We start from the raw sequence: 54,517 nt of genomic DNA, 5'->3' as shown, positions 1-54,517 counted from the left end.
GGGGGGCCAGTGCTGGTCTGGAAATGTTTCGGGCAAGCGGGCTCTGGGTTTTGGATCGGCGGTCGCTGGGGAGGTTCGACAGGCTCGGCAAAGCGTTTTAGTCAAATCTTTTTCAAACTCCTGCAACGCCCCACTGCCCCTGTTCTGCGATCCGGTTGCTGGGCCTGCGTTGAACGGCTGGGGGGTGTTCCGTGTTTGAGCTGACCCCCTTCTTGGATGCCATTGCTCAAGCCGATGCCCCGCTGGAAGGCAAGGCCAACGGGTGGCAACGCAAGGCTGTTTTGGCCGAGTTCGGCAACGCCTGCGCCTTCTGCTCCGCTCCGCTCGACCTGGCCTCTCCCAAGTCTTGGACGGCTACGCCACTGGTGCCCGCGCAACTGGGCGGCCCCGTCAGTGTCGTGGAGAACTGGGTGCCTGCCTGCCGTCCCTGCGTTGCTGCCAAGGGCCTGCGAGATATCGTGTGCTGGAAAGAGTGGCAAGCGTCGGCGACCCCTGACCGCGTGGCGCTGCTGCTGGAACGTCGGCGCTCTGCGTTGCTGTATGCAGAGAACCACTTCACCCCGTTGAGCCGCCACTCGAAGCGTGAGCGGCTGCTGGCAAACCTGTCCGCCCGTTTCGACAAGCCCCGCTTCCGCGTCTACGCCTGGTCGGGTGAGGTGGATGGGGAGCGCGTTGGCCTGGTGGGCTGGAGCACGCGGTCAGGCGATGCCTTGGCACTGAGCGAGGCCCTGCTGGCGTTACGAATGAGGGACGGGGGCGAGGTGGTGGCAGAGGGCCAGGTGACCCTTCTACGGCTTCCGGTGGACGCGTTCCTGCGGGCCGTGTGGGCGCTCATCGAGGCCCATGGGATCGTCGTGCCGTTGGATGTGCCAAGCGATGGGCCGCTCAATGCAGATGACTGGCGGGAATGCTGGCGACACCGAGTCATGGACCCGGTCAGCAACCACAAGCGGGTTCCGATGACCAGCAGCCAGGCGCTGCCTCATGCTCCCCGCGTGCTGTCCACCAACCCGGATTCCGTTCGCCGGCTGGCCCAGCTGCGGGCCGCCCGCCGTGCTGACCGGGTGGAGGAGGCGGAGCTGCTGTATCGCGAGGCGATGGCCCGAAAGAGCAAATACCTGGAGCGTGTCAGACGCGGCTTGGAGGCCCCGATGCCGCTGGACGAATACCGGGCGTGGAGCGATGAGGTGAGGCAGCTGGGCGTGGACTGGGTGAAGCTAAAGAACTAAAGCCGCTCTCTCGCTATCATTGCCTCAGAAGCGGCACGGTGGGCATCGATTGAGTGCCCCGACAAAGGAATCGTCAAGGGACTACGAAATGGCAATCAGTCAGCAAGTGATTCATGGCTTGAACATCACGAAGCTCAAGGGAATCTTGGCTTTGGATGAGATTCGATTCGACGAGAAACCGCTCACTGCAATCCTCGGGCCGAATGGTTGCGGCAAGTCAACGGTATTGCACGCGCTCGCTTGCTGTTATAGGCCACCCGAAGGATCGGACGGCAAGAGCTGGCAGTTTCGGGAGTTCTTCACTCCCACATCCGATTCAACGTGGGCAGGCAGCTCGCTGATCATGCATCATTCATTTAGAGACGGCTTGACTGAGCATAAAGACATCAGCACCGAATACAGAAAGAAGGCGGACAGGTGGTCCCCTCGCTATTCGAGGCGCCCGGAGCGCGACGTTTACTTCATCGGAATAAAGTCCTGCGTTCCTCGCATTGAGGAAGAGACCTATAACTCAGCCATCAACTATCAAACAGAGGTGCACGCTGACGCCACGCTCATAAAAGCAAAAATGGGTGTAGTGTTCAACCGTGCCTATACCGAGCTCAATGTTCACAAGGCGCATGCCGGACGAAAATACAATGGCCTTGCACTCGATGGCAACAGGTATTCTGCGCTTGCCATGGGAGCGGGCGAGCAGAGAGTTCTGGAAATCCTATCCGTCGTCTTCAAAGCGCCGAAGTATTCACTCATCCTGATTGATGAGGTTGACCTCCTACTACACACCGCCGCGTTGACTCGCTTGATGCAGCTCCTACATGATCGAGCTAAAGAAAAATCGCTCCAGATAATCTTCACAACCCACAGAGAGGCGATTCTTGACCTCACGAAGATTGCCAGCATCAAACACCTACACACGGTCAAAAATCAGAACAAGACGTATTGCTTCTCAAATACGAAGCCTGAGGCACTCCACCGACTGACCGGGGAACGGGATCGGCCGCTTGAGGTTTTTGTCGAAGACGAAATGACCTTGACAATCGTGGAACACGAGCTTTTTTCGCTGGGAATGAAGCGCTATGCAAACATAACATCCTATGGCGCGGCGACAAACTGCTTCACCCTCGCTGCTGGATTGATGCTGTCCGGAGCACACAGCGTCGAATCTCAGCTGTTCTTGCTGGACGGTGATGTTTATGCAAGCGAACACCAGCGACGGGAACGTGTCAACGCGGTTCTAACTGGAACCGAAACCAGCGCGTCGGAGCGCCGTGAGCGTTGCCTCGAAGGCATCAGAAAACTTATCCCGGCGAATGATGCAGCTGCGGCGCCGGAGACGCAGCTGCATTGGATGATCCGTAGTCTGCCACCACAAGATGACATTGAAGGAACTGAGATCATTGAACTCGCACAAGGTATAGAAGCAGTCGATGATACGCACTCCTTCATCGAGCTGATTATTAGCACACTTAACATCAACAGGGCTGCCGGCCTATCGCGCATAGTTGATGTCGCTTCAAGGTCGCCGCATTGGCAACTCTATGTGTCGGAACTACGGGAATGGCTGGAGCTTAGGCAAGCCAGTGTTATCGAATCAGATACCAAGCCCTTGCCAGCAGTAATACCCTCCCCCTCTGCGGAGTAAGCAAAAACGGCTGCGATGGCCTTGCAGCATTCTTCACCAGCTCTGCTCCAAACACCGATCTACAAGTTGCCGCATCGCCTCGCCCAGCGAGATCCCCGCCGTTCGGGCATCCCGCACCAGGCCCTGGGCCACCTCTTCAGACACCTTCGGGTCCGGCAAAATCGCGCCGTAACGCTTCCCATCCGGCCCATGCTTGGCACGGACTCGGGGCCCGAACGGCTGCCGGATGTCGGCATGGGTGGCCACCAGGGCAGCCAATGCACTGCTGGCCGTGAGCCCCTGCTGGCGAGCGAGAGCCCGGAATGCGGCCGCCTTGGCCGGGGCAATGCGAACCGTGGGCAGCCGGCGCGGGGCCGGCTGCTTGGGTCGGATGGCGTAGGGGTTACGAACCACGAGCGATCTCCTGCAAAACGCTATTGCTCCTCTTTTTTAAATCTTCTTTGTGGAGCTTGAGAAGCTCTCGCATATCTAGGACATGCGCATCGCTTTCAATCAGAACGTTGGATGCATCGACGTAGATCAGCTCTTTCTTCGGTCCAGACAACCGGCGCGGGGCCGGTTGCTTGGATTGGATGGCATAGAGCTTAGGCATCTTCATCCTCGCCCTCCTGTCCGTAGGCCCAAACAAAACGCGTTTCATCCACGATGCGCATGTTGCGCCAGCCCAGTTTCTGCTCCAGATCTTCCATGCCGGCTTCGGCTTCGGCGAGTGTCGAGTATTCCGCGTTGTCGATGGGCTCCCAGTTGCTGCTCCAGCTGTTGGTGGAGTAGTCAGCTTCGATGGTGAAAGTGTTTTTTTGCATGGCGGTTACCTTTTTGGCTTTTTCGGTCAGCGGTATTGCTTTCCTATAAATCCAGGTTACGACAGGCCCTGAAAATGTAAACTCAAAAACAACACATTTATTTGACTAAAGTGTAGAACTGACGGGCAACCGCAGAAAACACAAAAACCCTGAAACGCCTCACGTTTCCAGCCAAGCACCGGGCCCGGCGGAAGCCGAGGCCCCACCCGCCTTTCCCCAACACGCTTTTGCTCTAGCCGCTTTTGCCGTCGCTCTTTCCACCCGCCGCCAGCCATAAAAAAGGCGGCCGATGGCCGCCTGTCTTTCACTACCACCCCAGGGATGGCGTAGGACCTGCTCATAGCTCTGCCATGATTTCCTTGTGATCCAACGCCTCGGAAACCTCGGCCAGGGTGGCATACCCGCAAAGACTGTCTTGGTATTTCCCGTCCGAAAGCTCCCACCGCAGCATGGCTTCGCAGTTGTTGGCGGCTTCCATTTTGACGTGGAGCCCAGCTTCTGAGAGTCGCAGCCCCAAACGGGCGGCGCGGTTTTCGAGGGTTTGGCGGCGAGGGGTTTTCATGATGAATCCTTGTTTGGTTTTCAGGTCAGCGGTATTGCCTCCCTACAAATCCAGGCTACGACAGAGCGTAAAAATGTAAACCCGAAAACAACACATTTATTTGACTAAAGTGCAGAAGTGACGGGCAACCGCAAAAGACACGAAAACCCTGAAACGCCTCACACTTCCAGCCAAGCACCGGGCTCGGCGGAAGCCGAGGCCCCACCCGCCTTTTCCCCATGCCGCTTTTGCTTTGAGCCGCTTTTGCCGTTGCTCTTTCCACCCGCCGCCAGCCATAAAAAAGGCGGCCCATGGCCGCCTGTCGTTCACTACCAACCCAGGGCTACCGTTGTTTCCTCGCCCGCCCCACAATCGCCTTCCGGACCTGTTTCCGCACCGGATCCAGGTCGTCGGTCGCCGTCGCCACCACCAAGCGCCGCTTGCTCCTTTTTAGTTCCTGGCAGGCCCAGGACGCCAAGGCGATGATCGCAGTGGTGATCACCGGGCTCTCTTCTCCCGTCAAATCCTGGAGCTGATCGCGGAGCTTGGGCGGCACGGTCACCATCGTTCTCTCGGTCCTGACGCCCTGGGCGTCTCGATAGTCAAACATCTGGCTACCACGCCCCACTTCGAGATACACCTTCTTCCCCGACCGGATAAAGGGCTGCTCTTCGCTGTAGTCGAAATAGGTCTTGCGCCCAGGCGCGTCCCCTGCAGCCACCATCAGCTCTGCCAGCTGCTCCTCGGAAAACTGGTCCAGATCAATGAGCGGCGCATACGTGCGTTGCGGCTTGGCGTGGACCACTTTCGCGGCTTTGGACAGGTCTTTGCGGGCTTTGGCAACGGCGTTCTTGGCGGGGGTCTTCTTGGCAGCCATGAGGTCCGGCAGGGGCAGCATTGGGAGCTCCATCATGCCTGCCACCGGCCCGGGTTGGCCAATCTTTTTTGGATAGCCTGACCTACCCGCAAAATGTCTTCTCGGGCCTTGTCCACCCCAGCTCCTCGCATGGAGAACACGGTTTCCCCCAGTTCGTAATAGCTGGCCAGTGCTGCGCGTTCGGGAATGACGATGGCGCCTGCCAGGCTGGGATCTTCCAGCCGGCGGCGGTGCTCCGCCCGCTTGAGGTTGACTCGGTTGGCGACCGGCAGGAAGGGCTTGCCCTGTCGTCGCAGGGTTTCAATCGTCCGCAAATAGACCACAAACGATCCACCATCGAGCAACGTGGGAACTAGATAGAGGTCCGCGTCCGGCAGCTGGTCTTTCACTGGGGCGCTGGGCGGCAGGTCTTGAATCTCCAGGTCGAAGCCTGAGGATGAGGCACGGCTCACGGTAAACGGGGTCTCCCCGTCGCTCATCGCAGACCAAGCGACCGAACCACATTGAGGGTCACGGTCGTTGACGAGCACACGGGATTGGCCGGCAAACGCGGCGGCGAGGTTGAGCGAAAGCGTGGTGCGCCCCACGCCCCCCTTGAAGCAGCAGACAACGAGACGCATCAGATGGGATCCTTTTATGGGTAGGTCGTGCAACACACTACGATGCAAACCTAATCCCGCAAGAGCCATGCAGCTAGGGGGTTTCAGCGGTGCAGACGTCTTAGGTTCAGCTCCCCGGGGCCCGGCGGGAGCCGTGGCCCACCCTACCGTGGTTTCCACCCCGCTTTTCGGCGGCGAGCAGCCGCCGCCCTGGGCGTCAGGCCATGGCTTTGTGGTTGCGACGGAGGTGGGCGTAGGCGGGATGAGGGCGATGAAGCGCGGTATTGGACCATTTGCCTGCCCGTTGGCGTCCAAACCATGCCTGCATCGCCGGGCAAAGAACGCCCCCGCAGACCTCCGCCAGCGTTCGGCCTTGGTCCACCCGTCGCCGCTCCAGCTTCCCGTTGTGCCCCCGTCGCACCACGAACCGCTCCCCGATCTGAACCAGCGGATTGGCCCCGGCGTCCATAAGCACCTCAATCATCGCCGCATAACGCGTCGCCAGGACCGGGTCCGACTGGATGGCCTTGGAATACATGAGGGAGGCGACGGCCAACGCGGTGATACCAGGATCGCCGGCCACGCCAGCGTCCAGGTCGGGCGTCCCCTTGAGTGTGTGGAGCCACCCATAGAAGGCCAGCGGGTCGTTGGTTTGGATGGCCCTGATGAGGCTTTCAGTCCCGGCACTCATTGCCCACCTCCCAGAACCCCGATGAGCACCAGGGCCACCAACGCGTAGAACGGCACCAGCACGATGCTCCACCACTGCCGGGATGCTTCCTGGGCCTTGCTGCCCAGTCGAACAGGAGCTGACACGCGATAGAGGCGCACCAGGGCGCGCCCGGCGGAGATGGGGTTGGCGACCAGGTCCCGGTAGAACACCGCGGTGCCCAGGAGACCGACAAACAGCAGGGCCATGTTCAAGAGGCTCATGCGAAGCGCTCCTCTTCCTTCTTCCAACGCCGCTCATGGCGGGCGCGGGTGGCCAAGCGCTGGATCCTGCGGTGCTTGTCGGCCAGCTGATTGAAGCCATTGGTGCCGTCCAGGAACCGCGCGGCCGTGTGGAGTTGGAAATGCGCCAGGTCAGTGCTGGCAGGCTCGACGGGATGAATCTTCATGTCTTCACTCTCTTTTTGTGGGTAGGTCGGTTTACCCATTAAACCGCTCCTACACCACGATCCAACCACATCGCCAACCGATGTCAACCCATTGATTCAAAACATTTTTGACTAAAATAAGGAACTGCTCTCAGGGCTTGTCAAAACGCGGTTGTGTCGCATGCTGAAATGCATGACACCGCAAGCCCGCCCTCGCCGTCGTTCTCCTGCCCCAGGCTTTGGCCTGGTCGAGTTGCTGCTCGCATTGGGGGTTGCCACGGCGATGGGGGCCGCCGCGTTTTGGGTCTACCCCCGCGTCACCACCCGGGTCAACGTGGCCTCGGACGTCGAGAACGTTCGGGACCTGGCCAGCCGCGTTGATCGGTCTCATGGCGTCATCGGCACGTTCCGCGGCGTCAGCACGTTGAACGTCCTTGAGGATGGGCTCGCTCCCACCGACTTCCGCCAAGCCAGCGCAGCGACCATGAGCAACGCGTGGGGTGGTGCAGTGACTGTGTCCCCGGCCACGGTGCGCTTGGCGGGGGATGCCTTTTCCGTGGGGCTGTCCGGGCTTCCTGCGCGGGCCTGCGTGCCGTTCGTCTCCGCCCTTGCGGGCGACGCGAACGTGCGGGACGTGATCGTGGGCAACACCAGTGTTTTGTTGGGCAACGGCGGAACCCTGGACGTCCCCGGGCTGGGATTGGCGTGCGGGGCCGATGGGGCCGTGGTCGACGTCGTCTATTACTCAGGCCTGGTCGCCGGGTCGTCGGTGGCCGTGGTGCCCACGCTTCCCACTCCCTCCACGCCCGCGTTCCCGGCCCCTTCAACGCCAACCCCGGCTGGGCCCGTATCCACCGCTCCCAGCGTGCCCGATGCAGTGCCGGGCGTTCCTGGGAGCGTGTCGCCAAGCCCTGGGGTTGCTCCTTCCCCGGCGGTTCCGCCGCTTCCTGTTGCGCCCAGCGTTCCGGTGCCTCAGCCGCTCCCAACGCCGGTCCCCACCCCGGCTCCGCCGGCCTTGGTGCCGTGCCGGCAATCGGAAAGCTCGGCGGCCCGGGCGAGCTGTCCGGCGGGCACGTGGGGCACAGAGACGGTGCGCACGCGCCAGGTCTGCGCTCCCGGCGACGTGGATCCAAACTCAGACGCCGCGTGGGAGCATCCCGAGGCGTGGGTTCAAGCCCAGACGGTGGCGGCCGTGACGACGAGGGATTGCCAGGCCTGCCCGTGGAGCACCCGTGAGGAACGCGATCAATGGCTCCCCACGTCGCAAGCCTGCCCGTCGGGTCAAACCGGCACGCACACCTGGGAACGGCAGCAGGTGCGGTCGAGGGACGTGTTTACCCACTGCCCGTTTGGCACCACCGCTCTGCCCGGCCCCACTTATGGCGGCTGGTCCAACTGGGTGGATACAGGGGCGCGTCGCAACGAGGTCAACACATGCAAGCCCACGGCTGCTCGCTGCAGCGATGGGAGCTTGCAGGTTGTGGCGTGGCACACGGCCGATGGGCAGGACGTGCCGCCCCCCTCGGGTTCGAGTGGCATTTCTTACTGGTATCCCGATGCGGTGGTGCGCCTGACGCCAGCGGAGAAAGCAAAGCTGGACTGGGCCATCGCCAACGTGCCCATCCAACGGGTGGAGACGCCCGCACCGATGCCCGGCAACTGGCCCGCCAACGTGAGCGAGTCGGCTTTTTACGAAGAGCAATGCAACACGCTTTCGGACGCGGGGAACATCCGTTATGCCTACTCCTACGATTTTGAATGTGTCTCCAACATGGGCATGCATTACTGCGACTACAACTGGACCAGCGGCGGCACCTCTTTGGCCGTGTGCCGGCAAGCGTGCGCGTCCGATTTGGTGGGCAAGACCAACAATCCGTATCGTTGGGAGTGGCCTGCATCCTCGGTTGTGGCTTCGACGCCCTACACCACCTGCACGGGCCAGGCTGGATGCACGCCCAACGGTGGGTTTGGCACCCAGCAAGGCCTGCCGGCGTGCAACGAGCACAACGTGGGCGAGACCTTCGCGTTCAACTGGTATCGCCAGTTCTACAACCCCGTGCGGGTGGACTACCAGACGCTGACGCTGACGTGCAGAGGACCCACCGCGTGACGGTGCATCGAAGCGAACACGGACGCATGGGTGACTTCACGCGGCCGCCCGCGAATGAAGCGCCTAGAAGTTCCGTTGCTTGCAATGACCTAGACTGAAGGCCGTAGAGCCACCAGAGCACATGCATGGAAGATATCGTCTCGGATCAGAACCACCCCAACCAGTGGTTTGCAAGAGCAGCAGGCCTGAGAGCCGGTGCCGCCTGCATTTGGCTGTCCATCAGGGGAAGCGCAGAAGAGACAAGAGAGCTGCTGGGAGAGCCCGTCGGATTCTCTATGGCTCTGGCGGCTCGCCCCTCCTACCACTTGCTCTGCGGCTTGGCGATAGAAGTCCTCTTGAAGGCCATTCTGGTCAGCCGCGGCAAGAAGCCCGCTAACACGCACGACAGCGTGCTCCTTGCCAACGAGGCGGGCCTAGCCACCTCCCAAACCGACGTTGAGCTTCTGAAGTTCTACGCCTCTACGGTTGTTTGGGCGGCCAAGTATCCGACGAGTCGGAAGGGCGAGACTGAGATGATCTCCTATTGGGAGAACGCGGGTGATGTCCTCACAACCAGCGAGCCCGTGCCCTCCAGTCATTGGATAAGAAAGATCGGGTCCAGTGGAAGAACGGATTGGCCTTCTTTTGCCGCGATGTATTCACGGATCGCGGCCTTGCGACAGGCATGACAAGGCCGTCGAACCTAGTAGCGCCATGGACCAGCCATAGACTAGGCGAACTGCCAACCTACGCGGGCGATGGCGCGTTGATGGCGATCACTTCAGAGATGTCGACGGAGCCTCGATTGACCAACACCAGCTTCCTGTCGGTTGCCGAGTCAGGCTCTTCGGAGCCGTGCTGGATTGGATACCAGTTGTTCAGGCGCTCAACGTAAGCGACAACGTTGGTGTGTATGCGGTTATGAGTGAAGGACATTTCAGGATGCCGAATGTCCTTCCCTTCCTCCCTGATGAGATGAAGGACAAGGAACATGCACAGAACCTGCGAAACGCTGCTTCGGTAGCCCTCAAAGCTCTGAGCATCGGAAAGGGACTGCCTGCCCCCAGCACTCGCCATGCTGAAGTAGTATTGCTCGTTCTCGTAATAGATGAAGTAGGGCTCTTGGCTGGGATGATGAACCATCACCTCAATAGCCTGCCCTCCCATCCAGTCCTTCGGACGGCTTTTTAGTGCCTCCGAGGTCATCACAATCTTTCCTGCTTGAGTGATGAGGAGCACAGAGGCGCCCAGCCGAGCAAGGGCTTCATCGACTTGCTTCTGAGCCTGATCCATTTGAGATTCGCGCTTCTTGAATATTCCGAACACAACACATTCCTTGTGAGTTACGCAGACACCGGCGACTCGCGTTCCGCATCAGCCGGGTGCCTGCATTGTCGCACCTAAGACGTCGTTTAGCCTGCATCGGAACCTAGACGCCCGCAGGCCCCTTGAACGAATCGAACGCTACTTCCCCTTGGGACCCAAGAGCGAGGCAGTGCAATAGGCGGCAGCGTTGGCAACGACGTAGTCCCTGCCCGACGGCTTTTTGAGATCCCAGCCTTCTTCAACCAGCCCCCGGACATGCGCAGCAGCCACAAAAATCTCGGCAGTCGTGGGGGTGAGCTGCGCTCGGTGCTCCGGCGAACGGCTCTGGTCTTCGGCCATCGTCCTGCTGATGTCAGTCGCGAACGCCATCCAACGGGAAGAGTCATTGGGCAAAACGGCTGCCGCCGCCATGACGTAGCTTGCTGCGGCCGAGCACCGGGCAACGTCGTTCACAACGCTCTGCGATGGCAAGAAGTCCATCCTGCTGTCTTCCGCCGAAGCACAGAAGGCAAGCGCAAGTGGGAATACGGCCAACAATGGGAGAGGCATCTTCACTCTGATCGACCTTGCCCTGGCGAGCCAGTGCATTGATAGACAACCGATACACGGCGGCTACCGCAGTTGCCAAACCCCCGGCGCGACAGGCACTGAGTCTCCTGAGAGCCGAAGGACTCAGCACCGCTGTAGCCCCATGCTTTGCAGCGTTGCGCCGCCATGCTCTCAGCCTTTTCTCCGTCTACGGAGACTCGCTGAAACTCATTGCTCTCGTAAGAGAGAGTGATGGTTCCGTCCGCTCGGCTAGCACCGGTGACGAGCATTTCCTTGTGCGTCGCGCAGCCAGCAAGCATGAGAGTAGCGACGCAAAGCAGCGCTGGTGTTTTCCCTAACATTCACTCCCCCTGTCATCCAACGTGAAAAAAGACGCCTACCCCTGCTGATCAGCGGCAGCCATGTTAAGTTTAAGCCATGCCCCGACGGTCAGGGAATCTCGCTGGCGAACGAGCCTCTCTTGGTCGAGTTGTCGATTCACATGGGGAGGGGGATATGAAGGGCACGGTTCGGAGCAGACCTCTCATCCGACTAAGGATGAGAGGTCCATGCGCTGGTTCATCAGGCGTCCGGCAGGGCCGTCCTATCCCACGCCCGCTTGAACCACCCGAACACCACGGCCAGCACGCCGATCAAAAGCACGCCCCAGAGCCAAGCCAAGTAAAACGCTGCGGTAGCGATCTCCCCAAACTGGGGATGATCGGCATATTTGAAGCCCAGAACGGCAGCCGCCACCACCGCCACCACGCCCAACCCGCCCCCGAGCAGTGCCCCTTTCAGGAAGCCGTGCTTCCGGAAATACGGGATCCGCCCCGTGCGGACGTGCCAGTCCCAGAGCCGCTGAGCCCGGATGTGGAGCGCCAGGCAAAATGCCAAAAACGCGAAGACGAGCGCACCGGGCACACAACAGACCACGCCGATGAAGAAGTCGCGCTTCATCACCTCCAGGCCGGCCGCCAGCCCAACCAAGCCCAACGGAGCCAAGATGACGCCAGGGAGGATCAGCGCGGACGGGCCCGGCGGCGCATACACAACTTGCTGCGACGGATAGCGGTTCATATGGTCCTCCCCTGTTGGATGGCTGCACGCTTGATCGGGACCGGCGTGCAGTCAAGCGGCGGACTGCGGCCCGTTTAGCCCGCAGACGTCCCTTCGTCGGTCACTTCGACCACTTGCCAACCTTCGCCTTGCGGGCGGAACAGGGCCCGCAGCTTCGGCTTGAGGGTGCTCGGCTCATCCTTGGTGGGCTGGCCGCCGATGTAACCCAGGGCCTTTACCGACCCGCCCACCATGCATTCTTGATCCCCATTGGGCTTCTTCTCGCAGTCGAGATCCAAGCCGCCCGCGTCGGTCACTTCAAACCGCCAAGAGCGCTGGAGGGTTGCCTGCCTCCCCTGCTCGGTGAAAAAGCCTTCCACGACCTTCACCCCGTCCTCCTTCGTGGGGCCCTTGTCGCCAGAGCAGGCCGTCAGGGTCAAAAGTGCCGCTGCTGCGGCCACGATCAGTGCGTGCTTCATGTCATGCGTCCTTGTCTTTGGAAGGGGTGATGCCGATGATCTGGTTCTTGTAGCCGATCTCGAGGCGGTCGATTTGGAGAACGATGTCGGGCAGGCCGTTGGGCTTCAACCTGCCCTCCACGACCTTGAAAAAGATTCGGTCTCCCGTGGCGTCGCGCCCCACCCGTCGCAGCTCGGCCGCGTCTTCCGGCTTCAATCGCAACGCGGCGTGGTAGCGCCCGCCGTGCTCGACCCCGACCACCGCACTGCCCTTGCCTAACGGCGAAGGGCCGATAACGGCCGTCGGAAGAAAGTCAGGCGAGCGGGGATACCAGTCGTGGTTCATGACCAGCACGTAGGCGTGGAGAATGTTGGTGCTGGGGTCGATCTCCACGTCGATGTAGGGCCGCAGGTAGAACGCGTCGGTGGAGGCGATCTGCCGCGCCTTGGCCTCAAACGCAGAGGCCGGGTGGCCCTGCAGGCCGACGCGTTTGAACTGGTGCCCCCATGATCCGATGCAATGGGTTCGCATGGCGGGCGTCATGGCCTTGCCTGCCTTGGCCTCGGCGAAGAGGCCTTCTTCGCACATCTTGTGACCACCCGACGCGGTGGCCGCCAAGCCCCACCGGATCCGGGTGTAGCCGTCGAGCACCGGAGGGTCGCCGTCGTCCCAGTAAGTGCCTGCCGGCTCCAGGTAACGCTTGGTCGCCGGGGCCGAGGCGGCGTCCTTGCCCGCCTGCATCAACCCCTTGCCAATCCTTCCCAAAATGCCGTCCTGGGCGGTGGCCGTCCCGCTGGCCAACGCCAGGCACACGGCCACGGCTGCAATCGCTTGCTTCATGCATCCCCCTGATCCCGGCCACCATGGCCTTATTTGCCATTTTGGCAAATGCGGTGCAGCATGGGAAGCGGCAGACTTGGGGATTGTTCCCGGTTCGTGATCGCCCATGCCTGCCCCTCTCGCCCCAGCTCACACGTTTGGCCGCCGCTTGCGCGAGGCCCGGCTGGCCAAGGGCCTGACGCAAGCACAGTTGGGGGCCGTGCTTGGGTTGGACGAGGAAAACTCCGCCGCTCCCAGGGTTTCTCGTTACGAGAGAGGAGATCGCGTGCCGGATCCTGCAACGATGGAAAAGCTGGCCCAAGCACTTGGCATGCCGGTCGCCTATTTCCATGCCACAAATGATCTAGTGGCAGAGACGTTGCTGGTGATGTCGCGGCTTGAACCCGAACAGCAGCGAGAGCTGCTGACGAAGGTGAGGGATTACGCCCAGAGCCGTGGCGTGGCCATCCTCCCGAGTAGCGACAACGATCTCAGGGAAGAGAAGACATGCTGAAACGACTTCGACGCTGGTGGCTGCAGCGGGATGCGCCAAGCCCGATGGCACCGGAGCAGTTGCAGGCGCTGATGGACATCAACCTTCTGGAAATCCAGTTGGCCGCGTTGGACGCCCTCAAGTCCTCGACGCCAGCCGCGGAAGCGGCCAGGCTGCGATCCCATGCTTGGCTCGCGTCGATGCGTGGGCAAGGCCCGGTCGGGACGCCGAACTGGAGCGAACTGCGGGCTGAAGCGCGAGCACTGAACCGTGATCTGGCAGCCGCCCTGGCTGCCGCCCAGATCGATGCCCCCTCAGAGGCCTGATCCCTACCGTTCGGGAAAACCATTTCCCCATCCCCTACGACCATCACCGACTTGCCTCCAAATGTGACCCGCGTCACTATTGCGGAAGGGGAACGGAGCCTTCCTGGCTCTGGCCATTCACAGGGGAAGTGACCGATGGCGAACAAGAATGGGGCCGCTGCGCCTACGACTCTGGAAGAGTGGTTGAATGGCCGCCCAAGCTGGCTGCGCATGGCCGCTTCCACGGTGATCCAGCACCGCCGCATGCCGAACGAAGAGGAGATGGAGGCGCTGGCGGATCACTGCCTGGCCGAGGCAGCCAAGAAGCTGGATGCTCCCCACCCGGCGTTGGCACCGGGAACCATCTTGGGGACACCCACCGCCGCTGAGCTTCGCATCGACTCGGTCTCCTCCATCTGCGGCGTCAATGCCCTTGGCGAGGACGCGGCATTGGACCTCAGCCAAGGCCAGATGACCGTGGTCTACGGACCCAACGGGGCCGGGAAATCGGGCTACGCCCGTTTGATGAAGCACGTTTGTGGCGCGCGGGCCAAGGGATCTATCCACGGCAACGTGTTCAAGCAGAATCCCGATGCTGCCTCTGCCTTGATCAAAGTCACGGCGACCCGATCCGACGGCACGACATCGTCTGCTGATCTCACTTGGCAAGCATCCGACGGTGCCCATTCGACGTTGAAAGCGGTCCCGGTCTTCGACTCAGCCACAGCGCTGGAGTTCGGAGACAGCGCCACCACCGCCACCCATCTTCCCCGGGCGATGCGGTTCGTCGGGATGCTCATCCACATCTCAGACGATCTCGCCACCCGATTGAAGGCCCGCGCCGCCAAGCTCACCAGCAAACTGCCCATCATCCCGGAAGAGCACGCGCAGAGCAGCGCTGCAACGGTCCTCCGGAAGTTGACGGCGAAACTGACCGAAGAGGATATTAACCAGCGTTGCGCCTTCCCCGCTGCACTGAACGATGAGCGTTTGGCGCTGGAGACCGCACTGGCCCAGGCGAACCCTGAAGTGGCCCACGCCAAGGCCGTCGGAGAGCTAGAACGCTTGTCGCAGATGGCCACAAGCATCTCGGCATTGAAGGAGAGCTTGAACGGCGAGAAGGCCCAAGCCCTCTTGGATGCCCGCAGCAATGCAGAGGTCAAGCGCCAGGCCGCCACCGCCTATGCCACGGCCTTCCTCAATGGGCTGCCGCTCAAAGGCGTCGGAGACGCCGTGTGGCGAACCCTTTGGGACGCTGCAAAGGCGTATTCGACAGGTCTTGCCTACCGTGACCACCCTTTCCCCCACGTTGGGGACGAATCCCGTTGTGTCCTCTGCCAGCAACCGTTGGGAGACGACGGCAAGGCCCGCTTGGCCAGCTTTGAAAGCTACCTCAACGACACCCTGCAGACAGAAGCTAAGAGCGCGGAAGACGCGCTGACGGCGCTGAAGAAAGCGTTGCCCAGTCCTCTCACCGATGTCGCCTGGCAGGCCCAGTGCGCTGCTATTGGCTTGGAAGCCCCCCAAGCCACTGAGCTGTTTGAGGCCATCCATGCGAGATTGAAAGCCATGGCCGAGGCCACGGCGGCTCCGGCAGTGCAGTGGTCGGTGTGGACCAACGCCTACGATCAGAAGGTCAAGACCACTAGCGCTGATCGCGACGCGCTGGCGGGCTTGCTGGACCCGACGGGACGGAAGGAGAAGGAAAGCCGCCTAGCAGAGCTGAAAGCACAACAGTGGCTGTCGGAGCAGCGCGATGCGGTATGGGCCGACGTGATCCGCCTCAAACGCGTGGGAACGGTGGAAGCCGCTGTCCGGTCCACCTCAACCAGCCAGTTGACGACCAAAAGCAATGACATTGGCGAGTCGGAGTTGGCCAAGGGCTATTGCGACCGCTTCAATGCCGAGTTGCGGGCGCTGGGGGGCCATTCGCTTCCTGTCCGCATGTCGTATCGATCCCAAGGCAAAGGGGCGTTCACGTTTTACGTTGAGCTGAAGGACGCGCAAGGCGCCCAGAAGAATCGTGAAATCCTGAGCGAGGGTGAGCAACGCATCGTGGCGTTGGCAGCCTTCCTGGCCGACGCGACGGGCCTTGAACGGGGCATGCCCGTGATCTTCGACGACCCCATCTCCTCCCTGGATCAGCGCTTTGAGGAGGCGGTCGCCAAACGCCTAGTAGATCTGGCCGAGCATCGCCAGGTGATCGTGTTCACACATCGATTGTCACTGATGGTCCTACTGCAGAGTGCCGCCAAGCAGCGGGCCAACCTCGATCAGCCTACGGTCAAGGTCGCGGTTGAATCGATCGCCCGCGATGGAAGCAGGACCGGCATGCCGGCGCAGATCAATACGTTCTCTCTGAAGCCACAATCCGGCTTGAACCAAATGATCAGCAGCATCGGACAGCTTAAGAAGCTTGATCCGCCACTAAAAGAACTTGCCCTGAAGGCCGCCTGCAGCAACTTCCGAATCTTGGTTGAGCGCTCTGTAGAGGACGAGCTTTGTTCTGGCGTCATCAACCGCTACCGGCGCGAGATCAACACGCTCAACAAGCTACAGCGGCTCAGTGCAATCACCCCAGCAGACTGCGCACTGATCGACGGGATGATGACGAAGTATTCGGCATTCGAGCACTCCCAACCCACCGACACCCCCAGTTGGCTTCCGGGTCCGGACGAACTGCTAAAGGACGTTCAAGACATGCTCGAATGGTGCAAGGAGTTCGGTAAGCGAGCGGAAACCGCGGCGAAACCCAAGGCGTAGCCCTGACCACCCGTTACTGCGTGCTCACGTTCATCAGAAGCGCCGCTTGCCAGCGCTTCCCACAGCAGGTGGCAGCGCTTGATGCAACTCGTGCGCGCGAAGAAACGCGTGCAGCCACTCTTCGGCGTCCTTGACGCCCGTCATTTCCCGAATCACCACCCCGGCCAAGCAATCCCCAGGGACGGCAAACAGGTCGTCGTTCAGATCGCTGCTGGACAGAGGGGTATGGAAATCGGCCCCCTCTTGGAACGCCTGAAGCAGGTGCTGCCGGGCAAGAGGATCCCGGCGTGCCGCCCATGCGAGGCGAACGAGCTCCGACGATGGCCAGGGTGCGGGGGTCATCAGAACTCGTAACCGTCTGGCACGCCCGAGGGGATGCCCTGCATGGGGCCCGAGTAGCCCACCTGCTGAACCAGGTTCTGGGCGGTTTGCGACATGCGATCCAGGCGTTCCGGGACTTGGTCCAGGGCGAACAGAACCATGCCAAAAAGGGCGATGTTGAGCAGTTTGTTGAAAAGTTTTCGCACGAGCGAGGTCCTCCGTGGTTGTCAGGGGTTCGGGTTTCAAAAAAGCTGGTGGTGTTGGGCGATGCCGAACAGGCAAAGCGCCCAAGTGGCCGCAATCGCTGCAGGAGCCAGGCAGAGCGACACGCCGATGGCAATGTCCGACAGCTTGGCCTTGGGGTCGGTCACCATCTCCCATCCCAGCTTGGCCGCTCCCATGCCCGACATGGCGTCGAACAGGAATCGCAGGAGGGCTCCAGGGGTGGAGGACCGGGCGGGCGCTTGGGTTTGGCTGCGGGTATTCATCAGAGCGCATCCAGTCGATCAGCAATGGCCAATCCGGCGACCAATCCAGCCAAGAGGCAAAAAGCAAAGAACGTCAACATGGGGTTCCCTTTGGTTAAAGAGCATCGGCGCTCTTCTCTGATCTCAAAGTAAAAGAAAACCAACTTTTCGCAATAGATTGACCCTACATTTTTATGACTAAAACACAAAACTGACGGAAAAAAGCAGAAAACACAAAAACCCTAAAACACCTCACATTTCCAGCCCAGCGTCGGGCCCGGCGGAAGCCGAGGCCCCACCCGCCCTTCCCCCAATGCGCTTTTGCTTCATGCCACTTTTGACGTTGCCTTTTTCTCTTCAAGAGCTCAAAAGAACGCGGCCTGGGCCGCGCCTGAAAAGCCCCCTCCGGGGAGGTTAGGACGTGGGCCAGGGCTTCCCCCAGCCTCCGCGTGGCTGTCCTTGGCCCCATGCCCGCAAAAGGCGTCCGAGGGATCAGGCGTTGGCTTGGATGCATAGCCAGACCAGCTGGCGGACGGCCTCGGTCAGACGAATCCCAGCCCGGTTAGCGTCAATCTGCAGGGCCGTCACGGCATGGAGTCCCAGCTGCACACTGGGGAGCGCGGCCCTGTAGCGCTCTCGCCCCTTCGACCCCTCCCCGGTCCACGGCGTCGGGCGTCGAGGGGAAAACGGTTCTCGAATCTGGGCGTGTTGCTCGATGAGTTGAGCCAGTGCAGCGCGCATGCTCAGGCCTTGCGCGGCGGCCAGGGCTTGAAACGCGGCTTTGCTGGGCGCGTCAATCCACGTCTCGTGGATGGTTTCGACCAAGCGTTCTGGGGGGCGGAGAATGTAGCGTTTGGTCATGCAGGGCTCCCGTGCGGCTTGGCCATCCATCCTTGGGCGGCCGCTTCTTCAGCGGTCAGCAACGCGGAAGTGCCCAGGAAGCGTGTGAGCTGGTAATGGCCGATGGTGTGCGGATACCGCTGGAGGTGGGCGTGCATGGCTTTGTCGAAGTAGCACTGGCCACCCGAGCGGCGCTGGTATGCGTAGAAGCGTTTGCGGCGACTCGTTGCTGGCGTCTTCATGCCGAACCCGCGCAATCGTCGCAACGCTGCATTTCTGCCGGATACGTTGAGAAGGGGTAGGCCCCTTTCTGCCCCACTTCCCCGCAGCACCCACACTGCATGAGCCCCCGAGCCGTTTGGCAAATCGCGGCCTCCGGGCCTTGCCAAACCACGCCGACAACGACGGCTTCCCAGGAGCTGCCGCTCCCGGCAACCACAGTGAGCCTGTCGCCGTTCCGAACGTTCGGGGCGGGCACCCGGGCGCCCCACTCGCCCGTCTGGAGTTGGATGGGGCTGGCGTGGTGGTGGGCCATTAGAAGAACCCCCGATAACCATGGGCAAGTAAGCCGGACCGGCCAATAACGTAAGCAATCATGCGAAAACCTTTGAAGAGGGGGCGCTCCCTCGCTACCCACGCAAACTAAGCCACCCCCAAAAAATCGCAATACTTTGCGTCTACGTTTTATTGACTAAGTATCAAAACCGCCAAACGGGCCGCAGATCGATGGAAAACTTGAAACGCAGCACATTTCCCGCCAAGCGCCGGGCCCGGCGGAAGCCGAGGCCCCACCTGCCTTTTTTCCCAAAGCGCTTTTGCTCCATGCTACTTTTGACGTTGCTTTTTGTCTTCAAGAGCTCAAAAGAACGCGGCTTGGGCCGCGCCTGAAGAGCCCCCTTCGGGGAAGAAAGGCTCGGGGCCGGGGCTTGCGCCCCAGCCTGAGCGTGGCTGTCATTGGTTCAACGCCCACAAAAAAAGCCCCGGTTTCCCGGGGCTCTATCTGCAACGCTGTAATGCCGGTCAGGCCTTATACGGGTGCGCCGGCCATTCTTGGTCCGGGTTATTCTTCTTCCACGCCTTGCCTTCAGCAGTTTCGGCCCACGCAAGGAATGCCTTGGGCTGCCGCCCGGTGCCAGCCCACGTGGTCCCGTCCGGGATCTGGAACTTCGGGGCGCGACTGATGCCGGCGCTTGCAGAAACCGCCTTGCGTGGCTCAAGCAGCGCCTTCAGATCGTTCTTCTGCTTCGTCGTGTAATGCTGCGCAAACTGCTGCAAGGTCTCGTAGACTCCTGCAAAGCTGGCCCCGGCTTCGGCCGCCAGCGCGTCGCCTTCGGCCTTTTCCATTTCGGCCACCAAGGCCTCCGCTTCAGCCTTTTTCTTGCGGATTTCTTCGAGCGTCAGTGCCACGGTTTTCCCTTGGATTTGGTCAAACCCCGATCCTGCCGTTTTGCGAGATTACTGTAAACCCTCAACGGCCCAACCCCGGCTCTCCAGTGGCGACTGCCACGGGGCTTCACCCTCAAAAGTCACTGAGGGCATGCCTTCCGCCGGCCACTGGAGCAAGCCCTTGGCGGTTCAGGGGACCGGCCGTGCCCACCTCCACGTTCCACCATGCAATGCCGCAATGTCCAGGGGCAACCGGGCGCCGGCAAAGCCTTGGGCAGCGGTCCCGCGATCCGGGCGTTCAGGCGGTCAACCAGGTGCAAGGCGTGCTTGTGGAAGATGACGTGGATGTTGCCGTTCTTAAACCGCCCGCCCAGGAACGGCTTCAGCAGCTCCCCACCTCGTGCGTCACCAAGAACCCTTCGGAGCCCCGTGTCTTATCGGATGCAGCCTGCTGGGTGGCGCGATTGGCCTTCATGGCCATCGTCTCGGCCCAGACACGCAATCCGATGTCCTGCAGACGGATATCTTCCCTCTTTCTCGCGGTCGATTCGATGATCCAGTGGCGGCCATACGCGCCATGCATCAATGGCGCCCCTGGCCATCCTTTCCGGGCGACGGTCATGGCCAGTCCGGCGATCAACCGAACGTCAAAGCATCGCCTCGTTTCTTCCTCGGATAGTTCCAAGCGCGGAGCAAGCAATGCATCTCGGGCCTTCGTATCGGCCTGTATGACCCGCTCAAGCTCTGCTGGGGTTGGAGCCCCCATGCGCGTCCACACTTGCGCTGGCGAGCATGCCTTGACCCAGTTCCAAGCGCTTGCGGTGTCGTCAGACGGATCAGCCGGGTGCAGGTAGAGCCGACTTTCAAACACGGCCCGGAGGGTTTCCGGGTGCTTCCACTGGCGACCGTGGATGTAGTGTCCGCAAGCCAGGATCTTGTCGCACACGGGCACCACCACGGGTGCTGGCACGGTCAGAAATCGTTCAACGCCCGCCGCACTATTTCGGCCACGCTGACCTGCACCGATCCGCTTTTTCCGGCGGTTGCGCCATTGGTCGGCCCTCGGAATCGGTGGCCGATACCATCAATCGCGCGGACATGAAACTCTACGACCGCCGAAAGCGGGAACGGCAGTGAGCCTGCCCTCAGATCCGGGCATGGGGCCAGTTGTGGGCTGCCCTCCTTACGCCGATGATCGCCTTCTAAGCGTAGTAAGCGGCCTTTCAGTGCCGCCCAGTCTCACCGATGGAGAGGGCAACATGGAGAAGCGGGTGTGCTTTGATTTCGAGATTGATTTCAGCAACGGGGGCGGGATTCAGGGCCAAGGCTTCCGGCTGGACATCGCCGGTGATGACATCACCGATGAGGCGTTGGCCGACTACATCGTGCGCGACATGCGCCTGCTGATGGTGGGCGAGGTTCGCATCCTCAACAAGGAAATCATTGAGGAGCCTCATAAGCGCCCGGCGCACGGCCAAGACGGTTCAACTGTCCACGACCCAAAGGACGGGTGAGCGGCCATGCATCCTGATGTTCTTGGCTGGACTGCAACCGCCGTGTTGATAGCCACGTTGGTCCGGCAAATGATCAAACAGTGGCAGTCTCCCCATCCGGAAACGGTCTCCAAATGGCTGTTTGTCGGTCAGATGACCGCGTCGACCCTGTTCACCGCCTACAGTGCACTTTTGGGGTCAACGGTGTTTGTGGTGACCAATGCCCTGCTGCTGCTCACGGCCGTGGTGGGACAGGTCCTGGCTTGGCGTCGACGTCGGCGAACCGGCGCGCCGCCTCCCTGCTGACCCAGTATTGGCTGCACCAAGGAAGGCCGTCGTAGGCGTTTAGCAGCCACTCTTCGTCAGATCCGAAACGGACGTCGCCTGACATGCTCGACCCGGCCTCCGACCGTGACCAGCGTCGAGATGGCCCAGTCGCTGGAAGCGGACACGGGCGGAAGCAACAAGATCTCAACGCCGGCCCCCATCGCCGCGCCTTTCCATACCTCCACTGTGCCATCCTCGCTGGGACTGCGGTGGAGGCCCCAATCCGAGGCGAAATCCGTCAGCGCTTGCCGTCCATGTATCCTATCGAGCGCGCTGCAAAGCGAATCATACTGAGCACTCCTCACTCCCCTCCCCCTTGCATCGTTTTCTAACCTGCGCTTCACCATCCATCCCAGACTACTTCATGGCAGACATGAAGATCGAAAGCCAGTCTGAATCCCTCAGGAGAACGCCAACTTTCTGACGGGGCAGCCTCCGATCCATTACCTGAAGCTGGGACCAGGGACGACCGCCTAAGCCGATTCAGGCAGGGTTGCGCGGCTGCCCGTCGTCTATCAACAACACCGTGCGGCAAGCGCGCGCCAACTGCAAGGCAGCCGACATGTCCGCATAGCTTCGATAGGGAGAAAATGCGCCGGGCGGGCCCGACACGCGATCGCCCTACTGGTTGGTTCAGAACAGCTCCGTCTGAGCCGGTGGGTAGACAAGCGCTGGCCCGACGGCCTGCGCCATCGGGTTCAGCGGATGCGGTTTGGGTTCGGCGTGGGACACGATGTGCAGCACCTCATGGCCCCGGTGCGTCAGCAGGTCGGAGATGAGACGTCGGTGGCAACGCCACCACGGTGCCTCCGCGCACATCAGCGCGGTCCGATGTTCGCCCCCCAGTGCAAGCACCTTCGATAGCCCGCCGGCGAACTCGGCGGTCGCCATGTGGTCTGCGTAGCCCTGAAACGCGGCGTTGTCCCACGCACCATTGGGCGAATCCGGCTGCACCTTGCGCCGCCCGCCCAGTTCAGGAATCCAAAGATACTCCACGCCGTGCGCTGGCAGCGTTTTAGCCATCTGCTCGGATGCGAACCAAGGGTGACGACGCGATCCTGGGAAACGACGCACGTCCGCGATCGCCGAGATGCCTTGTGCGAACAGCAGGTGTAAGAACTCGTCCCAAGGTCGAGTGGAATGCCCGATGGTCCAGACGGTCACCGGGGTCGGAGCGGGAGCATCGCACTGCATGAGGCTCATTGGACAGGAGCCGGCATCAAGCCCGCGTGCTCATCACGTGCTCGGCAGCTGCCAACGACGCTCGCGTCTTCCCGTCTACGCTCGGACACGACCGCGGGGATAGCGGCTAGTCGTTTCGGGCCCATTTCGACAAGTTCTGCTTCAACGCATCGATGCCCTCCCAGGGATCCTTGCGGCGACGTTTCAGCTTGCCCGGCACGTCCTTGATCGTGAACGCGTCAGCCCGTTTGAGGTTTGGCAGCTCGCTCCACGCCAGAGGCATCGCGACAGGCGCGCCCGGTCTACCCCGCAGGGAATACGACGCCACTGCGGTGGCACCTCGACCGTTACGCAGGTAGTCGACAAAGATCCGCTTGTTTCGAAGGGCTTTGGTGGCGGTGGCCAAGAACCGCTGAGGTTCCGACTGGGCCAACGCGTCGGCGAATCCTTTGGCGAAGCGCTTGGTCAGGTCCCAGTCGCACCCGGGATTCAAGGGCACCACGACATGAAGGCCCTTGCCTCCGGATACCCGCAGGAAGGACTCCAGCTCTAGTTGGGCCAGAAGCTTCCGGATATCAGTGGCAGCCTTTTTTACCTCCGCGAAAGGCACATCTGGGCCGGGGTCTAGATCGAATACCACCCGGTCGGCACGGTCAGGCTCCTCCGCGTGGCTTCCCCACGGATGGAACTCCAGGGCATTGAACTGGACCAGCTCCAGCAAGCTGGCCGCGTCGCGCACTACGAGGTAGTGGGCGTTGATGCCGCTGTCCTCCTTCAGCTTGACCGAGTCCACCAGCTCCAGCCCGGCGGTGTGGTGCTTCTGGAAGAAGCAAGGCTTGCCAGTGCCGGCGGGACAGCGAATGATCGACAAGGGCCGGTTGATCACCTCGGGCAGCAGGTGATCCATCACTGCCGAGTAGTAATCCCAAACGTCTTGCTTCGTATAGCCGTCGCCAGGGAAAAGGACCTTGCTCGGGGAGGACAGTTTGGGGGGCACGCGTTCGACTTGAGGCGTTGCGGCGGTCTTGCGGGCAGAAGACGCCGCCGATGCCCGTTTGCCACGGGCCGGTTTCGCCGGGGCGGCGCGATCCGAATCCGCCAAATCATTCACTTCCTTGTCGGCCCGCACGGCTTTCAAGGAGGCTTGGCGCAGCAGTTGCTGCCCCCCGATGCCGCGATAGAACACCTCCACCACGAAGCGCGGCTCGAACCACGTGGCAGAGCGAAGATCGGTGTCCTCGGTGGGCACGTAGGCCGTCGGCTTCTTGCCTCCCCCTTGGATCCTCTTGCTCACGTCCTTGATCAAGGCGTCGGAGAACCCGGTGCCCACCCGGCCCACGTAGAGCCAACCGTGTTTGGCGTCGGGCTTGGCCAGTAAAAGCGAGCCAAAGCCGCTGCGGCTGCCCTTGGGGGCCGTGTAACCGACCACGGCGAACTCGTCGCTGGCCAGCTGCTTGGTCTTGCGCCAGTCGTCGCTGCGGCCGGGGTGGTAGCCGCGATCGGCGCGCTTGGAAATGATGCCTTCAAAGTGCTGTTCGCCAGCCAGGCGGTAGGCTTCGTTGCCGTCGCCTTGGACGTGAGAGCTGAAGGCCAAGTGGCCGGCCTGGCCCGCCAGCAGCTCCTGCAGGAGCGCCTTGCGCTCCAACAGAGGTGCTGCGGCCACGTCCACGCCATCGATGTGGAGCAGGTCGAAGAGCGCGTAGGCCAGCGCGCCTTGCCGCTCCCCGGACAATGTCGCCTGGAGCAGGTTGAAGTCCTCCTTGGTGCCCGATCCGGCGATGAGTTCGCCATCCAAGGCAGCAGAGGTAAGGCCCAACTCCGCCACGGCGTCGCGTATCTCGGGGATCTTGTCGGTCCACTCCAACGCGTTGCGGGACCAGAGCCGGACGGCCCCATCGGCGACCGTTGCGAGGATCCGATACCCGTCCCACTTGATCTCATGGACCCATTGGTCGCCCTGCGGCGGGGCCTCCCCCAGCTTGGCCAACTGGGGCTCGAAGGGGCCGGAAGGCGGAGCCGCCTCTTTCGCTTTGGGCAGGGCCAAGGCCTTCTTGGCCCAGTTCTTCCGTCGCGCACGCTTTGCAGGGAGGGCTTTGAGCTTCTTCTTGTCGGCTTTACCGCCGCCGGCCCTCCTGATGTCTGCCGTTGGGGCCGCCGACACATCGGCGAGCAGATCGTCCGCTTCCAGATCGCTCGCATACGCATCGTCGTCCTTGAACAACAGCCACTGCGGCTGACGGGCCGGTTTGCCGGACCGGACCAAGTGCCACCCGCCTTTGAGCTTGGTGCCGAACAGCTCGAATCGCAGGTGACCCTTGGCAAGTTGTGCCTCTGGGTCTCCTTGGGTGGCCCAAACGCCGTGATCAAACTGGGCCACGTGCCCACCGCCGTATTGCCCCTTGGGGATCTCGCCTTCGAAGCTAGCGTAGTCGACGGGATGGTCTTCCACTTCGACCGCCATCCGTTTGACCTTGGGGTCGTAGCTAGGGCCCTTGGGGACGGCCCAACTCTTCAGGGCGTCGCCGATTTGCAGCCGGAAGTCGTAGTGCCGGCGGCTGGCGTGGTGAAGTTGGACCACGAAAATGGCGCGCTGCCCTTGCGGCAGCGCTTTGCCAGGCTCGGGCTCGTTGGTCTGGTCAAAGCGGCGCTTGCGACGGTATTCGACCAAGGACATGACGGCGCCACGTTACTTGCCCAAGTGCTTGCGAACGGCCGCAGCGGTGGGGCCAACGGCTTTGACAGCGGCCCGGACCTGATCGACCGACACGCCCAGCGCCTTGGTCCAATACTGCAGCTCGTAGTCTTCGTTGACGTTGATGCGGTCGCGGTCCGGGCTGCCGGTGTTCTTCTTGTCGTCGCTCATGGGATTCTCCTTGGGTGATCAGGCGCTCTTTAGAGCCTTCTTGGCGGGGGCTTTCTTTGCGGCTTTCTTTGCTGGGGCCTTCTTTATGGCGGCCTTCTTGGCAGGCTTGCTGTCTTTGGTGGAGGACTTGGAGGCGGTCTTCACCGGCGTTGCTTTCGCCGGGGTGCGCTTGTTGGTTTCCAAGCTCTTCTGGAGCAGCGCCATGAAGTCCACCACGTTGGTCGCCGAGTCCTCGCGATGTTCCGGTTCCTCGAAGGTGGTCGTGGCTCCGGCCTGCTTCACCCGCTTCTTGATGATGTCGGACAGGCGCTCGCGGAACTCGTCCTGGTAGCTGTCCGGCTCCCACTCAGAGGTCATGCTCTCAATCAGCTGCTTGGCCATTTCGAGCTCTTTGGGCGCAACCCGGTAGTCCGACGCCCCCCCCTGCGGCAGTTTGTATTCGTCCGGAGCCACCAACTCCTGCGGGTAGCGAAGCAGGATCATGATCAACGCATCGCCTTCGGGCATCACCGCGCAAATGTATTCGCGCGTGCGGATGACCACCCTGGCGATGCCCACCTTGCCGGTTTCCTTCAGGGTCTCTCGGAGCAGGACATAGCCCTTTTCGGCCTTCTTGCCGGGCACCAAGATGTAGGGCTTTTCGAAGAACCTCAGCCCGATGCTCTCGGCGTCGACAAAGGCCTCCACGTCGATGGACTCGTGCGTCTCGGGGGCGGCCGCGGCGATGTCTTCTTTCTCTATGACGACGTAGCTGCCCTTGTCGTATTCAAAGGCTTTGACGATGTCCTTCCAAGGCACTTCTTCGCCGGTTTCGGCGTTGACCCGCTCGTAGCGAATGGGCTTTTTGTTTCGTGCGTCCAACATGCGAAAGCTCAGATCCATGCGACGCTCGCCGGACATGAGGGACACCGGAACGTTGAGCAGCCCGAAGGACAACGAACCACTCCAGATGGGCCTGGGCATGCCAGCCGCCTCCAATCCTAGGGCCTTTCGTTGTAGGCCCGGCCGCGTCGGCCGGGCGTGAACCCGGCCGGCGCGGCGCAGCGGTTACTTTTTGGCTTCGACGCCCGGCGTGGCGTCGCGCACCATGAACTCTTCGGTCACCTCGGGCAGGTGGGCCGCCAGCCAGTCGGCCATCGCCTCTTCCTGCACGAGGATTTCTTCGCAGATCCGGGCCGTTTCTGCATCGCCCACCGTCTTCGCTGCGGCGATCAGGGCCGTGTAGGAGGCGATCTCGAAATGCTCGAAGACGTAACCGGCCATCGCGCCTTTGACGATCTCGTCGGAGGCCGTCATGCCGCCGACGGCCTGACCGAAGGCTGCCATCTTGCCCATCACGTCCTTGAGGGTCGACGGCGAGCCGCCCAAGCGCTTGATGCACCCTTCCAGCCGTTCGCGCTGGCCAATGGTTTCCTGAATGTGCTCTTCAATGCGCGCCTTCAGCACTGGGTAGTGCTCGATCCGCGAAGCCTGCCCCTTCAGCATGGTTTCGGCTTGCTGTTCCATCGCGTGTGCGTCGCGCAGCCAGTCCAACAGGTTCTCTTTGAGCTCTGCCATGGATGTCTTCCTCTCGTGTCGGGCGAAGCCTTACCGTATCGAGGCTGGGATGCGGATCAAGCGATCCCCGAGTGAAGGCTTGGCGAACGGCGGAGCATCTCAGACCGGCGGTGCGTGGGCCTGGAGATCGATGGCCCTCGTGGTGAACGGCGCGCATGCAACGCATTCGCAGGCCATTGACCGCTCCCGCCACATGCTGAACGCTCCTCAGCGCCAGGCCATCCTCATGACCCGTTCCGCGCTTTTGCTCGTCTTGCTGGCCCCCTCTCTCGCCTTCGCTCAGCAGGGGGACGGAACCGACGTCCAAGCCAACGTCCACACGTTCAAACCGGCCAAGGCAGAGGCGACGCCTGAGCACGTTCAGGCCCTGAAGGTGCCCAGCGGCTTCCAGGTGCGTCCCCTTGCGCAAGGCCTTCAGAATCCCCGGATCATCGCCGTAGCGCCGGACGGGCGGATTTATATCTCACGTCGAGATCAAGGCGACGTGCTGTTGCTGGAGGATGCCAATGAAGACGGAGCCTTGGACGCCGAACCGAAGGTGGTCTTCTCACGTCCAGGAGCGCACGGGCTGGCCATCGCCAACGGGCAGCTGTATGTCGCCACGGCCAACGACGCGTGTATCGCGCCCCCATACGCCCGGACGGCACGTTGGGTCCAGAGGAACGGATCATCAACGACCTGCCCGATGGCGGTCAGCACCCCAACCGCACGCTGGCCTTTGGCCCTGATGAGATGCTCTACATCAGCGTGGGCTCGTCCTGTAACGCGTGCAACGAGACCAATCCCGAGCATGCGGCGCTGCTGAGGTCCTCGCCGGATGGCAAGAGCCGGTCCATCTTTGCCAGCGGCCTGCGGAACACCATCGGCTTTGCTTGGAACTCCAAAACGGGGGAGCTGTGGGGGATGGATCACGGCATCGACTACTTGGGCAACGATGAGCAGCCCGAGGAGCTCAACCGCATTCAGAAAGGAAAGAAGTATGGTTGGCCCCACATCTGGGGCAAGGACGGGGTGAATCCCCAGAGCACCCCGCCAGGGCAGATCAGCAAACAGCAATGGGCGGCGACAAGCGAGCCCATGGTGCTCGGCTACACCGCCCACGCGGCCCCCATGCAGATGCTGTTCTACACCGGCCAGCAGTTCCCGGCAGCTTACCGGGGGGACGCCTTCGTGACGATGCGCGGTTCCTGGAACCGCAAGCCTGCGTCGGGCTACGAGGTGGTGCGGGTTCGTTTCAACGCCGGCAAGCCGGTCGGGTTTGAGCCCTTCCTGACAGGCTTCCTGGTCGACAACGGCCAGGCGCATATCGCAAGGCCCGTCGGTCTGGCGATGACGAAGGGCGGTGCACTTTTGGTCGGCGACGATGCCAACGGCGTCATCTACAGAGTGACTTACGGCCCAGGCCAAGCGTCCGCCTCCCCCGCGACCGCAGTGCCTAGCGGGCCCTTGATGGCCCAAGTCAATCAAGGCTCGGGCGTGCCGTTGGCCAAGGATCGGATCGGCAAAGCCGCCACGTTCGAGTTCCGCTCCCCGTCGTTCTCCTCGGGCCAAGCATTGCCTCCCCGCTTCAGCGCGTATCACGACGATGCATCGCCCGCTCTTTCTTGGAGCCCGGTGCCTGGTGCCAAGTCCTATGCGCTGATCATGGAGGATCCGGATGCAGCCAACGTCAAACCCTTCGTTCACTGGGTCGCTTACAACATCCCAGCGACCACGCAATCGCTGCCGGAGGGCCTGCCGGTCGATCCGCGACTCCTGAAGCCGGAGGGAATGCTGCAGGGGGTGAACAGCCGGGGGTCTGTGGGGTATTTCGGCCCCAAACCGCCAGTGGGCGATCGACCCCACCATTACCACTTCCAGCTGTTGGCCTTGGACACCGTGCTTGATATGAAGGCCGGGGCAACGCGGGACGAGGTGCTGAAGGCCGCGAAGGGCCACATCCTAGGCGTGAGCGAGACCGTGGGCACCTACCAGCAGGTCGAGGCCCCGCTGAAATAAAAAAGGGACCCGAAGGTCCCGACCGGTGCCCAAGGCCCGGAAACTCAATGAACCTCCAGTTCCTGGCAAAGGGACTGGAGGGCCGCGGCGATCTCTTTTAGGCGAAACGGCTTTTCAAGGAAGGGCGTGCCTTTGAAGCGTTCGGGCAGCCGGTTGGCCCCAAGGCCGGTCGTAAACAGGAACGGCACCCCCAACTCGACCAAGCGATCGGCCACGGGGTAAGACTCGACCCCGTTCAAGTTGACGTCCAGCACCGCAACATCGAAGGCCGCCTCCTCGGCGCATACCAAGGCTGTGGGCAAATCTTCGGCCGTCTTGGAGACGTCGTAGCCGACTTGGGCAATGGCCTGCTCCAAGACCATCATGAGAGTGGGTTCGTCCTCTACAAGAAGAACCCTTACTGCTTTGCCGTCCAATCCCATGACTTTCTCCCTACAAGCGCTCTGAGTGGATGTGCCACGATTGGACAGTGTGGCCCGAGGGCTCGCCCGATTTGTTAAGAGGGCGCAAAAGGATGACGGCCGTCGCTCTTCTACACTGCGCACTCTGTCGCCCTTCGGTGGCCCTGCCGAGAGGATGACCCATGAACCAACCAGCGAAAGCGAAAACCGATTTGAGGGACGAGAGCCGGCAGTTTGCCCTGCTGGTGAACTCGGTCACCGACTACGCCCTATACATGCTCGACCCCAGCGGGGTGATCCAGACCTGGAACCCGGGTGGGCAACGAATCAAGGGCTACCAGGCTGCCGACGTGGTCGGCACCAACTTTTCCCGCTTCTACCTGCCCGAGGAGGCCCAAGCCGGCCTACCAGAGCGAAACCTGCGGACCGCGGCCTTAGAAGGGCGCTACGTCGCCGAGGGCTGGCGATTGCGGCAGGACGGGACCCGCTTTCGTGCCAGCGTCGTGATCGATCCCATCTGGGAAGACGGGGAACTGGTGGGGTTTGCCAAAATCACCCGCGACATCACCCAGCGCCACGAAGCGCAGGAGCAGCTGCTCCAAGCCCAGCGCGATCTCCTGCAGGCGCAGAAGATGGAGGCCATCGGGAAGTTCACGCTCGGCTTGGCCCATGATTTCAACAACCTGTTGACGATCGTGGCCAACTGTCTGGAGCTCATCAGCCTGCGGGTGAAAGACGGAGGCGTGGCCAAGCTCATCGATACCGCGCAGCGGGCCGCCGAGCGCGGGGCCCTTCTGACTCGGCAGTTGCTGACCTTCGGCAAGGGACAAACCTTGGTGCCAGAGGCAGTCGACTTGGCCGCCTTGATGGCCGAATGCGAAGCGATGCTGCGCCGCTCCGCCGGCGACGCGATCGCATTGACCGTCGAAGTTTCCCGGGGCCTTCCGACCCTGTCGGTGGACAAGGCACAGCTGGAGGCCGCAATCCTTAACCTTGTGTGCAACAGCCGCGACGCCATGCCGAAGGGCGGAACGATCCTCATCACGGCCTCTGCGCGGCAAACCCGTGATCCTACGTTGCCCAACACCAGTGAAAGACCTTACATCTGCCTGAGCATCCGAGACGACGGTTCAGGGATTGAGGCGGACCAGCAGGCCAGGGTATTTGAACCGTTTTTCACCACCAAACCCATTGGAAGGGGCAGCGGGCTGGGCTTGAGCCAAGTGTTTGGCTTCACGGCCCAGTCCGGCGGGTTCACCGAGCTCCAGAGCGAGCTTGGGAAGGGAACCCGCGTTAGCCTTTGCTTCCCCGCACCAGAGCATTGAGATGCCGATCCACGTGTTGTTTGTTGAAGACGAAGACGATCTCCGCAGCGTCGTCGTAGAGGCTCTGACCTCTCAGGGCTTCCAAGTCACTCCCGCCAGCAACGGGGATGAGGCCCTCGTCCTCCTGCGCGGCGACGCCAGGTTCGCGGTGGTAGTGACCGACTTCAACATGCCAGACAGCGCCGACGGGCTGGAGGTCGCGGCGGAAGCCGCGGTTGCTCAACCCCAGGCCCGCGTCATGCTCGCGTCTGGCCTTCAACGCTCGCAGCTGCCCCCGCTGCCCGAGACGGTTCGATTTCTCCCGAAGCCTTACCGCTTCCGACAGCTTGTTACGGCGATCCACGAAGACTTGGGCTGCACGTAGGGGGGCGGATTCCTTGCGCGGCCAGGCGGTCGCCACTGGTTCATCTTCCTACCAGTGCGCGTCTGCTCACTAGGAACAGCAGCCGGTCGATCGCCGTTGCGTTCAACGCTTCTCCATCCCCCCGCACCTTGAAACCGGTCCAGTCGCCCACTGCGACCTCGCTCAGCTCTTTAACTTCCACAGGCAACCAGCGCATAGGCCAATAAGGCAAGCGGCGATCCATGATCGTCCCGCTTTGCAGCTCGATCAGGTCGTGATGGCTCGAAGCACCGAGCACCCTTGAGAACACCACGTCCAACCCGTCCGGGGGGCCCTCCAAGTATTGGACGAAGCGCGTCCCGTCGAACAAGAGCACCCCACTGACACCTGCGTCCCGGTTAAATCGAGTTGCGTCGTCGACCAGCTCCTGGAGCTTGCCGCTCCGGAGGCCAAGCAGATCGCCGCGCAACGCGTCGGATGCCTCGCTGACATACACCACGGCCCTGATGGGCATTGGGCGCTCCTTCTCAACTTGTCTGGCCATCCCCCCCTCCACGAACTTTAGTCCCGCCCACGCATTTAGGCAATCGCGTTGTGAGATAGCGCCTACAGGCGGCTGTTAACTTGATCCCGAGTTCCAATCGAGTAACCTTTGATTATGGCCCTTTACAACATCGCGGAACGTTTAAGCACGGCTAAAGAACTAATCAGCAGGGGCGATGACGCGTCATTGATCTACGCCGCGCTGGAACTACGATTCTGCCTGGAATCCGTGGCGTATCAGAACTTGGCTGCATATGGTGAAGACGTTTCCACCGAGCTTGCTCGCGAGTGGCGACCGGACCAGATCATCAAAATGCTGGCCGCCTTCGATCCGAACTCTGATCAAACGGCCAGCTTCTCCATCTCGGTAACGCCACCGCCCAAAGACCTCGATTTTGCCTCAAGTGACTTGAAGGCCGCTTTCAAGGACAAGGATTTCTTGCCGATCGGCGAGGCCAAGCGCATTCCTTGGGGCAAGTTTCGCAGTTACTACAACTCGTTGGGGAGCTTTCTCCATCTGCGCAAAGATCTGACGAACGCACGGCCGAAGATCGAAAGGCTCCGTGTTCTCATCGCTGAGCTGGAAGAGGTTGCGAGCTCGACGCTGATCGCTGCCAGCAAGGATCTCGCGACGGGCAAATGCGTCGACTGCGGCCATGTGCTCATTCTCGGCCCGGCCGAGCAAGCGGGGGACAAGCCCGTTTTCTGCCCGAATACCAAGTGCAACTCGAGCTATTTGGCCATCAAGGGGGACCCGGAGCGGCGGGTGCAGAAGGTCGAAGCCTTGGGGCTGCGCTGCGAATGCGAGGCCATCGTTCCTATCTTGCCAGAGAGGCTTCTCAAGCCTGCGGTTTGCCCAGCTTGTGGGTCGACCGTTTGCGCAGTCATTGCTGCAAAGGCAAGGGTGCTAGGGGTGCCGCCTACTCGCGAGGGAGACCTGAGCGGCTAGTTGCACCTTAACTTCGCCACTTCGTCCACGCCCGGCAGTGGCGACGGCAACACGGCTTTGCACACGCCGGAAACCTCGACGGCCATCCCCGGCTCAGGGTGTTCTAGGTAAAGGGCTCCGTCGTAGCCGACCATGGCTTGTTCGTTCGGCGTGGACGCGACGGTGCCCGGCGCGATGATCGGACCTGTCAGGATGAAGGCCCGGGCGTTCTGCGTCAGCACGGGGAAGGTCACCCGCACACCGCCTTGGCGGGGCGCCACGGATTGCTTTTCGGTCTCCCCGATCTCCACGCCCACCGGCAGCTCCTTGTCCTTGAGGCTGACGGTGGTGGGTAGCAGGGAGGGAACGTCGGTCACCAACACGCGGCCTTGCTTGTTGGTCTGGCCGACCGGCGCTCCGTTGACCCGCACCGGCAAGCCCGCCTGGCCCGGCACATCCACCACGGCGAAGCTGGCGTAGGCGGGTCGCCCGAAGGCCACGCCGCGGTGGTCCAGGAACACGGCGCCGGAGAAGTTGGCCGCCACCTGGGTTTGCCCGTCGTAGTGGTCCACCATGATCCGGGCGTCGCCGTAACGCGTCATGGCATCCGCCGTGGCCCGGGTGCTGCCCTGATCGCCCTCGGTGTGCTCTGCCGCCAAGCGAAGGCCGCCCTCGGTGCGGTAGGTCGCTCGGGTGGTCAGGGCATCCTGGCCTGGGGCCTGGCGGGCCCGAACGCCCACGCTGGCCTTGCTGCCGAAGCGGTAGGTGTAGCTGGCGGACACTTGAAGATCGTCGCCTTGGAGGTCTCGGAGCACGTTGGCGGACACCTGGCCTGCAGTGCCCAGGTTCGCGCTCACGCCCAAGGAAGCGAAGGCCAGGCTGGAGCGCCCCGTGTCGATGGCACTGTAGATGCCACGCACAGTGAAGCGGCGATCCGGGCGGTAGAACACGGAGGCTTGGGTGCGCGAGGCAATGGGTGTGGCGTAGGTGCTCTGCAGGCGCCAGAAGCCTTCGTTCTCTTCGTGTTCCAATCGAACGCCCAGCTTGGGGCCGCGGTAGTCGTAGCTGGCCGCCCAGCGCGTTCCACCTTGGCTTGAGCGGCCCACCTCGCCATCGAAAACGCCCCAAGTGCCCGGGGCCCAGGTGGAACCCACGGTGACGTTGCCCTTGCCGTTCTCGTCCACCTGACCACCGGCTCGGATGGTCCAGCGGTCGTTGACGCCCTTGGCCCACGACGCGCTGACGCCGGCCGTGCCGTAGCGGTTTTCGTCTTCGCGGACTTGTCCCGCCGCGATTTCCCACGCGGAGAGCCCGGGACGCAGCAGGGTTGGGGCCACGTAGAGCCGTGCAGTGGAAACGGCAGTTTCCCGGCCGTAGGCGTCACGCACCACTACATCCGTTTGGCTGGCCCCCAGGGCCACGTTTCGACCGTCCACGGTGAAGGGGCCGGCCTTGACGTCTTGGCGTGTGATTTCGGCCTGGTTGGACAGGACCTTGACCTGCCCCGGATCCAACGCGATGCCCCCCAAGGTCGGGACGGGCCACGTCGGCGTGAGCGGATCCAGTGCTGCCGGGTCCTTCGCGAGTCGAATGCCGCCCAGCGCCACGGGGCCGATGCGGGGCGTGGCGTAGACATCGCCGGCTTGCCAAGTCCGTTGGCGCGGCAGGTCGTCTTTCTGCCAAGCGGTCATGCCGCGGCGCATGCCAAACCCGTTGGGGGATTGGTTGAGCTGCCCGGTGGTGGAGACCGCGCCCCAACGCCCTCCGGTGCGCGCGTCCAGTGCCAAGGACGTGGCTTGTTGGCCGCCTGCAATCTGGGTGGCGAGGTTGTAGTTGACCAAGACGCCCCCGATGGCGGGCGACACCTGAGAAACCGGAGTGCCGTGCTGGCTGAGCTGCTGCGCCGGCTTGCGGTCAGCCGGAATGGTGAGCTGGACGGTGGCGTTCTCGGGGGTGTAAGCCACGGTCACGCCCAAGGCTTGGTCGGTCAGGTCCTGGCCCTCCTCGCCCGGGCGAAGGGTCACGCCGAGCTGCTGCCAGGTCGTGGATTCGGCCACCCAGGCCCCACTTTGCTGCCAGAGCAACACGGGGTCCTTCGCGGGCAGCCCGTTGGCCTGGATCGGCGCGGCCAGCACCGGCTCCACCCCGTCTGGGATGGCCGCGTGCGCGCTGCCAATGGACAGGGCCAGCGCGAGGCCCAGGACGCTTCCCCGCCGCACGTGTCGCCCTCAGTTCACGGGGACGACGACGGGAGCCCCGTTGACCGTGATTGAGAGCGTGGACGCCTTGAGACCAGGCTTGAGCTCCACGTGCTTGCTCTGCCCCGGCAATACCCATCCCAACGCCCCTTCGCGCCATGCCGGCATGCCTTGAGGACCGACGGCGATCAGGCGCGCGGCGGTCGAACCGGTGTTGGTCAGCAGAAGGCCGTCGGCGGTGAAGCGGGCCGTGAGCACCGGAGGACCGGCCTTGGCGTCTTCAAACCCCACCGGCAGGTTCTGGTGGATCAACAACTGCACCTGGCCCGCCGTGGACGGCTGGGGCAACTGGCGCAGCAGCACGCGGTAGTAGCCCGGCGTGCCGATGCCTTGGGTGCGCACCAACCGCACGGCCCGGCGGGACCCAGGCGGGATTTCGACAATGGACGGTGCCGCGATCACCGCCTTGGCGGGGCCGGTCACGTCCTGCCCGCTGGGATCTTGGGACCAGTCCAGCACCGTCACCTGAAAGCGCTCGGGGGTTTCCCCATGGTTTTCCAAGGTCAACGCCCCTGCCTTTTCTCCAGCCGGGGCCACGATGCTTGTGGGAAATAGCGACACGTTGCCCGCCCACGCAGGCACGGCGAACAATGAGCACAACGAAACGGCCAACAAACGCTTCAACATCACTCCTCCAAACCGATCACCTCCTTTGATCCAACCAAAACATTCAAAGTTGTCAACCCACCCCCAAAAGAAAACCCCCGAGGATTTCCGGGGGCTTTAAGGGAAACGGTTGAGGATCAATAAGTCAGGGTTACGGCGATGGTGTCGGAGAAGGTTCCACCGGGCACCTTGTTCAAATCGTAGAAGGCATAACCGATGCCGATCATCTGCTGCTCACCGGTTCCCACGCCCTCCCAAGCATCGGCCCCACTGCCCCACACTTGGCTGGCACCGGGATCTTTGAAGAGGCCGTAGGCGACGAAGTTTCCGGCCCCATCGGACACGGCGCGGTGATTGGGACGAGCAATCGCGGCGCCGTAGTTCAACCCGTCGCCGGGCACGATGCTGAAGGCGGTGCCTTGGTTGCAGCGAACCAGCAACGCGCCGTTGGAATAACCCTGCGTGCCGGACGCCAAACCGTTGTATTCACCGCCGCCCAGCTGGGTCACGAGCAGGCTGCACTCGTTGTTCACGGTCGCAGAAATCATCAAGTCTTCGGTGACGTCGGCGGCGGAGGCCGAAGCGGCAGAAAACGCGGCCATCAAGGCCAGAGAAAAAGAAAGGGTCTTGCGCATGAAAAATCCTCCTCGGATTTAGGGAAAGGGAAAGTGGCCCGGATTGGGCTTGCTTCACCAATACTCGATAAATCTATTTCCGCAAGAGGATCGGGCAACAAGAGTTGCAGGGGCCAACCCAAGCGCTTGCACCGAGGGCACGAGTGAGCTAAAAAGCAATCGCCGGTCGCAGAAGCGTCGGTGTTGTGCCCGCATAGCCAATAGGCTCCGGGTGCCCGAGGTCCACCCAATGGGGGCGCGGGAATCTTTTTTCGATTCCGGAGCCATCCATGACGACCAAACGCCGCAAATCCCTCCGCACGTCTGCCTTCCATGCCCAGTTCGGCCGCTGCTACTACTGCGGCCTGCCGATGTGGCTCGCAGCTCCTTCAGAGCTCGGGCTGAAGCCCAGCAAGGCTCGAGCCTTTCAATGCACCGCGGAGCACCTGGTCGCCCAGCAGGATGGGGGCCGAGACGTATCCGGGAATGTGGTGGCCGCGCATGCCCGATGCAACCAGTGCAGGCACAAGCGAACGGGACCAGCTCCCTCCCCTGAAGCGTTCCGGGCCTTGGTTCAGAAGCGGCTGGCAGTGGGAAGATGGTGGTCCAGACTGCCGCCAGGGATTGCGCATGCTCCTGTATGACCTCATCAAGCTCTACGAACCCTCGTTTGAGCCGGCTCGCACCTCTTGAAGGCGCAGGGACAGCTTGCTGGCAGACACCTTCCCTCAACCACTCCCTCGCGCCTCGCGGACAACCGCCAGGGCCATGACCACGGCTTGGAGGAGATCCGATTTCGTCCGCCCCTGCTCGCTCCCATCGCTCGGAAGGGCGGTCAATGCAGCGACCGCGTCCTTCCCTGACAAGTATTGGACGCACGTCAAGGCGGACCAGTGAAGCCCAAACTCGGTGCGCAGTCGCGTTCCAGCCTCCCCTTGCAAGAGCGTCCCGTCGGCCATTTCGAGCAACACGTGTGCAGCGGCCAACGCCTTGGCACGGGCATTCGCAGGGTCTTTGTGCAGGGATTAAGCTGCCGGCTTCGCCTTGGCCTTCTTGGCAGGTTTCCGAATCGGCTTTGCCTTCTTGGCGACCTTGCCCACCTTCGCAGCTCCCTTAGCCGCGGCCTTCTTCACCTTGCCAGCGGCGGGCGGGAACTTGGCCCCAGGGTTGGCCTGCGCCCACGCCTTGCCTTCGGCCGACTTGGCCCATGCCGTGAAAGCCTTGGGTGCCAGCCCTCGGCCTGCCCAGGTCTCTCCCGTCGGGAGTCGATACTTGGGGGCGACTTTGCCGAGCTTTCGGCCCTTCAGCGGCCCCACAGAAGGTTTCGGGGAACGCGCCGGCTTGACGTCAATGGCCTCGCCAATGAGCTTGGCAACCTGGCGACGCTGGGCGGGGCTGAGAACCTTCGCATACTTCTGAAGCACCGCAATCGCCTTGGGCACCTCACCATCGCGCTTCTCAACCAGCCGCTTTTGGGCTTCGAGGTGCTTGATTTCTGCGTTGATCGACTGAAGAGTGGTCAAGGCCAAGGCAAATACTCCGTTGAGGGCAAGCAAGGGTTATAGCCCATCGGCGGAGCCAGGGCCAACGCAGGACGCGCCCTTCGGCCAACTTCCATCCACCGAAACCAGCCTCGTGCGGCAGATCAGCGTGCGTCCGGCCTCGACGCTCTTGGTCAAAAAGCTTTAGAAGAAGACCCCTAGCGGTCGGGTGGACTGGATTCAGGCGTGTTAGCTGGTCATCGAAACGGCCATCGAGCCCCTCCCGTAGCGCTGGGCGATCGCCAGGCTGCCTGCCTTGCATTCGAGACTCGTCGAGTTGCCCCGCGGCGTCGCGGTGCCGACTTGGACGGATGCCTTATTCACCTCCTCATATTTGGCGATAACGGGTGGGCATACGGCGAATAGTGCAGCGACGAGCCAAAACTTCTTTCAATCTCATGATCAATCCCCCTGCTAACCGTCGCCCGGCGGCGCTCACACCTTCAGCGCTGGTCGGGATAGGCATTTCCAATCGTCACCCCTGAGCTAAGATGAGACATGATCACGGTCCGACAGCGAAATGCCGAAAAGGCGGGGTTTGGATACGAGAAGGTCCGCCTGAAATGCGGCCCCGGCCCGAAACAGTGGATGTGCCCACAAATGAGCCAGCCGCTTTCGGTCGAAAAGGCGGCCCTGTCCCACTTCGCCCAGCAAGGATGGCGAGGGTTCAGCGGCGAAGGCGGCCTTTTGCTGACCCTCATCAAAGCCATGTCGTTCCAGAACCTTGGATACGACGAGCGCACGCGCTACGTCGAGGCGCTCTATACGCTGGCCGCAGAACCATCCTACGGACGATCCTACACCGTTGCCGAGTTGCTCACGAATCTGGCCCGCGCAACCGCCGGTCAAGTGGCGGCTAACTTTGACCAAATGGCGTCTCGGGGTCCACACATAGAGCAAACGGCGTGGGGGCATTCGTCCGACACCTCGTCAGTTCTCGATGTGTTTCCCGGCCTGGAGCGCTGGATGCTATTGGAACTGTTTGAAGTTGCCGGCTCTGATTTGCTTCACCGCATTGCCACCATTTTCGCCTCTAACCCCTACGAATACCGCCGCGGCTGGCCGGACATCACGATGTGGAGGGAACGGCAGCTCCGCTTCGTGGAGGTCAAAGCTCCTGGCGACTCGCTGGGCAAGAGTCAGAAAGTCATTGCCCAAACCTTCGCCGTCCCATTGGGCCTGGACTTCACGCTCCTTGATGTCGTGGTGCCACCAGCGGTGCCCTAGCCCACAGCATTGACGCTCGCGCGCGAAACCAGGCCGCAGCACTCTCCCGCCGACTTTGGCTCGCCAAGGAAGAGTTCGCGGGCGCGGCATGGCGGCCAAAGGGCAAGCAAGCCCATCCGGAAACCGGCTTGGTCGGTCAAGCAGGATGCATTGTGTCCGGCATAAACTACGAGGTGTGACCAGCTAGTTAGGGTGAATGGATGAACCAGGTTAGGAAGCGATGGAATAACGACGAAACGCGTGGACAGGTCGAACGAATCTTTGGCCGCGATCAGTTAGAGAAGGTGCGTTCTTGCCTACAGGCACTCAATGAGCGCATTTACTTCAGCGAATACCACTACAGGCAAGCCAACTATTTCATCAAGAAGCCGATGGAAGGCCGAACCAGCGATGAGGCCATGTTGGTTTTTTTGGGCGTATTTGACGAAGACGACGAGCCCGGGGCCTGGGAACACTTTCGCTTTTCCCACGCCCATGCATTTGCTTGCGTCCAGAACCTTCACTCTCTCCCCGACCACTTGGCCTACTTCGCCTACTGGGCATTAGGAATGGACTTGGATGAAAAAACTCGTATCCAGCGCTTGCGAGACATCACCCGAAAGGAGGTGAACAGACGCCTTCCTGAGCCACTGAAAGAGGTCTACAGCCAACTCGTTGCGGACGAAAGTTTCGTCTACATCGATGACCTCAACAACCATTCCAAGCATCGATCCTTGATCAAAGTTTCCTATCAAACGAAGTTTGAGATAGATCAGGTAAAGGAACATGGCTTGCAGTTCGGCGAGTTCACCTTCGGAGACAGATCCTATCCCGCCCGCTGGGTGCTGGAGACGCTGCGAAAAGAACATAACCGTCAAAGCAAGTTCATCGTGGCGTTCGGCAACGAACTGAACGCCACGCTCCAAGCCATGCCGGCACGGGTTGGCTAAACTCACATTCGCCCTGCCAGACTAACGATGGTCATGCCGCCCAGCGCGCTTGCGAGAAGCTCCGCGAGCGCTCCGGGCCGGTGGACTAGCCAACGTGCTAGCGGACGTTAGCGAGCCAGCCACTCCACGAGTTCTCGCACGCTTGCTGCGTCCGCACATGCTGCATCCACCCCATCGCTTTCGACCTTCACTTGGAACGCCAGCCAGGCGTGCTCCTTCTTTTCGGTCAGCCCAACATGAGGCTCGATGGCACCCCGGCTCCATAGCCAGATCGATTTGTCCCGAAGCTTTCGGACGAGTGCCTGGATGTGCGGCAATGCTTCTACTCTTTCCGCTAGAAGCTCGAAAGCCTTCGAGGCCGGGCCCTGGGGGCCCTTCTTAGGGAGTCCCCCTTCGTCCAAGGTGATCTGACCCTCGTCCGCCATCGTTCTTAGCATCGAGCGGCATGTAGCGATATCAGTGTCGCTCGGGTCAAGGAAACCGTGCTTGGTGGCCTGCCGAAACGCGTAATCAAGGTCCACAATCGCGCATGCTGGAAGGCCCAGCGCCTCCAGGATCTCCATGGACTTCTGGGTATCCGAGACGCCGCTCATCGCGACAATCGCGAGCGAAGACTGCCCCATGGTCTTGCCGGAGACTGCATTGAAGAGGCTGGGGAGCAACCGGAGCTCTGTCTTTCCCTCGGTCAAGACCACCTTGTCAGCGAAGAGCATCTGGGAAGAGTTGGTCAAACTGAAGATCTGGTGGAGCTGATGCGTAGGCTCGGCAACCAACTGCTCGACCACCGACTGAAGCCTGGGCCTTGCTTGGGTCCCCTGCGGATGCTTCTTCGTCATCAACAAAGCATTTTTAGCGTCGCGCGCGAGGATCATTTGAGCAGAGTGGGTCGAAAAGACCACCTGATAGCCCGACGCGGAAAGTGCCCTCAGTGCTTCGCGAACCTGCTCTACAGCAAAGGGATGCATGAACAGCTCGGGCTCATCAATCAGCAGCAGCGTCACTCCACCGGCTATGGCAACGCCTCGCTTGAGGTCAGCCAGGTGGCGCACCATTGCCATCTGAATAGCGCGCTGGGCACCATGCCCGTATGAACCAAATCCCCTGCCCTTTCCGTCTCCCTCATAGACCTTGACGGTTCCCGCCTTGATGAGGTCGTTCAACACAGGGACGGGGAAATCCAGCTTGATGCTCACCCCAGGGAACAGATCGGCGATTTTTTGATTGATGGAGGCGTCAATCCTCCCCAGCTCTTCAAATCGTTCTGCACCCTCAGCGGAAAGCATTCCAACGATTGCCAAAAGGTGCGGCGATAGATCCGCCTGATGCCTTTCTTGAATAGCTGCGACCATGTCTATTAAAAGCTTACCAATCGTCGTACTGGTCTTTGCCTTACTGGCATCCTCTTCCGCATCCTCCATAGCCCCGATCCGTATTGGATCCGGGAAAAGAGCTGAGATGGCCTGATCAATGCCAGTCGGATTTGGATCCCACTCGTTCGTGTCTAAGTTCAACACGGTCAGTGAAACGCCACTGCCAGCCCCTTGCTGATGCTTTCGGATGCGAAGCACGCCATCACGCACATGCGGCTCGATCCTTGTTCGATGCTTCAAGTCCAGCATGGCAAGGTCTTCTTCGACGATGCCATAGAGACGGCCAGATACCTCAATAGGCAGAAGTGGATCGTGGAAGTCTTCCTCCTTCCAGCGCCCCCCTTTTACCAACCATTGAAGTGCAGTGAGGCAGTTGCTTTTACCGCAGTTGTTCAACCCAACGAGTGGCGTGAACTCGGTCAGCTGCAACTGCGTAGAAACGCACGACCGAAAGTTGCGAATATCGAGATCTGAAATATAGACAGCCATTCCCTTCCCCCTGTTATGAAGTCACTCCCCGATGGCTGCCTTCAGCTGCTCGGTCACGCTGTTGCCCTTCTCATCCTTCAACTGGGCCATGAGGTAGATCCCCCTTCCCTTGCTCTTGCTGGCCCAGAGCTCCCCGATCATGCGTTTCTCCTTTTCGGAGTCCGCCGTGTAACGGTCGCCACCCTTGTATTCGACGACCAGCAGGCGACCGTCCTTGAGCTTGGCAACGAAGTCCGGGTAGGTCCGCTGCTTGGACGTCGGCATCCAGAACTGGCTCTTGTCCACCAAGTTTCGGACCCAAAACGCCACCTCATCCAGCTGATCGATGGCCTGGGCGCAGAGAAACTCCTCCCCCACCTTGCCCCCGGCGGTCTTCCATTGAAGATCGCCCACGAAGGGGTAGTAGTGCTTGCGGAAGCGATACGTGCCGCCTTGGTAGTAGGAGTGCGCCGGATACTGGGTCATGTCCGCGGGGTAGGTGAACATGGCATCGGGCTCATCGCTGACCACGATGTCGGCGTCGGCACCAAACAAGGCCTGCTGGAAGCCATCCTTGAGCGCCTCCGCCTTGGCGATCTGAAGCTGCTCGCCGAGCTTCCGTCGGAGCACGAACTGGCCATTGAGCAGTTGGGATAACGAGAAGCCGCGATCTTCGGACAGCCCGCCGATGGACCGGCGCAACCACTCCCGCAGCACGGGCTGCTTGACCGCTGGATCGCGGATCTTCTGGTCCAGCCAGCCCACCAGGTCCGCCTGTGTGCGGTCCTTGGCGAAGCCTGGCAAGTAGGTGTTCACGTCGTCATCAATCGGCGTGTAGCTGACCTTCTCTTCCACCAAATCGACTTCAAAGGTCTTGCTATCTGCATTGAACTTGAGGCTTGTCAAGTCCGGGGGATAGGCCAGCAAGTCCCAGGTGAAGCCCGGCGGCGTGGCGCCGCTCTCCACGAACTCCAGCTCGCCCTGCTCCATGACCCCAAGCCGGGGCACGCTGAACACTGCGCCGTTCTGGCTGGGGGCTTTGACGGCCTTGGAAGCGATCTGGTGGCGCTCGATGGTTGCCGTGGCCTCCTCCCGCTCCTTGGTTGGCACAGCCTTGGTGATCGCTTCCACGGTGGACTCGTCCACCTCGCCCGTGATCTCCACCGAGCCGCCCTTGCCTTCCTCGTTCGGAGTGAAAACAACGCTGGTCTGGTCCCGAGCAGGGATACCAGTAAGATCCGGTTGTTTGCTCACGGCAATGGTGGTCTTGGGCGTCACGGGAACCGGATTGACCTTGCCGCCTCGCAAGTCCAAGCCGGGCCCAGGTGTGGGATCCGGCAGCACCGCGCCCACGGCCTCCAGAGGGTTGAAGCCGATGTCGATGAGCGACTTGGTGAGCTCTGCGGCAGCCAGATTGAACGCCGCAGTGGTGACATGGGCGTAGGCCTTGTTCATGACCTCCTGCTTGCGGCGGGTGGCATACGGCATGCGCAGCACGCGGCCCAGCAGCTGCTGGATGTCCTTGTCGCTCTTGACCTGGGCCACCGAGCAGAAGACGTAGGCAAAGGAGCAATCCCACCCTTCCTTGAGCGCTTGCTTGGTGATGATGACCTCGATGGGGCAATCCTTGGCGAACAGGTCCACGCCGTCGATCTCGCGCTGATCGCCCGTGGCGATGGCAATCGCCTTCTCGGGCACCTTCTCGTTGTCGATGAGGTGCTTCTTGACCTCCTCGACCGTGGCAGTGCCCTTGGCGTTCTCAGCCTGAATCAGCAGGATGGGACGGATGTAATCCGGCTCGCCCAGCGCGGTCTTGCCCAACTCGTTGCGGCGGGCCACAGCGCTGCCCACGGCGACTTCCCATTGCCCGACGTGCTCCTTGAGCACGACTGGGAACTTGATCATGTCCGCGCCCTTGAGCTCAAAGGCACTGACGCTGACCAGCACATTGCTTTTACTGGCTTCCGGGGTTGCGGTGAGCTCCACCACTACCTTGGCACCCAGGCGCTCGTAGACCTGATAGGACAGGGGCGTGTTGGCATTGTGGGCTTCGTCGGTGATGACCAACGGACCGTGAAGTTTCAGCAGATTGGCAAAGGACGCGATGGCCTTTCCCGCCTTGTTCTGCTCCAAGTAGGGCAAATCGGACACGCTGCCGGCGAAGTGAGGCTCCAGATCTTCGTGGTGCTCGTAAACCTTGCGGCCTTCCTGGTTCTCCACGCGCAGCGCGGCCATCGTCGAAATGACCACGCAGACCTTGGTTCCCAGATCAGCAGGGCGGATGTGGGTGAAGTCTTCCACGTCGAACACCGCGACCTTGCCCCCAAACGCCTCGTCCAGCTCCTGGCGATAGGGGTGGCGGGGGTTCTTGAAGGCTTCCAGCGTCTGGGTCTTGATCTGGGTGGTGGGCACCATCCACATGACCAGCGGGAACTCGCGCTCGAGGTAGGCGTCGCCTGCCGCCTGGATGATGTGCGCGCCCATAACCGTTTTGCCGCCGCCAGTGGGGATGCGAAGGCAGACGTAGGGCGAGGCTTCCATACCCGGCATGGGCTTGTAGTGGGCGATCAGACCGGCATCCACGTTCTTCTCAAACGCGGATGCGGGGCCGGTCAGCCTGGCGTCTTCTAGGAACTGGGCCAGGCTGCACAAGGCCCGCTGCTGATACACCTTGAGAGAAAGAGCCATGCTTAGCGTGCCTTGATGTCGTAGGGGGTTTGCTTGAAGGTGATCTGGAGCTCTTCCAGCCGCTCCTTGGGCAAGTCGCAGGACTCGCCGTAGATCACCTTGGGCCCGTCAAATGGCTGCAGGCCTTTCACCACCCGCTTGGTCAGCACGTTGCCGCCGGTCTTGCTCTCGTCGCCCAAGATGCCATTGAACAGCAGGTAATAGCCGATCCCATGGTGCTCACCCAGGAACGGTTGCTTCGAGGCACGTGTGGAGCGTGCGGTGCCCGTTTCGGCAAACCAGACGTGGGCGGCCAAGTGTTCGAACTTGATGCCCTCGCGGATGTGACCTTGGTCATCGAATACGGGCACGCCGAGCTTGTAGAAGCGAAAGCCACCGCCACCTTTCCAACCGACTTCTTTCGAAATACCTGATTGCTCACCTTCCACAACGGATACAAGCCTCGCTTGGCAATGGCTTCGCGCCTGGTCACCTCGCTCAATACCAACAAACCTGCGATTGAGCTTCAAAGCAACTGCTGCTGTCGTCCCGCTTCCAAGAAAACTATCGAGAACAAGGTCCCCAGGTTTAGTCGTTAACTCAATGCAACGACGCAGGAGCCGCTCGGGCTTTTTACCTTTCTTAAATGTCACGCCGCCCTCGCCAGCAATGCCCTCCCACGAGATATCACTCCAGATATTCGTAAGCATTGAGGAGGCGACAGGCTCTCCATCAATCTCAACAACGTTCTTGCTGTAGAAAAGGATTTGCTGACCGTCCAAGATGTAGACCGTATCGAGCGATTCGCCCCGCTCCAGCTTTAGAACTTCACCAGGTCGAGTGAGAGACTCTTTCTTTAGATCAACGATTGCCTGACCCGCACCGGAGTCGCTAATGGATGCCAAGCGGCAGACTTGGCTTGAGTTCTTCAGAACCCACTTGTCGAAGTGCTGGAGAATAGACTTAGGGTGTTTGATCCTTGCGTTCCGCGGCACCTCAGCATATTTATCGGCAAGAGACGAAAACCTCCATTCACTCTCAGGCAAATCCCGGTTCTCCAGCCAAAGGTTGTAGGCATAGTCAACACCGCGTGGAATGCGGGCACTTACGTCTTCAAACTTCTCTTTGTCCTTCGCATACCAAAGAATGTATTCCGATGCTTTGAATACACCAGGATTGACAGTGCTAAATGCAGAAGGCGAGCGGGCAGCGATAGTTATCCTGTTGACGAAGTTGGACCGGCCAAAAATCTCATCCAGCATCACCTTCGCATAGTCAACCTCGTTATCGTCCAGATGAAGAAAAAGAGATCCCTTCTCTGAAACAAGCTCGTGGATGAGTTCGAGCCTGGCATACATCATTGACAACCAAATCGAATGCTCGAAGTTGTCGTCGTATTTCGGGAACATCGCTCCGGTATTGAACGGCGGGTCTATGTAGACGCAACCAACCTGGCCAGCGTAGTAAGGCAGCAACGCCTTCAACGCATCCAGGTTGTCGCCCTCGATCAGCATGTTGGGGGAGTCCACCTCCCCATAGGACAAGCTGACCACCGGCTCCAGGAGGCGGTAAGGCGTCAGGGCGGAACGGGTTAGGTCCTCGTCACGGTCGGACCAGTTGAGCAGCGGCATCGAATACATCCCCTCGAACAGGCTCCAAGTATCGTTCAGCGGGTGCATTTCGGCCAATGCTCCAAAGCCTAACGGCGGCTAAGCCATTGATCGAAATAACCTTCCCGTGATCGGGGCCTGATCGCGAACTATATGCTGGGCCACTTAGCGACCAGCGGGCCAAGAAGCATCTCGGCTACGGACGGCTGAGGCCCACCTTCCCGCAGTAGCGATAGACGGCGGAACTGCTCACCCCGAGTTCCCGCGCCAGGTGAGCCCGGCTGACCTCCTTCAAGCGAGCCCGAACCTGGTCCAGGGCCAGCCCGCGCAAGGTGCGGTGCTCTGGCCCTTTCAGGACACGCCCCAAGCGAAGGGCTCGGCGGTCCAGGCCGATGGTGGCCGGCGACAAGCCCAAGCGCTGGGCCACCTCGGCCGAGGTCAGCCCGGCTCGGACCAGCCGCTGCACCTGCTGGCGACGCTCAGCGAGCTCGCGGGCTTGGCGGTCCCGGAACGCCTGCCGTCCGGAGCCCGCCAGGCGGTGCCGCCGGACGAAGCGGTTCACGGCCTGGTGGGTGACGCCCAGGCGTTGGGCCAGGGCGCGCTGGCTCACCCCTTCGTCCAGCCAGGATTGAACCTGGGCCGGGGAGCGGCCGCCGAGGAAGCCTTTGCGCGGACTCATCGATCCATCGCCGCCAGGTCGCCTTGAATCTCGGAGGGTGACACACCAAGCGCCTGGGCGATGGCCCCAAGCGTCAGGCCTGCGGTCATGCCGGCGCCAATCGCATACCGCCGCTGACGTTCATAGGCTTGGCGACGAGCCTCCGGGTCGATGGGCATGGCATCGGACGGGTCTACCCGTCGGGCGTGCTCGATTTGATCCCGCTCACCACACGTTTGGCGGTGCGCGGCCAGGGCGTCGTCCACGTCCATGCTGAAAGGCGTGTTGCGTTGGGCAGCGTCGTAGATGGCTTGGATCTCCGCAGGCATGGGGAGCAGCTCGATGCCGTCAGGCCCGGGAAGAACGCCTGGGGCAAACAAGGTGGAAGGCTCGCGGTTCATCGGCCCACCCAGTAGCCCAGCCCCGCGCTAAGCAAGGTGGCCGCGTATAGAGCGGCGTCCTCAGCGCTGGAAATGTTGAGGGCCATTACCACCGCCCCGAATGCGAGCGTGAGGACGCAACCCGCGAAGATCCCCCCAAAAATCGCGAAATCCACGTAGAGCGATGCGTCGCGCTTCCCGGCGCAGAATAGGGCCAGCGATTGCTTTACGGTCGGGTAAGTCAACGCGATCATAAAAGAGAGAAACGCCGCCGAGCAGAGAAACACAGCAAGGACCAGCATGGAAAGGACCAGCATCGTCAACGCACTCATCCGCGCGACCTCCCCTTGCCCCAGAAAAAGGCCAGCAGACAGAGCACCGCGACCGTGCCGAGGACAAACAGGCCTCCCCCGGTGGCGAGCTGGTGCCAGACGCTGAAGGTGGCTTGGGCCAAGAACGCGGCGATGACCACCATCCCAACTCCAAACAGCCCGCCATGGATCACGACGCGGCCGTGCGTGCGAGCGTCTCGCTCACCGCCCCTCACCCGTTGCCAAGCTGCCTTGGCATCGCCAAAGCGCTTAAACGTCCAGAGAGGGACCAGGACCATGAGACTCAGCAGGGTCAGCAGAAGGATCGCGCTCACCATGGGCGGCCTCCCGCGCGACTCCTCAGCGGGCGCGCCTGGAAGGTGAGAGGCTGGCCCCACTGGCTGGGCTTCAGATTCCAAGCCATTGGGAGCTCGACCTTCGCGTGCAACCGGGCGTCATTCGGCAATGCTCCTGCAACCCCGGAACATTCCATGCCATCTAGGATCTGTCTCGCTGTATCCCCCGAAATGAGAGCAACTTTGTCAAAAGGAAGCTCAAAAAGTTCTCGGGGCAAAGAGCCCATGCCGTCCCAGACAAAGACCCCAACCGGAACAAAAATAATATAGATTGCCATCAGCGCTGCCCTCCAACGGCTACATTTTCTCTGCCCGCACCGATGACTACGGATACGGAAGCTGCCTCAAGCTCTGTAATCACTGGCTGCGCGGTCCCTTCGGAGCGGAGAAAAACTTGATCCCCCACCTCAAAAGCCCCCTGCTCGTCGCCCTGCATGTAGAACGGCAGAATGCGGCCAGCGATGCGCAGCGCACATACGCTGTCATCCACACCGTTGTTTCGCGTGTCGCGGCATGGGACGCGCTCATACGTCACTCGGAGCGTGTAGTAGCGCTGCGCCTCGTCAATCACCCACAGCGTGACGCTTTCGCGTGTTGCGGGGTTCTTCTTCAAGATTGAGTTGTAAGCCGCGTATGGGCCACGGCCCGGCGCTTCCATGGGTTCGAAGGACTGAACCCCGGTGGCGGTTTCCGTGGGGGACGCCTCCCAGGCGTGTGTGACCCTTACTGCGATGGTGTGCGGCGTGATCACGGTGGCATTCACCCCGACGGCAACGGCGACCGAATCGCTACGGGGCTCGGCGGCGCTGGCGGCAAGGGGGAGCAGGCTGGCAAGGGCCAGAGAAAGAATCAACGCGCGCATGAGGCCTCCTTTTTTGAATGGGTTGCACTACCCATAACAAACGGTTTGGTTTGCGCAAGGGGATCGGGAAAAGAAAAGGCGGCTTTCGCCGCCCTTTCCCTTGGCCTTAGAAGCGCGCTCGCAAGCGAGGGGCTTCCAGGGTTTGGCCGTCCTGCCCATGGGCCTTCATGGCCGCACCGACCTGCCGTTGGGCGTCGGCCCCAAACCCGCCTTCCGGTGGCTTCCAAGCATTGGCAGCGGGAAGAAGCTCGTCCAAGAGCTTGGATCGGTTGTGGGCTCGCAGCTCGTTCTCAGCGTTGTTCAAGAACGACTTGGTCTCTCGGTTGCTCGCAAAATCGATGGGCTTCATGCCAGGCTCGTTTCGAAAGCCGTTGACATGGTTGTCAAAGCCTTGCTCGCCGACGAGCTTACACCCCTTGTCCCAGTCCGCCCCTGCGAACACCAGTTCTCGGCAGAGTTCCGTCTTTCCCTGCTTCGCCGCTTCATGGAGGACGCTGTAGCCGGCATAGTTGTTGTAGGCCCAGCCCTCGTCTCCGTCGATGTTGAACGTTCGGTTCCGACTGACCAGTTCTTCGTTGGGATCCACCTGCTCCAGCAGACGTTTGGCGTCGCCGGCCTCAACGAGGGCCACAATGTTGAGCACGCGGTCTTGCTCCTCCTTCGTCTGCTCCGCCTTTTCCGCGGCCTGCTCTTCCGCTTCGGCATCCCAATACCGAGCCTCGTGGTAGTAATCCCGGCTCGCATAAGGGGTTTCCCCCCTGTCGTTCTCTACGTGGTGCTGGGGAACGCCTCGCCCCACCCCATCGACCAACTCTTCCATCGCGCGCTCGTCCGCGGTATGGGCAGGAATGTTTCCCTCCATGTCTTTTGCGTCAACCTGGGCCCCGGCCAACACCAACGCCTGCACCATCTCCCCCGTTTTGACGTAATGAAGCGCGGTTCGGCCCAGCGCATCGGTGTCCCTCACACTACCGCCCTGCCCCAACGCAGCGACAAGCTCGCTGGGCGTCTCGGCCAGGAAAATCGGGTCGGTCGCCGCATCGACGCGCTCACGCGGCGAAAAATCGTCTCGGTGGTTCCGAATACTTTCTCGATAAAGCATAGGATCATGTTTTAGCGCTGGCTCGCCATTCGAGTTCAGCAGGGAGGGATCGGCCTTGGCATCCAGCAAGCGCAGCACAACGCTTGGGTCGCTGGCCAGGTGGAGCGGGGTGTCTCCCCCGTCCGTCCGCAGATTCACGTCGGCGCCGGCATCGATAAGCATGTGGCAATCGCCTTCAAGCCCTCGCTTCGCAGCAACATGCAGAGCGGATTGCCCTTGGCTTAGGGCATTGACATCCGCTCCGGCCTTCGCCAACAGCGCCAAACCTTCCGCAGTAGGTTTTTCGGACCAAGCGGGTTCCCTTTGGTATGTGCTCAACAGGCGATCAAAAGGCGAACGCCCTTGTTTGTCCAACGCGTGAACATCCGCCCCAGCCGAGATAAGCAGTTCCATCTGCCACGGCTCCTGACATTTATGCAAGGCGGAATCGCCGCGCGCGTCGCGATACCCTTTCACATCGGCGCCGTCTTCGATGGCCTGCCTTACCTCGTCCTCGAAGCGACCCTTCGTCTTCAGACCAGCGAAGGCCAAAGTGCTCCCCAACCGATCCGTTGCCTCATCGTTGAACGATGGGGGCGCACTCTGCGATCCCAACCGGGTCCGACTAGAAGATGGGATCGCCCCTTGGGCCTGCAGAGCGCTCTGTTGACCCGACCGGGTCTGATTGGAAGATGGGATCATCTGAGGACGTTCACCGGGTGAAACTTTTACCGGCTCCACCGAAGCCACTGGCCGCTGGCTTGAATCATCCAAGCGCTCCCGGACCGGGGGTTCAGGCGGCTCAGAAGAAGCCACGCCTGGTAGTTCCGTGTCCTTTTGACGGATGAAGGGTCGAAGTAGATTTGAAAAGACGTTGCCAGCCATGGTTCCTCCGCTTGGTGAGTGATACTCATGTCTTAACAAAGAAAGGGGGATGCGCAAGGGGCCGCAAAGAGAAAAGGGGCGGCTTTCGCCACCCCTCTCAACCCAGCGTAAGAAGCTCAAGAAAAAACATGGTGCCTAGTTAGTGATTTCTCAGGTCGGTTAACTAAGCATTCTTTCCACCCCGGCGACAGCAACCACCGGAAACCACCGATACAGCAAGGATAACCACCCAACCACCTTCTAACCGCTCACCCTGGAAAAGTTCTCAGTTAGAAGTAGAGGAATCGGACCACAGCCGGGTCTTCCCCCAGCACATTCATTTCTAACTCGAAACCTCAAAAGGTCAACCCCCTACCTGCGCTAAGCAACCTGGCGTTCCTTGCGTCGCGATGGGGTCCTTCGACCGGCTTCCGTCTTTCGCCCCTGCTCCATGTCCTGCTCCTTCTTGACCTGCGGCAGCGGCTCGCGTTCAAACGCCGGGATGTCCAAAAAGGTCATGACCTTCTCCGCTTGGCTGGCTGCGCGGAACAGGGTCCTGGGGTCATCGGCCAGGGCTTTCATCCAGGACTGCAGGTAGGCGGCGTGTTGCTCTTCGTGCTCCTTGCCCAGGGCAATACCCAGGCGCTCGGAAATGAAAAGGCTGGACAACTCCGCCACCAGTTCCTCTTTTGCGTAGTCCTGGCTGCCGAACCGACCGGCCTGGTCGCGGTCGAGCCGGTGTTTGGCGCCGGTCCAGTGGGCCAACTCGTGGAGCAACGTGGCCTGATAGCTGACGTCATCTCTGAAAGTGTGGTGCTTCGGCAGGTGAATCGAATCCGCGGCGATGGAGTAGAACGCTCGGTTGCCACCGTCGTGATGAAGTTTTGGCTGGTGCTTGTCCAACAACTCCCGCACACGCAAGTGGCGGATCGACTCGGGCATGACGAAGGGCGGCGGGGGCTCGGGCATGCCGTCCATTTGGCTGGCATTGAACACCGTGGCGACGAACACCGATGGCCCTTGGTATCCGTTCTTCTCTTCGCCCTCGGTCAACGGCTCGGCCCCGTCTTTGGCCTTGCCCGTCTTGCTGAAATCCCAGTAGGCGATCCGCTGCCCCTTCTCGCCGCGCTTGACCTGGGTGCCAATGCTTTCGGCCTGGCGATAGGTCAGCCAGCGGTCGTCTTGGTAGCCATGGGTTAGTTGGGCACCGCGCAGGATGAGTGTGTTGCTGCCGCGATAAGCCTTGCCCGTGGTCGGGTTCCAAGGCCCGTTGATCGAGCCGTTCTGCGGGGCGTCGGGATCATTCCATGGGCGGCGCCAGGGGATGGTGCCTTGCTGCATGAGTTGGAGCATTCGCTCGGCGGTGGTTTGGATGAGATCCGAATACTTGGACATGGGTGGTTGCCTCAAATCTTTTTCAACCTCCTGCGCCTCTCAACAGGTGGTTGTGGGTGGATGGGGTCAGAACTCGATATGAAGGGTCAGACTCTTGCGGTGATACAACGCTCGCCGCACCAGCTCGGCGATTTCGTCCTCGCTGCGCAATCCCTGGTCGCCGTCTTTGCCAAGACGGACGTGGAGACCAAACCCGCTCTGCACGAGCAAGTATTGCGGGTCCGCTTCCGGCGTCTCTGGGCTCTCTAGATCGGCCGGGCTGATGGCCGATTCGGGGAACGCGTCGTCGGGGATGTGGTTGGGCGATGGCATGGGGGCTCCGTTTTGGTTTGGATACCCCTTTGCAATAGCGCAACGTCGCCGGTTGTAAAGGCCTGCCCCGGAAATGCCCGGCGTTGCTGGGTTAGCCGGCCTTCTTCTTTTCCGCTTCGGCCTTGCGTTGCTCGCGCGCCTGTCGCTCCCGGCGATCCTGCCTCTCCCATGCGGCGGCGTTCTTGGCTTGGCGCTCCCGCTCTGCGCGGCGTTCGGCCTGGACCTGCTCGTAGGGCGTGTTGGCAAAGCCGAACAGGTGCTGGATCGCCTCGGGCAGCTCGGCAAAATCCTGCTCATCTTGCCGTTCGGCGGCGGCGGCCAGTGCTGCGTTCTGGGCGTCGTTGGCCGCCTTGACCTGCTCAGTTTCGGCTTGACGGGCTTCTGGGGTCAGGGCCTCCAGCCGCTTGAGCTCCTGCTCTTGCGCGCGTTCGGCGTCGGTCTGCTCGCCCTTCCAGCTGCAGAGGTAGCAGTCCGCTTGCTCTCCATGGATGCGGCGGTTCGACGGGCGCCCACGAAGGTGTCCAGCCGTCTTCAAGCCGCGGGTGAACTGGCGCTGCGAGAGGATTTCCTCCGGTTCAAAGCCCTTCTTCTCGCACCAGGCCACATAGCGGGCATGGATGGCCTTGACGCTTTGCCACTGCTCACTGCCAGCGGCGGCACCGAACTGCACGCGGTCGGCATGGGCCCAGGCGGCGATGGAATCGGCGTTGTGGATGACGGCCTGCTTGTAAGCACGCGCAGCCTCCGGGAGCTCGTGGTCGGCCATGAAGCGACCGCGGGCCACGACTCGGCGGGCGCCTTCGAGCATCCAATCGAGGAACAGTTGGCCTTCTTCCTCCAGCAACTTACGACTGAAGTCCTCCACGCGGTCTTTTTCCGGGATGACGTTGGCCCACTCCACGATGGAAAGGCGTCGGGCAACGCCACCGGACTTGTCGCGGTAGAACGGCGCGCTGTTGCTGCTGATGATCCACTTGGCCTTGGAGTGGTAGTTCAGAACGGAGAGGTGTTTTCGGTTGATGCCGATCCCGTTGCCACTCACCAGCGTTTTGAACGTGCCTTCCTTCCACTTCTCGCACTCCACCTCATCCACCAGGATCAGCTGGCTGCCGAGGATGCCTTCGAGCGCAAACGTGTCCCCCAGGGTGGCCAAGTCCAAGCGAGCCACCTTGTTGTGGACGCCTTCCACGCATTCGGCGAGCGTCGATTTGCCGCTGCCGGCGGCCCCGTGCCACCACGCTGCAATCTGGTAGGAACCGGGCAGCAAGGTCATGCCGCATTGTTCCTGCACCAAGGCACGCACGCCCTCGTCCGGCAGCGCATGGGCCAGGAACTTGCCCAGCAGGCTGTCGGCGGGCACCGAGCTGGGGATGTAGCGCTGGCCGGGCGTGGCGCCCGTGGCGATGTTCAGGGCGTGGGTCATGCCATAGCGCGGCTTGGGCTCCAGCGCTTGAATGCCATCTGCCGTGATTTCCAGGTAAGCGTCAGCGCACGGGACCACCGCCCGCTTGGGTTCCAGTTGCGGCAGCGCGCTCTGCTGACCCAACCGCGTCCGGGCGTAGGCCCAGCAGCTGGAGGCGAGCTTGTCGCTGGCCTTCGCCGGGATATTGGCATCGAGCCAGTCGGACGCCAGGCCGTCGCCGAGGCCGCGGTGAACCAACGCCCAGTGGTTTGCACTCCAGCGGTAGACCAGCGTCGATTGCGTCGCGGATTCGTCGCGGACGCTGGCCCAGAGGTGCCCGTCGAGCCCCAGCTGGAGGTGGCGAGCGAACAGGAAGTCCAGGCTTTCCGGGCGCAGCTCGCCTTTGTTGAGCTTGGTTTGCTTGTGGCGATCCAAGGCGCGTTGTTCAACCTTGAGATTGCTGGCGTAATCCCGACGGTTTTTCTCCCAGTGCTTTTCGATGAGAAAAGCAACCTCTGGGGGGTTGACGACCGACGGATCTTGGGCGAGATTGTTTGTAGACATTGTTGTTGGCTCCAACGACTCCCCGCCCTGCCAGGCGGGGTTTCGCGTTTGTGGGGTTAGGCGACGTGCGGCAACGCGTTGTCCAGGATTCGGCGCAGTTTCTCGCTGGGCGAGATCCCCGAGCGTTTGGCTTCGGCTTTCAGCCGCTCAATCAACGCCCTTTCCATGCGGGCATTGAAAGGGTCTTTGCGTGGGGTTTGGTTCTGCTGCGTGCTCATGGGTTCTCCGTGTTGCATCCGTAATACATTCAAGAAAGCAGGTTTCTTGAAACCGTCAAGCCCCTTTCCCAGAAATATTTTTTAGCTGCTGGTTAACTTTCCTGCTGGTTTTCTGTTTTTTCTTAAACCAGCAGCCAAACCAGCAACTAAAAACCTTCCAAGTGATTGTTTAATCTCGTTTTTGTTCAAAAAATAAGCTAGCTGCTGGCTTGCTGGTTAAA

At 61.4% G+C, this 54,517-nt stretch carries 62 protein-coding genes; 16 read left to right on the top strand and 46 right to left on the bottom strand.

Features of this window, described 5'->3' with window-relative positions; translation table 11 throughout:
• Positions 1–191 precede the first annotated feature (191 nt).
• Positions 192–1,229 (top strand): hypothetical protein, encoded by a 1,038-nt coding sequence (locus CKW06_RS06795; RefSeq protein WP_024957694.1) that lies wholly within the window; start codon positions 192–194, stop codon positions 1,227–1,229.
• 88 nt (positions 1,230–1,317) lie between these two features.
• Complete coding sequence (locus CKW06_RS06790; RefSeq protein ID WP_024957695.1) at positions 1,318–2,871, top strand: ATP-dependent nuclease; 1,554 nt, start codon at positions 1,318–1,320, stop codon at positions 2,869–2,871.
• Positions 2,872–2,904: 33 nt separating this feature from the next.
• On the opposite strand, the gene CKW06_RS06785 is transcribed toward CKW06_RS06790, so the two are convergent.
• The 9 genes from CKW06_RS06785 to CKW06_RS06745 all read right to left on the bottom strand — a co-directional run bounded on the left by CKW06_RS06785 (position 2,905) and on the right by CKW06_RS06745 (position 6,848).
• Positions 2,905–3,264 carry a hypothetical protein gene (locus CKW06_RS06785; RefSeq protein ID WP_024957696.1) on the bottom strand — a complete coding sequence of 120 codons (360 nt, stop codon included), beginning with the start codon at positions 3,262–3,264 and terminating at the stop codon, positions 2,905–2,907.
• Entirely contained in the window at positions 3,254–3,469 is a 216-nt protein-coding gene (locus tag CKW06_RS06780) for a hypothetical protein (protein ID WP_024957697.1), read from the bottom strand. Before CKW06_RS06780 ends, CKW06_RS06785 begins: the two co-directional genes overlap by 11 nt.
• Entirely contained in the window at positions 3,456–3,674 is a 219-nt protein-coding gene (locus tag CKW06_RS06775; RefSeq protein WP_024957698.1) for a hypothetical protein, read from the bottom strand. The genes CKW06_RS06780 and CKW06_RS06775 overlap by 14 nt, the downstream gene beginning before the upstream one ends.
• A 337-nt stretch (positions 3,675–4,011) precedes the next feature.
• On the bottom strand, positions 4,012–4,236 hold the full coding sequence (locus CKW06_RS06770) for a hypothetical protein (protein ID WP_024957699.1): 225 nt from the start codon (positions 4,234–4,236) through the stop codon (positions 4,012–4,014).
• Between the two features lie 322 nt (positions 4,237–4,558).
• The gene (locus CKW06_RS06765) at positions 4,559–5,113 is read right to left on the bottom strand and encodes a hypothetical protein (RefSeq protein ID WP_024957700.1); all 555 of its coding nucleotides are present in this window, start codon (positions 5,111–5,113) and stop codon (positions 4,559–4,561) included.
• 11 nt (positions 5,114–5,124) lie between these two features.
• Positions 5,125–5,712 (bottom strand): ParA family protein, encoded by a 588-nt coding sequence (locus tag CKW06_RS06760; protein WP_024957701.1) that lies wholly within the window; start codon positions 5,710–5,712, stop codon positions 5,125–5,127.
• Positions 5,713–5,908: 196 nt separating this feature from the next.
• A complete protein-coding gene (locus CKW06_RS06755) occupies positions 5,909–6,382 on the bottom strand; it encodes a hypothetical protein (RefSeq protein WP_024957702.1) in 474 nt (157 codons plus the stop codon).
• A complete protein-coding gene (locus tag CKW06_RS06750; RefSeq protein WP_024957703.1) occupies positions 6,379–6,624 on the bottom strand; it encodes a hypothetical protein in 246 nt (81 codons plus the stop codon). The genes CKW06_RS06755 and CKW06_RS06750 overlap by 4 nt, the downstream gene beginning before the upstream one ends.
• Positions 6,621–6,848, bottom strand: a complete 228-nt coding sequence (locus CKW06_RS06745) for a hypothetical protein (protein WP_143568540.1) — start codon at positions 6,846–6,848, stop codon at positions 6,621–6,623. Before CKW06_RS06745 ends, CKW06_RS06750 begins: the two co-directional genes overlap by 4 nt.
• A 133-nt stretch (positions 6,849–6,981) precedes the next feature.
• On the opposite strand from CKW06_RS06745, the gene CKW06_RS06740 reads away from it, so the two are divergent.
• Entirely contained in the window at positions 6,982–8,898 is a 1,917-nt protein-coding gene (locus CKW06_RS06740; RefSeq protein ID WP_157740190.1) for a type 4 pilus major pilin, read from the top strand.
• Between the two features lie 125 nt (positions 8,899–9,023).
• Positions 9,024–9,566, top strand: a complete 543-nt coding sequence (locus tag CKW06_RS06735) for a hypothetical protein (RefSeq protein ID WP_024957706.1) — start codon at positions 9,024–9,026, stop codon at positions 9,564–9,566.
• Positions 9,567–9,624: 58 nt separating this feature from the next.
• Here CKW06_RS06735 and CKW06_RS06730 read toward each other — a convergent pair whose 3' ends face one another.
• From CKW06_RS06730 to CKW06_RS06705, 6 genes are all read right to left on the bottom strand, one after another.
• Positions 9,625–10,203, bottom strand: a complete 579-nt coding sequence (locus tag CKW06_RS06730) for a hypothetical protein (RefSeq protein WP_024957707.1) — start codon at positions 10,201–10,203, stop codon at positions 9,625–9,627.
• A gap of 138 nt (positions 10,204–10,341) precedes the next feature.
• Positions 10,342–10,758, bottom strand: a complete 417-nt coding sequence (locus tag CKW06_RS06725; RefSeq protein WP_143568542.1) for a hypothetical protein — start codon at positions 10,756–10,758, stop codon at positions 10,342–10,344.
• Entirely contained in the window at positions 10,755–11,021 is a 267-nt protein-coding gene (gene yecR, locus CKW06_RS24165) for a YecR family lipoprotein (protein WP_160313977.1), read from the bottom strand. The genes CKW06_RS06725 and yecR overlap by 4 nt, the downstream gene beginning before the upstream one ends.
• Positions 11,022–11,313: 292 nt before the next feature.
• Entirely contained in the window at positions 11,314–11,811 is a 498-nt protein-coding gene (locus CKW06_RS06715; RefSeq protein WP_229298520.1) for a hypothetical protein, read from the bottom strand.
• Between the two features lie 74 nt (positions 11,812–11,885).
• Positions 11,886–12,269 (bottom strand): hypothetical protein, encoded by a 384-nt coding sequence (locus tag CKW06_RS06710; protein ID WP_024958706.1) that lies wholly within the window; start codon positions 12,267–12,269, stop codon positions 11,886–11,888.
• 1 nt (position 12,270) lies between these two features.
• A complete protein-coding gene (locus CKW06_RS06705; RefSeq protein WP_024958707.1) occupies positions 12,271–13,089 on the bottom strand; it encodes a hypothetical protein in 819 nt (272 codons plus the stop codon).
• 106 nt (positions 13,090–13,195) lie between these two features.
• On the opposite strand from CKW06_RS06705, the gene CKW06_RS06700 reads away from it, so the two are divergent.
• From CKW06_RS06700 to CKW06_RS06690, 3 genes are all read left to right on the top strand, one after another.
• Entirely contained in the window at positions 13,196–13,582 is a 387-nt protein-coding gene (locus CKW06_RS06700) for a helix-turn-helix domain-containing protein (protein WP_024958708.1), read from the top strand.
• Positions 13,576–13,887, top strand: a complete 312-nt coding sequence (locus CKW06_RS06695) for a hypothetical protein (protein ID WP_136191685.1) — start codon at positions 13,576–13,578, stop codon at positions 13,885–13,887. The genes CKW06_RS06700 and CKW06_RS06695 overlap by 7 nt, the downstream gene beginning before the upstream one ends.
• Positions 13,888–14,022: 135 nt before the next feature.
• Positions 14,023–16,629 carry an AAA family ATPase gene (locus tag CKW06_RS06690; RefSeq protein WP_230548558.1) on the top strand — a complete coding sequence of 869 codons (2,607 nt, stop codon included), beginning with the start codon at positions 14,023–14,025 and terminating at the stop codon, positions 16,627–16,629.
• 33 nt (positions 16,630–16,662) lie between these two features.
• On the opposite strand, the gene CKW06_RS06685 is transcribed toward CKW06_RS06690, so the two are convergent.
• The 7 genes from CKW06_RS06685 to CKW06_RS06650 form a co-directional block, all read right to left on the bottom strand.
• Positions 16,663–16,971: a hypothetical protein gene (locus CKW06_RS06685; RefSeq protein ID WP_024958711.1), complete on the bottom strand. Its 309-nt coding sequence runs from the start codon at positions 16,969–16,971 to the stop codon at positions 16,663–16,665.
• On the bottom strand, positions 16,971–17,156 hold the full coding sequence (locus CKW06_RS06680) for a hypothetical protein (protein ID WP_008268538.1): 186 nt from the start codon (positions 17,154–17,156) through the stop codon (positions 16,971–16,973). The genes CKW06_RS06685 and CKW06_RS06680 overlap by 1 nt, the downstream gene beginning before the upstream one ends.
• Positions 17,157–17,192: 36 nt before the next feature.
• Positions 17,193–17,438 (bottom strand): hypothetical protein, encoded by a 246-nt coding sequence (locus CKW06_RS06675; protein WP_024958712.1) that lies wholly within the window; start codon positions 17,436–17,438, stop codon positions 17,193–17,195.
• Positions 17,439–17,909: 471 nt separating this feature from the next.
• The gene (locus CKW06_RS06670; protein WP_024957548.1) at positions 17,910–18,278 is read right to left on the bottom strand and encodes a hypothetical protein; all 369 of its coding nucleotides are present in this window, start codon (positions 18,276–18,278) and stop codon (positions 17,910–17,912) included.
• Entirely contained in the window at positions 18,275–18,499 is a 225-nt protein-coding gene (locus tag CKW06_RS06665; protein ID WP_024957547.1) for a hypothetical protein, read from the bottom strand. Before CKW06_RS06665 ends, CKW06_RS06670 begins: the two co-directional genes overlap by 4 nt.
• Before the next feature lie 778 nt (positions 18,500–19,277).
• On the bottom strand, positions 19,278–19,664 hold the full coding sequence (locus tag CKW06_RS06655) for an H-NS family nucleoid-associated regulatory protein (protein ID WP_024957545.1): 387 nt from the start codon (positions 19,662–19,664) through the stop codon (positions 19,278–19,280).
• Positions 19,665–20,025: 361 nt separating this feature from the next.
• A complete protein-coding gene (locus CKW06_RS06650) occupies positions 20,026–20,589 on the bottom strand; it encodes a hypothetical protein (protein WP_136191686.1) in 564 nt (187 codons plus the stop codon).
• Positions 20,590–20,902: 313 nt separating this feature from the next.
• Between CKW06_RS06650 and CKW06_RS06645 the strand changes: the two genes are divergently transcribed.
• Both CKW06_RS06645 and CKW06_RS06640 read left to right on the top strand, forming a co-directional pair.
• On the top strand, positions 20,903–21,157 hold the full coding sequence (locus CKW06_RS06645) for a hypothetical protein (RefSeq protein ID WP_024957543.1): 255 nt from the start codon (positions 20,903–20,905) through the stop codon (positions 21,155–21,157).
• Positions 21,158–21,163: 6 nt separating this feature from the next.
• Positions 21,164–21,442: a membrane protein gene (locus CKW06_RS06640; RefSeq protein ID WP_024957542.1), complete on the top strand. Its 279-nt coding sequence runs from the start codon at positions 21,164–21,166 to the stop codon at positions 21,440–21,442.
• Positions 21,443–22,096: 654 nt separating this feature from the next.
• Here CKW06_RS06640 and CKW06_RS06630 read toward each other — a convergent pair.
• From CKW06_RS06630 to CKW06_RS06610, 5 genes are all read right to left on the bottom strand, one after another.
• Positions 22,097–22,666 (bottom strand): DUF488 domain-containing protein, encoded by a 570-nt coding sequence (locus tag CKW06_RS06630; RefSeq protein WP_024957540.1) that lies wholly within the window; start codon positions 22,664–22,666, stop codon positions 22,097–22,099.
• A 106-nt stretch (positions 22,667–22,772) separates the two neighbouring features.
• The gene (gene ligD / locus CKW06_RS06625) at positions 22,773–25,319 is read right to left on the bottom strand and encodes a DNA ligase D (protein WP_024957539.1); all 2,547 of its coding nucleotides are present in this window, start codon (positions 25,317–25,319) and stop codon (positions 22,773–22,775) included.
• Positions 25,320–25,331: 12 nt separating this feature from the next.
• The gene (locus CKW06_RS06620; protein WP_064485349.1) at positions 25,332–25,508 is read right to left on the bottom strand and encodes a DUF3606 domain-containing protein; all 177 of its coding nucleotides are present in this window, start codon (positions 25,506–25,508) and stop codon (positions 25,332–25,334) included.
• 18 nt (positions 25,509–25,526) lie between these two features.
• Positions 25,527–26,471, bottom strand: coding sequence for a non-homologous end joining protein Ku (ku, locus tag CKW06_RS06615; protein WP_024957538.1), 945 nt, complete (start codon positions 26,469–26,471; stop codon positions 25,527–25,529).
• Between the two features lie 84 nt (positions 26,472–26,555).
• Positions 26,556–27,065, bottom strand: coding sequence for a ferritin-like domain-containing protein (locus tag CKW06_RS06610; protein WP_024957537.1), 510 nt, complete (start codon positions 27,063–27,065; stop codon positions 26,556–26,558).
• A gap of 615 nt (positions 27,066–27,680) precedes the next feature.
• On the opposite strand from CKW06_RS06610, the gene CKW06_RS06605 reads away from it, so the two are divergent.
• Complete coding sequence (locus tag CKW06_RS06605) at positions 27,681–29,063, top strand: YbhB/YbcL family Raf kinase inhibitor-like protein (protein WP_197697522.1); 1,383 nt, start codon at positions 27,681–27,683, stop codon at positions 29,061–29,063.
• A gap of 44 nt (positions 29,064–29,107) precedes the next feature.
• Here the strand turns inward: CKW06_RS06605 and CKW06_RS06600 are convergent, their stop codons facing one another.
• Positions 29,108–29,485 (bottom strand): response regulator, encoded by a 378-nt coding sequence (locus CKW06_RS06600; RefSeq protein WP_024957536.1) that lies wholly within the window; start codon positions 29,483–29,485, stop codon positions 29,108–29,110.
• Positions 29,486–29,646: 161 nt separating this feature from the next.
• Between CKW06_RS06600 and CKW06_RS06595 the strand changes: the two genes are divergently transcribed.
• Both CKW06_RS06595 and CKW06_RS06590 read left to right on the top strand, forming a co-directional pair.
• A complete protein-coding gene (locus CKW06_RS06595) occupies positions 29,647–30,789 on the top strand; it encodes a two-component system sensor histidine kinase NtrB (RefSeq protein ID WP_024957535.1) in 1,143 nt (380 codons plus the stop codon).
• 1 nt (position 30,790) lies between these two features.
• Positions 30,791–31,153: a response regulator gene (locus CKW06_RS06590; RefSeq protein WP_024957534.1), complete on the top strand. Its 363-nt coding sequence runs from the start codon at positions 30,791–30,793 to the stop codon at positions 31,151–31,153.
• Between the two features lie 40 nt (positions 31,154–31,193).
• Here the strand turns inward: CKW06_RS06590 and CKW06_RS06585 are convergent, their stop codons facing one another.
• The gene (locus CKW06_RS06585; RefSeq protein ID WP_024957533.1) at positions 31,194–31,646 is read right to left on the bottom strand and encodes a BLUF domain-containing protein; all 453 of its coding nucleotides are present in this window, start codon (positions 31,644–31,646) and stop codon (positions 31,194–31,196) included.
• 144 nt (positions 31,647–31,790) lie between these two features.
• Here CKW06_RS06585 and CKW06_RS06580 point away from each other — a divergent pair, with 144 nt between their 5' ends.
• On the top strand, positions 31,791–32,624 hold the full coding sequence (locus CKW06_RS06580; RefSeq protein WP_024957532.1) for a hypothetical protein: 834 nt from the start codon (positions 31,791–31,793) through the stop codon (positions 32,622–32,624).
• Here CKW06_RS06580 and CKW06_RS06575 read toward each other — a convergent pair.
• From CKW06_RS06575 to CKW06_RS06565, 3 genes are all read right to left on the bottom strand, one after another.
• A complete protein-coding gene (locus CKW06_RS06575) occupies positions 32,621–34,822 on the bottom strand; it encodes a fimbria/pilus outer membrane usher protein (protein WP_024957531.1) in 2,202 nt (733 codons plus the stop codon). The two genes, CKW06_RS06580 and CKW06_RS06575, sit on opposite strands and share 4 nt — an antisense overlap.
• Positions 34,823–34,831: 9 nt before the next feature.
• Positions 34,832–35,488, bottom strand: coding sequence for a fimbrial biogenesis chaperone (locus CKW06_RS06570; protein WP_024957530.1), 657 nt, complete (start codon positions 35,486–35,488; stop codon positions 34,832–34,834).
• A gap of 116 nt (positions 35,489–35,604) precedes the next feature.
• Positions 35,605–36,102: a Csu type fimbrial protein gene (locus tag CKW06_RS06565; protein ID WP_077684466.1), complete on the bottom strand. Its 498-nt coding sequence runs from the start codon at positions 36,100–36,102 to the stop codon at positions 35,605–35,607.
• A gap of 269 nt (positions 36,103–36,371) precedes the next feature.
• On the opposite strand from CKW06_RS06565, the gene CKW06_RS24160 reads away from it, so the two are divergent.
• Positions 36,372–36,725, top strand: a complete 354-nt coding sequence (locus CKW06_RS24160; RefSeq protein ID WP_076738368.1) for an HNH endonuclease — start codon at positions 36,372–36,374, stop codon at positions 36,723–36,725.
• Between the two features lie 381 nt (positions 36,726–37,106).
• Here the strand turns inward: CKW06_RS24160 and CKW06_RS06550 are convergent, their stop codons facing one another.
• The gene (locus CKW06_RS06550) at positions 37,107–37,610 is read right to left on the bottom strand and encodes an H-NS family nucleoid-associated regulatory protein (RefSeq protein WP_024957527.1); all 504 of its coding nucleotides are present in this window, start codon (positions 37,608–37,610) and stop codon (positions 37,107–37,109) included.
• 510 nt (positions 37,611–38,120) lie between these two features.
• On the opposite strand from CKW06_RS06550, the gene CKW06_RS06545 reads away from it, so the two are divergent.
• On the top strand, positions 38,121–38,849 hold the full coding sequence (locus CKW06_RS06545; protein ID WP_024957526.1) for a VRR-NUC domain-containing protein: 729 nt from the start codon (positions 38,121–38,123) through the stop codon (positions 38,847–38,849).
• 200 nt (positions 38,850–39,049) lie between these two features.
• A complete protein-coding gene (locus CKW06_RS06540; protein WP_024957525.1) occupies positions 39,050–39,778 on the top strand; it encodes a hypothetical protein in 729 nt (242 codons plus the stop codon).
• A gap of 107 nt (positions 39,779–39,885) precedes the next feature.
• On the opposite strand, the gene CKW06_RS06535 is transcribed toward CKW06_RS06540, so the two are convergent.
• From CKW06_RS06535 to CKW06_RS23505, 13 genes are all read right to left on the bottom strand, one after another.
• Complete coding sequence (locus tag CKW06_RS06535; protein ID WP_024957524.1) at positions 39,886–41,637, bottom strand: ATP-dependent nuclease; 1,752 nt, start codon at positions 41,635–41,637, stop codon at positions 39,886–39,888.
• A 21-nt stretch (positions 41,638–41,658) separates the two neighbouring features.
• Positions 41,659–44,304, bottom strand: coding sequence for a DEAD/DEAH box helicase (locus CKW06_RS06530; protein ID WP_024957523.1), 2,646 nt, complete (start codon positions 44,302–44,304; stop codon positions 41,659–41,661).
• Positions 44,305–44,306: 2 nt separating this feature from the next.
• Positions 44,307–45,962 (bottom strand): site-specific DNA-methyltransferase, encoded by a 1,656-nt coding sequence (locus CKW06_RS06525; protein WP_197697521.1) that lies wholly within the window; start codon positions 45,960–45,962, stop codon positions 44,307–44,309.
• Positions 45,963–46,089: 127 nt separating this feature from the next.
• Positions 46,090–46,572: a hypothetical protein gene (locus CKW06_RS06520; protein ID WP_024957521.1), complete on the bottom strand. Its 483-nt coding sequence runs from the start codon at positions 46,570–46,572 to the stop codon at positions 46,090–46,092.
• Positions 46,569–46,952 carry a hypothetical protein gene (locus CKW06_RS06515; RefSeq protein WP_024957520.1) on the bottom strand — a complete coding sequence of 128 codons (384 nt, stop codon included), beginning with the start codon at positions 46,950–46,952 and terminating at the stop codon, positions 46,569–46,571. Before CKW06_RS06515 ends, CKW06_RS06520 begins: the two co-directional genes overlap by 4 nt.
• A complete protein-coding gene (locus CKW06_RS06510) occupies positions 46,949–47,263 on the bottom strand; it encodes a hypothetical protein (protein ID WP_024957519.1) in 315 nt (104 codons plus the stop codon). Before CKW06_RS06510 ends, CKW06_RS06515 begins: the two co-directional genes overlap by 4 nt.
• A complete protein-coding gene (locus CKW06_RS06505) occupies positions 47,260–47,580 on the bottom strand; it encodes a hypothetical protein (RefSeq protein ID WP_024957518.1) in 321 nt (106 codons plus the stop codon). The genes CKW06_RS06510 and CKW06_RS06505 overlap by 4 nt, the downstream gene beginning before the upstream one ends.
• Before the next feature lie 295 nt (positions 47,581–47,875).
• On the bottom strand, positions 47,876–48,460 hold the full coding sequence (locus CKW06_RS06500; protein ID WP_024957517.1) for a hypothetical protein: 585 nt from the start codon (positions 48,458–48,460) through the stop codon (positions 47,876–47,878).
• A 106-nt stretch (positions 48,461–48,566) separates the two neighbouring features.
• Complete coding sequence (locus tag CKW06_RS06495; RefSeq protein ID WP_077684467.1) at positions 48,567–50,426, bottom strand: ankyrin repeat domain-containing protein; 1,860 nt, start codon at positions 50,424–50,426, stop codon at positions 48,567–48,569.
• A gap of 360 nt (positions 50,427–50,786) precedes the next feature.
• Positions 50,787–51,800, bottom strand: coding sequence for an ArdC family protein (locus CKW06_RS06490; protein WP_024957515.1), 1,014 nt, complete (start codon positions 51,798–51,800; stop codon positions 50,787–50,789).
• Positions 51,801–51,866: 66 nt separating this feature from the next.
• A complete protein-coding gene (locus CKW06_RS06485; RefSeq protein WP_024957514.1) occupies positions 51,867–52,112 on the bottom strand; it encodes a hypothetical protein in 246 nt (81 codons plus the stop codon).
• A gap of 91 nt (positions 52,113–52,203) precedes the next feature.
• A complete protein-coding gene (locus CKW06_RS06480) occupies positions 52,204–54,078 on the bottom strand; it encodes a DUF5906 domain-containing protein (protein WP_024957513.1) in 1,875 nt (624 codons plus the stop codon).
• 56 nt (positions 54,079–54,134) lie between these two features.
• On the bottom strand, positions 54,135–54,296 hold the full coding sequence (locus CKW06_RS23505) for a DUF3450 domain-containing protein (protein ID WP_136191690.1): 162 nt from the start codon (positions 54,294–54,296) through the stop codon (positions 54,135–54,137).
• Between the last annotated feature and the right edge of the window lie 221 nt (positions 54,297–54,517).

Origin of the sequence: Stenotrophomonas maltophilia (assembly GCF_900186865.1) — a bacterium.
Classification (GTDB): Bacteria; Pseudomonadota; Gammaproteobacteria; order Xanthomonadales; family Xanthomonadaceae; genus Stenotrophomonas; species Stenotrophomonas maltophilia.
Note: the sequence above shows the minus strand (reverse complement) of the source record. Positions and strands in the feature narration are given on the sequence as shown.

Coding starts and splice junctions, on each gene's coding strand:
- CKW06_RS06790 (WP_024957695.1), top strand. CDS start 1,318: ATGGCAATCAGTCAGCAAGTGATTCATGGCTTGAACATCACGAAGCTC.
- CKW06_RS06780 (WP_024957697.1), bottom strand. CDS start 3,469: ATGAAGATGCCTAAGCTCTATGCCATCCAATCCAAGCAACCGGCCCCG.
- CKW06_RS06775 (WP_024957698.1), bottom strand. CDS start 3,674: ATGCAAAAAAACACTTTCACCATCGAAGCTGACTACTCCACCAACAGC.
- CKW06_RS06770 (WP_024957699.1), bottom strand. CDS start 4,236: ATGAAAACCCCTCGCCGCCAAACCCTCGAAAACCGCGCCGCCCGTTTG.
- CKW06_RS06765 (WP_024957700.1), bottom strand. CDS start 5,113: ATGCTGCCCCTGCCGGACCTCATGGCTGCCAAGAAGACCCCCGCCAAG.
- CKW06_RS06760 (WP_024957701.1), bottom strand. CDS start 5,712: ATGCGTCTCGTTGTCTGCTGCTTCAAGGGGGGCGTGGGGCGCACCACG.
- CKW06_RS06755 (WP_024957702.1), bottom strand. CDS start 6,382: ATGAGTGCCGGGACTGAAAGCCTCATCAGGGCCATCCAAACCAACGAC.
- CKW06_RS06750 (WP_024957703.1), bottom strand. CDS start 6,624: ATGAGCCTCTTGAACATGGCCCTGCTGTTTGTCGGTCTCCTGGGCACC.
- CKW06_RS06745 (WP_143568540.1), bottom strand. CDS start 6,848: ATGGGTAAACCGACCTACCCACAAAAAGAGAGTGAAGACATGAAGATT.
- CKW06_RS06740 (WP_157740190.1), top strand. CDS start 6,982: ATGACACCGCAAGCCCGCCCTCGCCGTCGTTCTCCTGCCCCAGGCTTT.
- CKW06_RS06735 (WP_024957706.1), top strand. CDS start 9,024: ATGGAAGATATCGTCTCGGATCAGAACCACCCCAACCAGTGGTTTGCA.
- yecR (WP_160313977.1), bottom strand. CDS start 11,021: ATGCTCGTCACCGGTGCTAGCCGAGCGGACGGAACCATCACTCTCTCT.
- CKW06_RS06715 (WP_229298520.1), bottom strand. CDS start 11,811: ATGAACCGCTATCCGTCGCAGCAAGTTGTGTATGCGCCGCCGGGCCCG.
- CKW06_RS06710 (WP_024958706.1), bottom strand. CDS start 12,269: ATGAAGCACGCACTGATCGTGGCCGCAGCAGCGGCACTTTTGACCCTG.
- CKW06_RS06705 (WP_024958707.1), bottom strand. CDS start 13,089: ATGAAGCAAGCGATTGCAGCCGTGGCCGTGTGCCTGGCGTTGGCCAGC.
- CKW06_RS06700 (WP_024958708.1), top strand. CDS start 13,196: ATGCCTGCCCCTCTCGCCCCAGCTCACACGTTTGGCCGCCGCTTGCGC.
- CKW06_RS06695 (WP_136191685.1), top strand. CDS start 13,576: ATGCTGAAACGACTTCGACGCTGGTGGCTGCAGCGGGATGCGCCAAGC.
- CKW06_RS06690 (WP_230548558.1), top strand. CDS start 14,023: ATGGCGAACAAGAATGGGGCCGCTGCGCCTACGACTCTGGAAGAGTGG.
- CKW06_RS06685 (WP_024958711.1), bottom strand. CDS start 16,971: ATGACCCCCGCACCCTGGCCATCGTCGGAGCTCGTTCGCCTCGCATGG.
- CKW06_RS06675 (WP_024958712.1), bottom strand. CDS start 17,438: ATGAATACCCGCAGCCAAACCCAAGCGCCCGCCCGGTCCTCCACCCCT.
- CKW06_RS06670 (WP_024957548.1), bottom strand. CDS start 18,278: ATGACCAAACGCTACATTCTCCGCCCCCCAGAACGCTTGGTCGAAACC.
- CKW06_RS06665 (WP_024957547.1), bottom strand. CDS start 18,499: ATGAAGACGCCAGCAACGAGTCGCCGCAAACGCTTCTACGCATACCAG.
- CKW06_RS06645 (WP_024957543.1), top strand. CDS start 20,903: ATGGAGAAGCGGGTGTGCTTTGATTTCGAGATTGATTTCAGCAACGGG.
- CKW06_RS06640 (WP_024957542.1), top strand. CDS start 21,164: ATGCATCCTGATGTTCTTGGCTGGACTGCAACCGCCGTGTTGATAGCC.
- CKW06_RS06630 (WP_024957540.1), bottom strand. CDS start 22,666: ATGAGCCTCATGCAGTGCGATGCTCCCGCTCCGACCCCGGTGACCGTC.
- ligD (WP_024957539.1), bottom strand. CDS start 25,319: ATGTCCTTGGTCGAATACCGTCGCAAGCGCCGCTTTGACCAGACCAAC.
- CKW06_RS06620 (WP_064485349.1), bottom strand. CDS start 25,508: ATGAGCGACGACAAGAAGAACACCGGCAGCCCGGACCGCGACCGCATC.
- ku (WP_024957538.1), bottom strand. CDS start 26,471: ATGCCCAGGCCCATCTGGAGTGGTTCGTTGTCCTTCGGGCTGCTCAAC.
- CKW06_RS06610 (WP_024957537.1), bottom strand. CDS start 27,065: ATGGCAGAGCTCAAAGAGAACCTGTTGGACTGGCTGCGCGACGCACAC.
- CKW06_RS06600 (WP_024957536.1), bottom strand. CDS start 29,485: ATGGGATTGGACGGCAAAGCAGTAAGGGTTCTTCTTGTAGAGGACGAA.
- CKW06_RS06595 (WP_024957535.1), top strand. CDS start 29,647: ATGAACCAACCAGCGAAAGCGAAAACCGATTTGAGGGACGAGAGCCGG.
- CKW06_RS06590 (WP_024957534.1), top strand. CDS start 30,791: ATGCCGATCCACGTGTTGTTTGTTGAAGACGAAGACGATCTCCGCAGC.
- CKW06_RS06585 (WP_024957533.1), bottom strand. CDS start 31,646: ATGCCCATCAGGGCCGTGGTGTATGTCAGCGAGGCATCCGACGCGTTG.
- CKW06_RS06580 (WP_024957532.1), top strand. CDS start 31,791: ATGGCCCTTTACAACATCGCGGAACGTTTAAGCACGGCTAAAGAACTA.
- CKW06_RS06570 (WP_024957530.1), bottom strand. CDS start 35,488: ATGTTGAAGCGTTTGTTGGCCGTTTCGTTGTGCTCATTGTTCGCCGTG.
- CKW06_RS06565 (WP_077684466.1), bottom strand. CDS start 36,102: ATGCGCAAGACCCTTTCTTTTTCTCTGGCCTTGATGGCCGCGTTTTCT.
- CKW06_RS24160 (WP_076738368.1), top strand. CDS start 36,372: ATGACGACCAAACGCCGCAAATCCCTCCGCACGTCTGCCTTCCATGCC.
- CKW06_RS06545 (WP_024957526.1), top strand. CDS start 38,121: ATGATCACGGTCCGACAGCGAAATGCCGAAAAGGCGGGGTTTGGATAC.
- CKW06_RS06540 (WP_024957525.1), top strand. CDS start 39,050: ATGAACCAGGTTAGGAAGCGATGGAATAACGACGAAACGCGTGGACAG.
- CKW06_RS06535 (WP_024957524.1), bottom strand. CDS start 41,637: ATGGCTGTCTATATTTCAGATCTCGATATTCGCAACTTTCGGTCGTGC.
- CKW06_RS06530 (WP_024957523.1), bottom strand. CDS start 44,304: ATGGCTCTTTCTCTCAAGGTGTATCAGCAGCGGGCCTTGTGCAGCCTG.
- CKW06_RS06525 (WP_197697521.1), bottom strand. CDS start 45,962: ATGCACCCGCTGAACGATACTTGGAGCCTGTTCGAGGGGATGTATTCG.
- CKW06_RS06520 (WP_024957521.1), bottom strand. CDS start 46,572: ATGAGTCCGCGCAAAGGCTTCCTCGGCGGCCGCTCCCCGGCCCAGGTT.
- CKW06_RS06515 (WP_024957520.1), bottom strand. CDS start 46,952: ATGAACCGCGAGCCTTCCACCTTGTTTGCCCCAGGCGTTCTTCCCGGG.
- CKW06_RS06510 (WP_024957519.1), bottom strand. CDS start 47,263: ATGAGTGCGTTGACGATGCTGGTCCTTTCCATGCTGGTCCTTGCTGTG.
- CKW06_RS06505 (WP_024957518.1), bottom strand. CDS start 47,580: ATGGTGAGCGCGATCCTTCTGCTGACCCTGCTGAGTCTCATGGTCCTG.
- CKW06_RS06500 (WP_024957517.1), bottom strand. CDS start 48,460: ATGCGCGCGTTGATTCTTTCTCTGGCCCTTGCCAGCCTGCTCCCCCTT.
- CKW06_RS06495 (WP_077684467.1), bottom strand. CDS start 50,426: ATGGCTGGCAACGTCTTTTCAAATCTACTTCGACCCTTCATCCGTCAA.
- CKW06_RS06490 (WP_024957515.1), bottom strand. CDS start 51,800: ATGTCCAAGTATTCGGATCTCATCCAAACCACCGCCGAGCGAATGCTC.
- CKW06_RS06485 (WP_024957514.1), bottom strand. CDS start 52,112: ATGCCATCGCCCAACCACATCCCCGACGACGCGTTCCCCGAATCGGCC.
- CKW06_RS06480 (WP_024957513.1), bottom strand. CDS start 54,078: ATGTCTACAAACAATCTCGCCCAAGATCCGTCGGTCGTCAACCCCCCA.
- CKW06_RS23505 (WP_136191690.1), bottom strand. CDS start 54,296: ATGAGCACGCAGCAGAACCAAACCCCACGCAAAGACCCTTTCAATGCC.